The organism is Microcoleus sp. N3A4 (genome assembly GCF_036701805.1).
GTDB lineage: Bacteria > Cyanobacteriota > Cyanobacteriia > Cyanobacteriales > Microcoleaceae > Microcoleus.
The window spans coordinates 1-57,048 of the sequence record NZ_JAUBRJ010000049.1 but is presented as its reverse complement, the minus strand read 5'-3'; the positions used below and the strand labels follow the sequence as shown (position 1 = coordinate 57,048).

The following is a 57,048-nucleotide window of genomic DNA, read 5'->3' as shown; positions in this document are numbered from 1 at the left end:
GATTCATCCGTCCAGAAATAAAAAACCTGTATCCGATCGAGGAGCCCCCGAATTTATTCGTGGGGTGAATGCTTCAATTCTTTAATCTAAAATCTAAAATCTAAAATCTAAAATCGATTGACCATCCAAATATATAATTCCGATCCAACCGGAAACGATATAAAGCCTCAAGCTAAAGTACCAACTAAACCTAAGTCAAAATAGCCGGGAAAAACCCCCTTCAAATCTAAAATTTGAACCTGCGGAGCAATTTTATTGCTCCGCAGGTTCAATGGAACTAACCGCATCGATTTTCCTCGACTTGTTCCTCAAAGTTTCCAAACTATCAACAGTATTCTTAATAAAACCGGCCATCGGCGCAGCAACTATCAAACCTGCTACTCCCGCCACCTTAACCCCCACCAGCAGCGACACTAAAATCCACACGGGATTGAGACCGATAAAACTGCCTAATAACCGAGGAGCCACCCCGCTTTCAATTACTTGCTCGATTACTGTAGCGACAGCTAAAACTGTGACACCGAGCCAAAAGTTGTTTAATGTGATCAGCAAACTGACAATGCAAATACTGAAAGGTGCCCCGAAGGGAATCATGGTCATTGCACCCACACCCAAACCGAACAGCAATCCGAAAGGAACTCGCAAAATTAAAAAAGCAACAGTGATAGACAGTCCCATCAAAGCCGCCAAAGTTGCTTGTCCGACGAAGTAGTTGTGGAAGCTTCGCGCCAGCAAATGTCGCAATTGCAGGCTCAGCCTGGAGGGAAACCACTTAAACAAGCCTTCCCACACGCGATCGCCGTGCAATAGCAAGTAGAATGTCAGGACTATTGTCAGCAGGAAATTCACCAGACTGTCTGCAGCACCCAAGCCAAATTTGAGAATTTCCCCGGTGAGAGACTGCAATTGAGCTGAAAGTCGATCGCTCAATTGGGTAGTCAAACCGCTAACATCAATGCGGAGATTGCGATTTTCCGCCCACTTGTGGAACGCTTCAATCTGTTCAGTGCCAGAAACTATCCAAGTCGGCAGTCGGGTGGCGAGTTCAGTGATTTGGTTCAGCAGAATAGGAGCCAGAGTGACACCTAAAACCACCAATAGCAGTAAAGTCAAAAACAATACCGACAAAACTGCTCGATCGCGCTTCAAGCCGTATCTGTGCAGAAAGCGCACTGGATAATCTAGCAAAAAAGACAGCACTGTAGCGACTACCAAAACTGTAATCAGGGCGCGAAAATATTCAAAGACTAGGAGGGCTAACCAGCAGTTGAGTACCGCTAGGGGAAATAACAATCCGTAAGTCCACCAATGCGGTAGTTGAGTGAAACGTCTCATCTAAGTTAACCCAGTTAAAATTGGAGATGCAAGATGTGAGATTGACGCTGCTATTCGCCGTTCTCCGTTAACCATTTTATTCTGCATTTATTTATACCACCCTGCTAAAAATTCCCAGTTGCTCGACCAGCAGCAGAAATAGGGCTGCGGCAGGCACTGCCTGCCACAACCATGTTATATCGTTTCCGCTGGCATGGATATATTACCTGCGAAAAAATATTTTTTGCTGTTGGCACTGCAGCGGTTTGCAGCTTGCGATTCAACCTTTTTCCCCGTGCCGTTCGAGAGCTAATTGAATTAAACGGTCTACTAATTCGGGGAAAGAAATCCCGTCCGCTGCCCACATTTGCGGGTACATACTGGTAGCTGTAAAGCCGGGGAAAGTGTTGATTTCGTTAATCAAAACTTCTCCGGTTGATTCAATGTAGAAAAAGTCTACTCGCGCTAAACCGGCTGCATCTACAGCCAAAAATGCTTGTACTGCCATTTCTTGGATTTGCGAGACGATCGCACCGCTGACTTTTGCCGGAATTGAGCAGTCGGCTTGTCCCTGGGTATATTTAGTTTCGTAGTCGTAGAAATCGCTTTGAAAAGTAATTTCTCCCACCGTTGAAGCTTTGGGGTTATCGTTGCCCAAAACAGCACATTCTAATTCTCTAGCAACCACACCCGCTTCAACAATTATCCGCCTGTCGTAGCTGGCGGCGCTGTCGAGAGCTGCTTCTAATTCAGCGCGCGATCGAGCTTTACAAATTCCCACAGACGAACCCAAATTCGCCGGTTTAACAAAGCAAGGATAGCCCAAAGCCGCTTCAATTTTATCGCACAATTTGGGGAAAACGCAAGGATTAGACCAGATTTCAGAACGGTTGACAGCGATGTATTTTACCTGCGGCAAACCAGCGTGAGCAAAAGCCATTTTCATCGCAATTTTATCCATTCCCAGCGCCGAACCTAAAACCCCGGAACCGACAAAAGGAAGTTGCATTAATTTCAGCAATCCTTGCACCGTACCGTCTTCGCCGTTTGGCCCGTGCAAAACAGGGAACCAAACATCTACGGCATTAAAATTAGGAAACTGTCCAGCGGGAGAATCGTCTTCTGCTGTTTGTTCCTCTATTTCCACAGGTTTTCCGGTGGCTAAGACTTCTTGAGGTAATGTTCCCGACAGCCAGCGGCCGTTTTTTTGGATGTAAAAGGGCAGAACTTCGTATTTAGAAGCATTTTCCTCAGCAGCGAGGGCACGGGCGATCGCCCGCGCCGAACTAATTGAGACTTCGTGTTCGCCCGATCGCCCCCCGAACAACAGCCCGATCCGCATCGTTGTCATTTTTCAATACTCCTAGCACTTTTCGACAAATATACACGCAGTTAGCGCAGCTATCACAGGAAGTATGCGACAGAAACTGAGAATTAAGCATAAGCTGTTGCGAATTTAAATTGTATATTGCGGGCGGCCTCGAAGAAACTGCCCAGTCATAGTTTGATTATTTCTTGACATACAATTTAAATGCCCCAACAGCTTACAGCATTTCCCCCGTCAAACTAAAAGCGCGAATATCTGTAATTTTAACCCGCACAATTTTACCCGCCAATTCAGCAATATCGCCCTTAAAAAATGTGAGGCGATTGCCGCGAGTGCGTCCCATCACCTGAGTTGAATCTTTAAGATTTTGAACTTCCACCAAAACCTCTTCAGTGCGTCCGAAATAGCGCTGCGATCGTTCCATCGCCGTTGTTGTCACCACATGATTAATTCGCTGCAGGCGATCGGCTTTCACCTCCTCACTCAACTGATTTTCCCACAAAGCCGCCGGCGTCCCCGGGCGAGGCGAATAAGCCGCAGTATTCACCAAATCGAAACCAACATCTTCGATCAACTTCAAAGTCTTCTCAAACTGCGCTTCCGTCTCCCCAGGAAAACCGACAATCGCATCTGCCGTAATCGAAGCATCCGGCATATAACGGCGAATTTTATCAATAATCCGGCAATATTTTTCCTGAGTATAGCCTCGCGACATCGCCTTCAAAATATCATTATCTCCCGACTGAAAAGGAATGTGAAAATGTTCGCAAACCTGCGGTAATTCCGCACAAGCCTTAATCAATCTCTCCGTAAAATAGCGCGGGTGGCTAGTAGCAAATCGGAGGCGATCGACACCAGGCACATCCTGCAAAAAATAAAGCAAATCCGTCAAAGTATGCTGGTTGCTGCCGTCCGGTTTTGTCCCCGGCAAATCGCGCCCGTAAGCATCAATATTCTGCCCCAACAAAGTTACTTCCTTGTAACCTTGGCGGCCCAATTCTTCCATTTCAGCGCGAATAGCTTCAGGAACTCGCGACTGTTCAACCCCGCGAACATTCGGCACAACACAATAAGTGCAGCGTTCATTGCAGCCATAAATTACATTCACCCAAGCCGTCACCTTACTATCGCGACGAGGTTTAGTAATATCCTCCATAATCTCAACAGCTTCAGTTGCCACAACTTGATTTCCCTCAAAAACTTGTTCGAGTAAATCTTCAAGTCGGTTAGCGTGTTGCGGCCCCATTACTAAGTCTAATTCCGGCACTCTCCGCAGCAGCGCTTCACCTTCTTGCTGCGCCACGCATCCAGCTACAATTAAAGTTAAACCCGGTTCTTGGCGCTTGCGATGAGCTTGTCTTCCGAGGTTAGAATAAACTCTTTGTTCGGCATTGTCGCGAATCGTGCAAGTATTGTAGAGAATCAAGCTAGCTTCGTTCGGGTCTTCCGAGAACTCAAAGCCCATATTTTCCAGAATGCCGGCCATCCGTTCGGAGTCGGCTTTATTCATCTGGCATCCGAAAGTAGTGATGTGATAGCGGCGGGGTTTAACGGTCATGGCGAATTGCAGGGAAATAAAAAATCTAGGTTTTCAACCTTAACCAACTATTATAGAACAAGTCTAAACTCTTTGTGAACTTTTCTTTTTATCAGTCTTTTCTATTTTTCAGCACCCTCTGCTATTCATTAGACTTATTGCATCAATCTTTTATCGATCGGGGAAACCGCAGATAAACGCAGGTAAACGCAGATGCCTTTCAAGATTGTTTGCGAAGGCATACAATCTTGTCTATTTAAAAAACCGCTTTCACAAATCTGTAGGGTTTTTGAGGCGCGACGATTAAGTTGCGCGACAGACAATCAATCTTATATTTCTTTTAAAAACTCATGCAACAGTAGCTGTAGTAGCTGTAGGGTGCGTCGCCATCGAAAATTCAAAATAAAAATCGACAATCTAATAGCGACGCACCTTACAAAATAGTTAAGGAAACAACCCTCCGTTGCACTCCGCCCAACACTAATAATTGTTGCAATACTTTTTATAATTGGTATAAAACCGCGCATCACGCACCAAAATCTAGTTGTAACGGTGCGTGAGTTTTAAAAATTTCACAGTTTGAATTAAAAGATTACTCGCCCTCACGCACCCTACAGCGAAAGTCCTGATGCTAAAGCTTTATTTGCGCCTATTCCTCTATTTATTTTGTCTGTAAAAACTGATAAATTGTTTTGGCAATACCTTGTGCAGCCAAATAAGGAACCCCATTGCCAACAGTTTTAAACATATTAGTCAACGTCATCTTAGCCGGCAGTGCAAAGTCTTTTGGTAGTGACTGAACAGCCAGCGTTTCTGCAACAGAAAGCCTGCGAACTTTGTAAGGGTGCAAGTGAACTTCGTTATTGCCGTAACAAGCTGTCGGCGAATAACGCCACCGATGCAATCGCTTGAAAGATTTTTTAGAATCATCTCCTTCATCAACGGAAGCAAACCGCTTAATGCCAGCTTTGGGTTGAAAATAATTTTTGGCATTGAGATGGTTGAGAACGTCATTTTTTTGAAACCAAAATTCAACCGTTAACTCTTTGGGAATACCATCGGGGCAAGGCAACAAACTATCGCAGGCAAACGCATCATTCTCAGGCCAAGGATTAGAAAAAACTTCTGATTTGGGATACAAAATCTGAGTTGACCAAGGAAATACACCTTCAGGCAACATTTGGCTGTTTTTATCTAAAGAAATGCCCATATCTTTAATAATAATTTTTCGGAAACCGATTAAAATAATTCTCTCTCTATCTTGCGGCACACCGTATTCGATCGCATTAATTAAACGTTCCACAAAAACGTATCCCGACTCAGCCAACTGGTTTTTGAGTGCGTCATAAAAAAATTTATGTTGTTTGGTTCTCCACAAACCTTTGACGTTTTCAAACAAAAAGAAATCCGGCTGCTGTTGGCAAATCAATTCAATGTAGGAAGCTGAAAGTTTGCCTTTATCTCCTTCCCCACCTCGGTTTTTGCCGCCAATCGAAAAGTCAGGACAAGGCGGCCCCGCGATAAATCCCACAATATCGTGATGCTTGCGGGCATCCTGCATCAATTCCCGCAAATGAAGTGCTGGTTTTCCCCCTACAAGTCGAGTCACATCTGCTTCCTCTCCTTCGCAGTGTCCGTATTCTGGCTGTGGTAAATTTAGACACTGGCGAGAGTAACGGTATGCTTGGATGAATGGCGAGAAAATTTCATTTACATAAACTATATTAAAGCCGATCGACTCAAAGCCCAAATCGAGGAAGCCTGAACCCGAAAAAAATGAGAATATACAGGGGATTGGGCATTGGGAATTGGGCATGGGGAATTGGGAATTAGTAGAATGGTCGGGGCGGGTTTATGAGATTATTGGTTTGAGGCGATTATTGCGGGTAAAAACCACCCCTACAGGTATTATTAAAACCATTGGCCGCCTCGGAAACGCCAGTAAGGAAAGAAAATCCGCATCAGTGTTTGCGATGCCAGATAAATAGCCAGCCACACTAAACTGTAATGCAATGCAAAAGCTCCCAAGTCAAAATCTTCTGCCGGTATTCCCGGCAAACCGATAACTTTGATTAAAAATAACACAAAAAGTGCTTCCCAAATCCCGGCGAGCAATTGAAATGCACCTGGCCAATCTCGATCCCAGCGAAACTGCTGGATCGAAATATATAAAGCATCCCAGCCGATGCCAAAAATCGCTACATACCCTAAAATCCAGAAAAAGATTGAGCCTGATTGGGAGGTAATTAAACCCAGAAAAAAGGGCAGCGTTACTAAAACGCCTACGGTTGCAAATAACAGTAACCGAGTTTGCCAGCGGCCGAATAAAGTGAGAGTCATTCGATTTTAGATTTTGGATTTTAGATTTTAGATTGAATGGGAAGGTTGTGCGATTTTGGATTGAGCTTTTAAATTTTAGATTGAACGCGAAGCTCAGTTAAATCAATTCAATCTTATACATTGCTTGTTGCCGAACTTCCTCATTCAAATTAGCCGGGAGATTTATTAAAAATCCACTTCCACCACTGCACGAACGATCGCCAAACGCTCAATTTCCGCACACCCGCAGCTCGGTTGGCAGCCAGACTTTCAACCGAACGCAAGGCGGCATATTGCAAGCCCAAAAAGCTGTCCACCGGCGCGTAAGGCCCCCCCAAAGTAATCGCGCCGGCTGCGTATACTCGGCCTTCTGCGTTGGTAGCAGAAGAATTCCGCAATTCGGGCACTTCAAAATCGTTGTTAACACTCAGCCGCCCCAAACCGTTGAGGGGAAGATTGTATTGAGCTACCAAATCGTTTAACAGGGGACTGGTTTTTACCTTAGCGTCCAAACCCGTAGCATCAATAATAAAATCAGCTTCTAACTTAATTTGCCCTTTGAGTTCTTTCTCCTGAATGTACGTCACCGTCCGGTTTTGACTGTCGCGCTCGACTCGCTCGACTTCCCCGAAGGTAATTTGATACCATCCTTGACTTAAACCCTCTTTGACAATGCGCCGCCAGTCGCTGCGCTTGGCTGTAGTAGTGCCGCCCCAGTCGGTGAGCAACTGCGGGCGAATTTCGGGGGCGGCTTTTTCCAAAAGTACGCGGAGTTCCCCGCCCCAGCAAGCTTTCGGCCAGTTGAAAGGTTGAAATTCGTAGTGATTTTCGACGCTGCGCTGAGCGAGGTTAAATTTGTTGCCCTGGGGTTTGGGCGATCGCATCAAATGCAATACTTGGATGTTGCGGTTCCGCTGCCGCGCTTCGTAAATTCGCTGCACCACGCGCGAAGCTACAATTCCCCGGCCTCTAATTAACACGCTGCCGCCCCTGGCCTCCAATTTTTCGTAAACGCCGTCGTGGTTTTCGTAAGCGTTGACAACCGACTCAAAATCCTGGGTTTTTTCGCGGTAAGCTTGCAAATCCGGCAGAAATTGAATGGCGGGATAGCCGGTGGCTAAGTGTACGTATTTGGCGATTAAAAAAGCGTGGTCGCGGTACTCGGCATTCGATCGAGAATAAGCGATCGCGTACCTGCCGTCATCTGTTTTGCGAATTCCCCGCACTCTACCGTAGCGAAACATCTCATTCCACCCTATTCGATCGACTTCCCTGTCAATAGAATCAAACACATTCCCCGCGCGAGGCGTATAAGTTTCGGCAAAAGTCGGTTCGGCAAACACCTGCCACATCAACTTTAACGACATCCCCAAACGCCCTTTCAGCAATTCCTGCCAAGCTTCCCGCAAAGCATAGGGAGGCCACCCCCAAATGTTGTCTGGACAAGAGTCAGAATTCGATCGCAGGCGTTCCCGCAGCGGAATTTGAGAATTCAGGCACAGACGCCGATAGCGGGCGTAAGGCTGGTTTTCCATGCCCAAAACCGCAATTCGATCGGTTTTCACCCCGCAAATTCTCAGCAAATCCACCCACATCAAGCTGCCTAAACCGCCACCAACGGCAGCCCAATCAACTTCTGCCACAGGGAGTCCCATAGATTGGAGCGATCGCATTGTGACTTGAGAAGCGTGCAAAAATGCGATCGGCGGAAATTCTCCCCTACTACCTGTTTGAGGAAGCGGCGACACCGGAGGCTGCCCAAAAGCGGGGTCTGGCCCATTGGTCTGGGGGTTAAAGAAAATGTGAGAATTGACAGACGGCGTTTCTGGGGAATTAACAGCAAATGAAATGCCGATCGCGTAGGGCCCAACTTGCAGCATATCCCCGTTTGCCAGCACGCACCGGGTTTGGCGAATGCCGTTGACAAAAGTACCGTTTCGGCTACCCGTGTCAGTGAGTACAATACTGTTACCTTCGGTGCCAATCACTGCGTGGAAGCGAGAAACTTGACTGCTGCTGAGGGCAATTCGAGAAACTCGTTCCCCGTTGATTGTGGGGGGCATAGCTTCAAAAATTCGTCCCAAAGCGATGGGTAAGTCGAGTATCGGGGATCGACAATCCCCCGTAGCTGTATCTGTCCAAGTCAGTCGCAGGCGCAATGGTTGAGAATTCATGTCGTTGAGCGCGAAGCTTTAAGCTATTAGTTATTAGCTTTAAGGATTTTAGGAAGCATACCGATTTTGTAAAAAGCGTTTTTAAGGTGAATGTATTTTGCTCGTTAAATTGCAAAAACTCGCCAATTGCTTACTCACATTTTCCCATTTAAGTAAAAAAATAAATGCAGCCCAGTTGCTAGGGTTAAGATATTCCTTCGCACTGTCAGCATTGCTTGGCCCAGTGCGTGCGCCTTGTCAGGATTTGCCTGCTTTTGGCGATCAAACTCTATCATTAACAAACAGGTTGGCGCATCTGGAACAGACCAAAGTGAGACAACCACACTCGCAACACTTGCAGTCATCAGAGAACGAGACAATCCAATCACGCCGCCGCCAGTAATGATACCTCTACCAGTATGACAGGCACTCAGTACGACTAATTTAGTTTTTAGTCGCAAATCTAGGATTTCACTGGAAGTCAGCAAGCCATCATCCGTTTGAGATGCAGCCAGGGCGATCGCCCCCGGTACTTCGGTCTCTTTTAATTCATTGAGCAAGCCGTGAGTTGCTAGGTGAATAATTTTAGCATTCAACATCAGTTGCTCAATCACGGATTCTGTTGCTTGTTTGCCAATTAGGCGTTTAGTGTTGAAAATTTGGGCAATTGCGATCGCTTCTTTTTCCGATCCTGGCAGTGCCACTAACTGCCGCGGCAGGTCGCCAATCTGAGACATGGCCGGATTTCCTACTATCATCAAAATTTTTCCTTGCCACTGGAAGTGATGAATTTATCCTGTATGCTGTCTCGCTTTTCTGGTTAGTTGAAATATGGATAATCCTGCATCGTCAGGAAAACCTGTGATAATTTACTTATTCAATCTGCCTTAATTTTTAGCTGATGAAATGTCCCGGGTGCGACTCTCAATATAATACAATACGGTTCAGATATTGTCTCCATGAGTGTCCGATCTGAACCTTATTGTCATATATAGCCTTTCTCAGTAACATGAGGTACTCTCCGATATAGGGCATAGGGCATAGGGCATAGGGCATAGGGCATAGGGCATAGGGCATACCTCACTTTATTAAGAACCGCTATAGGCAGCTATTTGGTATTTTATTCATGAGTATAATAACGTTTGTTTATCTATCAAATAAAACCCTGAATTATACTGACTGTGCAGAACTACCCTGAGTTTTTTGAGGTAATCGTCTTATCCTTTCATCGGCAATAAAATTGCAAATTCAGTGCCTCGATCCAGTACGGAGTTAACCTCGATCGTCCCATTATGTTTTTCCGTCACAATCTGACGGGCGATCGACAATCCTAACCCTGTCCCTTGACCCACCGGCTTAGTTGTAAAGAGATGGTCAAATATTTTTTGCTTCACTTCATCCGACATACCCCCTCCATTATCTTTAATTCGGATCGATATTCGCTTGCCCTCCTCTATAGCCGTTTGAATCGCGATTTGGTTGGGATTGGCTTTAATTTGACTAAAGCTACGTCCCTGATTAGACTCCTCTAAAACATCAATTGCATTGGCCAGTACGTTCATAAATACCTGATTTAACTGTCCGGGGAAGCACTCAACTAAGGGGAGATTGCCATACTCTTTAACAACTTCAATGGCAGGACGCCGATCGCTCGCTTTTAATCGATGCTTGAGAATCAAGAGAGTGCTGTCGAGTCCGTCGTGAATGTTGAAAGGAACGGGGCGATCGCTATCTGCCCTCGAAAAGGTTCTCAAACTTGTACTGATGTTGCGAATGCGATCGACTCCTTCATTCATGGAGTTAATGAGTTTGGGCAGATCTTCGCGCAAATACTCCAAATCGATCGCCTCAATTTTTGCTTCAATATCTCTTCCCGGAGCGGGAAATTTCTCTTCATAAAGGTCGATCAGGCTGAACAAATCCTGCACGTAGTCCTGAGCGGGTTCTAAGTTGCCTGTGAGGAAGCCTACAGGATTGTTAATTTCGTGGGCAACTCCGGCCACGAGATTGCCGAGAGCAGACATTTTCTCACTCTGCACCAGTTGCAACTGCATCTGTTGGACATCGTTGAGATACAGCTCTAGTTTTTGGGCGTACTCCTGGGATTGGTAATACAGACGGGCGTTTTGTAGGGAAATTGCTGCTTGGGTACAGAGGAGATTGAGGATTTCAACGCGATCGCTGGTAAAAGCTCCGGTAGCTAGGTTGTTCTCCAGATACAGTACGCCTAGCAGTTTTCCCTGATGGAGAATCGGCGCACACAGCAGGCTCTTGGGCTGATGGCAGATGATGTAAGGATCTGCCATCAGCGAAGAATGAGTTGTTACATTACTAATCACTGACGGTTGTAAGGTACGTTTAACGCTGTGGATTAGCGTAATGGGAAGCTCCTGACTTTCCTCAAGCGGAATTGATAGCAGCACAGTTGAGCAGCAAACGACTGTGCTAATTGCTTCAACAATTAATCTGTTCTCTTTGAGCAATAACAAGGCAGATTTGTCCGCGCCAGCATTTTCAATTACCACTTGCAGCAGCGTCGAGAGTAATCGCTCTAGATGAATTTCGCTAGAGAGGGTTTGGGAGGCTTTGAGAACCGTTTGTATATCTAATGCAGCAGATATGCCACGGCTGCTGGAACTGGATGATTTGCTAATCGTATGGGATGTAATGGTATTCCTTGCATGGAGCGTTATTTCTGATGTGAGTTGTAATTCATCCGATTGCAAAATTAATGCTAAAAGTTCAGGATAGGATTGCTCCAGCTCGCTCACCTTAGCTGCGGCTCCCCAGCGGGCGTAGCTATAGTAAGCATCGTGCAAGTAGTCTCTAGCAATGCGGGGTTTTCCCCACTCTAAATAAAATTTGGCCGCTAATTCGTTGGCTAGGGCGACTTCTTGTAAGTATTCATTTTCTGTTGCCAGAGCGATCGCGCGATCGTAAAATTCCAATGCTTCTGATTTCTGCCCTAAAACTCGGTATCGCTCTGCTTCAACCAAATAAAACTTGTGCAGGTAATTTTCTGGAGCGCGATCGGCCCACTTTTTCATCTGTTCTTGGTTTTTAGTCACCCGTTCGAGAATGCGTTGCTGTTGTGCCTTGAAAACCTGAGAATAGATTGCCAGATGTGCTAAAGAATCGTAAGTGTAGCAGATCGGAACGATGAATAAGCCTGTCGCGCCACCGATATAATTTTCGGCAGCGATCGCCGCTTCCACTGCCAACTCAAATTTACCAAACATATAACACAGACTCAGTTCGCTGGCATAGAAATAGTAAAGCGCAGTCCGATCGCCCGATCGCTGGAGGGTTGGCACAATTTCCTCGCGATCGAAGGCATCTCCAGTAAGTTGCCACGGTTTAGCAGAATCGCCGATCGTATTCAAAATTGCTTGCTGAAAAACGGTCAGATGGCTGGTAAGTCCTTCTTGGTTGAGGTGCGCGAGCTGAGCTCGGAAGGCAGCACTTTCTAGGCTTAGCTCGCTTAGTTCTCGGCCCAGAAACCAACAATATGAGATGTAAATGAATCCGCAAATGGCAGCCGATTCTAAATCTCCCGTTTCCAATCCAACTTGGTAGCCTTCGCGGAGAAACGGTAAGCTATTCTTGAGCGGCTCTTTCCAATGCCACACGCTACAGTAAATTCCGACATAGACTCTGGCTTTCATTTCTTTGGCATTGAAACGATCGAGCAACAAATGTGCTAGTTGTGCACACTCATAGCCAAAGTCAATCTCTCCTGCCATCCCACAAAGTATCAATCCGTAGTAGGCATAACCAATTGCAGAAAATGAAGTATTGCCATATTGAACGGATAAATTGACCTGTTCGAGGACAATAAACGGTAACAGCGCTGGAGTTACAACAAAAGCAGCAGAAGAGACAGCCGCAAGAATCCGTACAACTGCTAACTTCTTAGGATCTGTCATCTGAGGCAAATGTATTAAGTCCAGCGGTTGCCTTCGGGCCAGGATGAATTTAGTTTTCTCGAATGCCTTTGCAATATCTGATTGGCTGGGTTGCTCGGGAAGACTGTTTCCTAAACGTTCCACACTCTTCAGGGCAATCTGCACTGCCTGGATAAATTGATGTTGGGCTTGAGCCGCTTGAATTTGAATTTCATAGACTTTAATCGTATCCAACAGAGTTCTAGATTGCTCTGTAGTGATTGCCGTCAATTGTGTCATCTTCTCGAAGTTGCCGCTCAAGTAAGCGGCTTCAGTGGCAGCTTCGTAGAGGGCTAGGGTTATTTCGTAGTGCGTTTGCCAGCTATCTTCAGCTAACAAGGCGATGCCTGTAGTGCAATACTCAAATGCGGCTGTATAAGCAGTTGCGGCTCTAGCTTTTTGTCCGGCTTTCAGATTGAGTTTGGCGAGTTCTAGTTGCCCCGCTGGATGCACGATCAGGGATTTGCCGATATTAAGTTGGTTAACAATCTCAAACAGTTTTTCGGCAACTGATGTATGAGTCAGTAACAGTTGTCCAATTTTTAGGTGAGCGATCTGTTTTTGCTCGTTTGGAATCAGAGAATAAGCAGCTTGTTGGACGCGATCGTGCAGAAATTTGTAAGAACACGAGTCAGAATCCAGAAGTTCCGAACTAGAGGGATTTTGTTCCCTCAATTCTGACTCTTCCTGAAAAAACTTATAAACCTCACTCGTGGGTAAAACCAATCCCTCTTGTAATGCTTTCCATAAATCTGAGGCAGTCTCGGCCTGAGATTTTTCGCGAACGATCGCCAGGGTTGCTAAGTCAAACTGGTTGCCTATACAGGCGGCAAGTTTCAGCACTTTTTGAGCTGATACGGGCAACTTCTGCAACTGAAGTGCCATCAACTCAACCACATCATCCGTTAACGCCAGCGATCGAATTTGAGCAATGTCACATTGCCAGTACCCAATCTCGCTGTTAAACGCAATCCATCCATCTTCATGTAGAGCTTTCAGAAACTGTGTAGCGAAGAAGGGATTGCCCTTCGTCTTCTGATACACCAATTCTGTCAGCGGTACAGCCAGCTCTTGCCAACAACTCAGAGTATCTGCAACTAGGTGGTTGAGGTCATTTTGGCTCAGGGGTGTCAGCACGATGGTGTTGACTGCGGCACCCCTGCTGCGAACTTCATCCAGCGTCAGCATCAGAGGATGAGCAGGAGAAACCTCGTTATCCCGGTAAGCGCCAATTAACAGTAGGTAGCCAGCGTGAGTGTCGCTCATCAACAGGTGCATCAACTTGAGCGAGGCCGAATCCGCCCACTGCAAGTCATCGAGAAAGATGACTAACGGATGGTCTTGGGTGGTAAATACCTGAATAAACTTCGGGAACAACAAGTTGAAGCGATTTTGACTTGCATTCCCAACCTGTTCGGCAACAGGTGGCTGTTGACCGATAATCCGTTCGAGTTCGGGGATGACTTGAATAATGACTTGTCCGTTTTCTCCCAGTGCTGAGAGAATTTTGGCTTTCCATCGCTCCAATTGTTCGTCTGTCTCGCTCAACAGTTGTCCCATTAAGTCGCGAAACGCTTGGACAAAAGCACCGAAGGGAATGTTGCGGTTGAACTGGTCAAATTTTCCTTTGATGAAATAGCCTCGTTGCCGCACGATCGGCTTGTGTACTTCTTTGACGACTGCTGTCTTGCCAATCCCTGAAAAGCCAGCAACGAGCATCATTTCGCTGCTACCTTGACTGACGCGATCGAAAGCAGTTAGTAGAGTTTTTACTTCTGTTTGCCGTCCGTAGAGCTTTTCGGGGATGAGGAAGCGATCGCAAATATCCCGCATTCCCAACTCAAACGGTTCGATTTGTCCGTCTTGTAATTGTTGCCCGCATCGTTCTAGATCGTACTTGAGTCCAAGAGCATTTTGATAGCGGTCTTCCGCATTTTTCGCCATCAGCTTACTGACGATGTTTGACACCACCAGGGGAATATTTGGATTCAGGCTATGAACGGTAGGCGGCTGCTTGGCAACGTGGCAGTGAACTAATTCCATCGCATCTTGGGACGGAAAGGGCAGTTGTCCGGTAAGCAATTCAAAGAAGGTGATACCTAGCGAATAGAAATCGCTGCGATAGTCAATTCCCCGGTTCATGCGCCCGGTTTGTTCTGGGGAGAGATAGGCCAGGGTGCCTTCTAGTCCGTTTGGGTTTTGAGTGGTATATGTTTCGCGAGGAAGCAAAGACGAAATGCTGAAATCAATCAGCTTGACCTGTTTGGTTTCGGGATTAATTAGAATATTGGCTGGTTTGAGGTCTTTGTGAATGACTCGGTTTCGGTAGAGTCTGTCAATGATGTCGGCTATTTGAATGGCGATCGCCAAGATTTCTAGCAGAGTCAGCGATCGTTCTTGGGCGTACTGTCGTAGGGAAACACCGCCAAAATCCTCCATCACTAAGGCATAACTGTTGCCGTAGGATTCCAAAGTGTAGGCTTCAACGACTCCCGGCAGGCGAAGATTTTTGGCGATCGTGTATTGGTTGCGGAATTGCAGCAGTTCGCTGAAGCTGGGATAGTCTCGATTTAAGAGTTTAATTACAACCGGGAGCTCGTCTGTTTCTCGGATGGCTCGATAAACTACGGTTCTCGAACCGCAGTATAATTGCTCAACCAGATGATATCCCGAAAGTCGGTTCGTCAAATCCACTGCTGCATCCATCTGGATTACTCCATCTCAGACATTGATTATTGTAACTAAGTATACACTTTTATTTTTCGAGTCTGACTGCGATTGAACTGCGATCGCCCCCACCAGACCGACTCTACCGCTTCTATTCTTTTTAACTTTTGAAGAGAACGATTGCCATATATCAAGACAGTCTTATCCTTTCACTGGCAAGAAAATTGTAAACTCCGTCCCTTCTCTCAATACAGAATTTACCTCTATTGTACCGCCGTGTTTCTCAACCACAATTTGACGCGCGATCGCCAATCCTAACCCCGTGCCTTTCCCAACCTCTTTCGTAGTAAATAAATCATCAAAAATCTTCTCTTGCACCGCATCCTTAATGCCAACCCCATTGTCTTCGATCCGAATCACAACTTGTGGCGGCTGGCCCGATAATTCGGTCTCGATAATAATTTTATTAGGAGCCGCTTTAATCTCTGCAAAGCTCCGTCCAGTATTTGATTCATCCAGAGCATCGATCGCATTACCCAAAAGATTCATAAACACTTGATTGATCTGTCCTGCATAGCACTCTACTTTCGGCAAATCACCGTATTTCTTGATGATTTGAATCTCTGGGCGCGTGTCCGAAGCTTTGAGGCGATGTTTGAGGATCATCAAGGTGCTTTCGAGGCCCTCGTGGATATTGCAGGGAACGGGGCGATCGCTATCGGCACGGGAAAAGATGCGAAGACTGGTGCTAATGCCTTGGATTCGCTTCACGCCTTCGTGCATGGAACCCACTAATTTTGGTAAGTCTTCCCGAATGTAGTCGAGGTCGATCGCTTCAATTTCATCTTGAATTGCCGCACTGCAATTAGGATATTCTTGCTGATACAAATCGAGCAATCCAAACAAATCATTGATGTAGTCTAAGGCTGGGCTAATGTTACCAGCGAGGAAGCCAACCGGGTTATTAATTTCGTGGGCAACACCAGCCACCAAATTACCCAATGCCGACATTTTTTCACTTTGGATTATTTTGAGTTGTGCCTGTTTGAGGTCAGTAAAGGCTTGTTGAGATTCTTGATAAAGACGGGCATTTTCCAAGGAAATAGCAGCTTGTACGCAAATAAGATTCAGCACTTCAACCCGATCGCTCGTAAACGCCCCAACAGTCAGGTTATTTTCTAAATATAAAATTCCAATCAACTTGCCTTGATTAAGGATTGGACTACAAAGAATACTTTTAGGCTGGTGCTGTTCAATGTAACTATCTCCAGCAAACTGAGGATTTATTCTAGCATCGACAAGTACCAGAGGTTTCAAACTACGCTTAACAGTATTCACTAAACTAATCGCTACATCCTGACTTGATTGTAGAGGCATTGGCGGTAACAGCTCAGGTTCCTGTCCTTCTTCTACAAGAGCCGCTACGTGTAAATACTGTTGTTGTTTGAGCAACAAGACACACTTAGTTGCTCCAGCATTTGCGATCGCTATTTTTAGGAGAGCAGTCAGAAGTTTATCTAGTTCAATCTCCCCAGAAATGGCTTGAGAAGCTTTGAGCAGAGTAGCCAGATCGAGAAATTCAGAGGTGCTGCTAGAAGAACGGGTATAAGTAATCGTTCCCGGGGCGATCGTTTCCTTTAAGGAAGCAGAGGATTGAGCTTGCTCGAGGATAAGACCGAGTAGGGGAGGATAACGTTTTTCCAAATCGTCTATTTTGGCCTTGGCTCCCCATCGGGCATAACAATAATACGCTTCAATCATGTAGGCTTGAGCTACTTTTTCTTTACCCCATTCTAGGTAAAATTTCGCCGCCAGTTCATTAGCTAGTGCTTCTTCGTTGAGGAATTGATTTTCTTTAGCGAGGGAGATAGCGCGATCGTACAAATCTATTGCTTCTGCTTTATTGCCCAAAACCCGATGTTTTTGGGCCTCAACTAAATACCATTTATGCAAATGATTCATGGGAGCATTTTGCGCCCACTGTTGCAGAGTAGTTTGATGGGTTTCCACTAGGGCGATAATTTCAGCTCGCTCGGTTTCTGGCTGTGTGGGGAAGAGCGCTAGGTGTGTCAGGGCTGCATAGAAATGGAAAATGGGAACAACAATCACTCCCGATACTGCCATAAAATACTGTTTTACTTGGGCGGTATAGTCTAGGGCAGCCTTGTGGTTGCCAAAGACGTAGGCAAGAAGCAGTTTGTAGATGTAAGCATAAGCGCTCACCGAGAGTTCATTGTCCTGATGGTGCTTAGGAAGCATTACCGTTTCATCGTAGGTAGTTCCAATTAAGCAATCTGGTTGACCCACAGTTTCCCTCAAGTTCCGCACAATCTGCCCCATCATCCCCAAATAAACTTTGGCAGAATCTTGCTTCGCCTGCACCATGACTGCGCTATAAACTGGTATTTCGGATTCCAAAGTGTCCAGTTCGACTCCACTGAAAAACTGGGCATAAGAGTGATTGATTATGCTGTAGCCAGCGTGTACAAAATCACCACTTTCCATGCCAGCTAGATAGCCATCTTTCAGCGTCGGTATTGTTGCCCTCAAAGCTTCCCGGTGATGCTGAATAAAGAAGCCAAACATAGCCAGAATTATGGACTTGAATTCCCGTACATTGAAGCGATCGAGCAATGAAAGCGCTAATTTACCCAAACCGTAGCCTGTTTCAACCTCTCCCAAAAAGGCACAAAGCACCATGCCGTGAATCGCATATCCCACAATTGATGCGGGTGTATTCCCAAAGGAGAGCGATAAACTCACCATCGTGGAACTCAGTAGGGGCAGTAAACCGGGCATTCCCTGGATAATGGGTGCAAATAATATTGCTAACAGTTGCATGGCAGCAGTCGCCTTGGCATCGGTCATCACCGGCAGATTAGCTAGATATTCAATCCGTCTCCCGCTTAGTTGGGCGGCCAGGGTTTGTAGCGCTTTGCCAATCAAGGCTTCGTCAGGTTCGGCGGGCAGTTCAACCCCTAATTGTCCGAGTGCATCTCTGGCTACTGCGATCGCTGCTAAAGCCTTGCCCTGAGCTATCTGTGCGGCAATCTGAATTTCGTAAATTTTAACTTTGTCTAGAATCGTCTGGGCATTCTGTAACACCAGTGCTGCAATCTGTTCCATGCCGTCAAAGTCACCATTCAAATAGGTGGCTTCTGCGGTAGCAACGTATAGATTTAGGGTCAATTCATACTGGCTTTGCCAACCATTTACCTCTAGTAGCCCAATCCCCGTTTGCAGATAAACTCTTGCCGCAGCGTAGGCGGTAGAACTTCTTGCCTTACGCCCAGATGCTAAGTTTAGTTGAGCTAAGGCAAGGCGATCGCTCGGTTGAGTAATTAACTCAATTCCTCGATTCAAATGCCCAACAATATCAAACAGTTTTTCCTCTTGCTCTATTGCTGAGCAATTTTGCTGAAGTAATTGTCCGACTTTGAGATGCGTTGCTTTTTTCTGTGAATCTGGAATGAGGGAATAGGCAGCTTGCTGGACGCGATCGTGCAGGAATTTATAATTTGCATTAGCAGCAGCTTGGTTAAGAGTAGCGATATCGTCACTTTGGGTGAAGAATTTATAGACTTCGGTGGTGGGGATGAGCAAGCCTTCTTGTAACGCTTTCCACAAATCAGCCGCCGTTTCTTCGGATGACTTTTCTGAAACGATCGCCAAAGTAGCTAAATCAAACTGCGCTCCAATACAAGCCGCCCACTTCAGCACAGCCTGAGTTGCGATCGGTAGCTTCTGCAATTGCAGTGCCATAAACTCCACCACATCATCGGTGATAGCTAAAGCTCTGACTCGAGCAATATCGCACTGCCAATACCGTATATTCCCATCAAAGGTAATCAACCCATCGTCATGTAACGCCTTGAGAAACTGCGTGGCAAAGAAGGGATTACCCTGAGTTTTTTGATACACCAATTCTGTCAACGGCCCGGCCAAGGAAAAATCGCAATTCAGCGTATCTGCCACCAATTGATTCATATCCGCTAAACTCAACGGTTGTAGCGTAATATTATTTACCGTCGCCCCAGACTTCACAATCTCATCCACCGTTAAGATAAACGGGTGAACGGGTGACACTTCATTATCCCGATAAGCACCTAATACCAAGAGATGCCCTGTATCTTGCATCAACAGTTGCAATAACTTCAAAGATGCGCCATCCGCCCACTGCAAATCGTCCAAAAACATCACTAACGGATGTTCTTCTGTGGTAAACACGTGCACAAATTTTTGCATTAGCATATTGAAGCGATTTTGTGCCGCACTTCCCGACAGTTCTGGTGCAGGAGTTTGACCGCCAATGATTCGTTCTAACTCGGGAATTACCTCAATCAGCACTTGCCCGTTGTCTCCAACTACTGACAAAATCCTGGTTTTCCAAGTTTGTAACTGAGCGTCACTTTCTGATAGCAATTGCCCCATCAAATCCCGAAAAGCTTGCACAAAAGCCGAAAAGGGAATGTTGCGCTGAAATTGGTCGTATTTGCCCTTAATAAAATAACCGCGCTGACGAACAATCGGCTTATGAACTTCATTCACTACTGCCGTTTTGCCAATGCCAGAGAACCCTGCAACCAGCATCATTTCGGTTCGGCCTGCGCTGACTCTTTCAAAAGCCGCTAATAAATTCTCAACTTCAGTTTCTCTGCCGTAGAGCTTTTCGGGTATGAGGAAACGGTCTGTAATATCCCGCGTTCCCAATGCAAACGTCTCAATGTTACCCGTTTTTTGTAATTGAACCAAACAAATCTCTAAATCGTGCTTCAATCCTAACGCACTTTGATAGCGATTTTCGGCATTCTTCGCCATCAGCTTACTGACAATTTGGGACAATACTAGGGGAACTTTTGGATTAATTTGATGTACCGAAATCGGCTGTTTTGCTAGATGACTATGCACTAACTCCATTGGGTCGTCTGACGCAAAGGGTAACTGTCTTGTCAACAATTCATAGAAGGTTACACCGAGGGAATAAAAGTCACTCCGATAGTCAATGCCTCGATTCATTCTTCCTGTTTGTTCTGGGGAGAGATAGGCTAATGTTCCTTCGAGGATGTTGGGATTCTGGATTTCTTGGGTTTCACGGGGAAGCAGGGAAGAAATACTGAAGTCAATGAGTTTAATTTGTTGGCTATTTGGGTTAATTAGGATATTTGCCGATTTGATATCTTTATGAATAACTCGGTTTTGGTAGAGATAGTCTAGAATATCTGCTAGTTGGAGGGCATTGTTGAGAAAGTTTTCTAAAGATACAGATTTATCGGGTTGGTTTTTATCTGTTGCTGCCTTAAGATAAGTAGATAGGGAGATTCCTCCAAAGTCCTCCATTATCAAAGCATAGGCGTTTTTGTAAGGTACTAAATCGAGGGGTTTAACAATACTGGGGATGTTGAGATTTTTGGCAATGGTATATTGGTTGCGAAAATGCACCAATTCATTGAAGTTGGGGTATTCGTTTCGCAGCAGTTTAATGACGACTAGAGTGCGATCGCTCTTCCGAACACCGCGATATACTAGAGTGCGAGATCCTGCATAGAGTTGTTCTGTGATACGATACCCAGTCAGGTCAGTAATTGCATCCATTTTCTAGTCCTTAAAAAAATTGGGGGTTACTATATTTATAGTTTATCTAGCAAACCAGGAAAATCCCGGCGTTGTCTCTAATTTGCCTGAACTTGTCAGTCCACGTTCTGTACGAACGCTCGTCGCTCGCTCGTTGGATACTGGAGCCATACCATTAATTGCTTAGAATTTGTCTGCACTGGTTCGGGACTTATACATAAGTATGCTTATAAGGGTCAGTCTGCACTTTGGCAGGATGTTAAAAAGTCTATTAAAACTAGATACTCTCTAACAAATATAAGCGGAGATAGCCAAGTTGTAGTTGTTCCTTTTTCAGGTGACATGAGATTTGAGGTAGTCCCGGCTTTTGAAAACACAGATTCTAATTTTGCTTATTTTTTGTCTCCTGCTGCTGTGGGAAAAAGCGCGATCGCTCTTTCACTTGACAGAGTGTACGGGCAACAAAATCGCCATGCACCGCGCTGTAACTTACTGCCAATTGAGTCACCTCTTTCCGCACAGTTTCCAGAAGTTTTAGGAGATGCGATCGCCAAGAGTGTTGGGTTTGTTAAGAATTCCTCAAAACAGATGCAGTAAATACGGGACATTCTCATGGCTTGGGGCGATCGCTGTGTTCGCCCCCATCAGGAAATCTCTCGCTCAAACTTTCATTGAAATAATACTGACACCAAAATTCTGCTACTTCTAACAACATGGGTATAGATTCAGCAACGATACCCGAACCAGATTGCAAGCCGTAACGTTCTACATATTCTCTAGCTAGTTTATAAGCCCAATAGGGAAAATCTGCCTCTACAAAACAGCGCAGCGCATACTCTAGCTTCAGTAAATCTCCACTGCGGACAAAGCGCACCGTCGTCCACCTAAAATTGCGGTAGTCATCCCCTTGCAACCCATCAATGTCTCTCAATAATCTCCTGAGAGATTGCCTGCTTTCGTAACTAGGACTTTCTAGGTAACTTTCCATCAGCGAAATTGCTTCATCCACTAACTGTTGTTGCTGTTCCCATTCTGCCTCGGTAAAGTGTTCGGGACAAGTCATCCGATGCAGTTGCTGCTGTACCCGTTTAGCAATGTACAGTGCAAACTTGGCGGCGGCAATTTCATCAACGCACAGACTTTTGATGCTCGTCAGCCTGGTTATCGGTATAGCTAATCGAGCTTTTTCAACATCTGAGGTTGCTTGAATCCATTTTTTGATTTTATTGGCAGTAGCACGTTGTTGGTTGTTTTGTTTCATTTTCAATGACCTGATGCACGACTTTTATCGTCAGTCTGATGAACTGTATCTGTATAGTTATTACAATGATGGCAGGCAATACCTTCATTAATAAGCGTGTAGATTTACAATAATAAATTCTAATTCTGTTGAATAACTAAAAACAGTGACATTCGGCAAATTTAATAAATTATCTAGATTAAAATCCATATGCAGTCAGAGCGTAAATTGTAGTGATTGCTACATTTTACCCCAAGTTGCCGGAAGAGCCAAGTGCATTATACAAAAAGCTATCCCGCTTACTGGGCGATCGATCGGGTGCTGGGTGCGTTAGCGAACCCCTAGAAGAAGATCGCCCTCAATACAACCTCACCACAAGGAACAGCGATCGCTCCTTTTCAAGGTTCCCAGTTCTCTGCGGGGGAATGAGGAGTTTTCGGCAGGCGATCGCTATCAACTTTAGCGAGTGCTCTTCCTTCTTCAACCGCAAAAACTGCCTGTTGGTGAATAGCACCAGTGAGGTCGTGAATCCAAATTAAGGGGATGATTTAAGCTTATTTGCAGGTCGTGTTCTATCGTAGGGATATAACCGTAAGCTGTTGCGGGATTTAAATTGTCTGTCAAAAAACAATCAAACAATGAGTGGGGTTTCCCGCCCGCGTCGAATATGCAATTTAAATGCCGCAACAGCTTACCCCCGTATCGCTTCCCTAGAAACAACTAAATTCACGCTCGTTTTCCGCTTCCCGTATTCCTATATAATATCGTTTCCGGTTGCATCGGAATCATAAAATCGAGTCAACAGTCAACCGATTTTAGATTTGAGATTTTAGATTTGAGATTTTAGATTTTTAACAGTCAACAGTCAACCGATTTTAGATTTGAGATTTTAGATTTTTAACAGTCAACAGTCAACAGTCAACCGATTTTAGATTTGAGATTTTAGATTTTTAACAGTCAACAGTCAACAGTCAACAGTTAACAGTTAACAGTCAACAGTCAACAGTCAACAGTCAACAGTCAACAGTCAACAGTCAACAGTCACGGACGGTGTAACCGGAATTGATATAACCTCTACTTTGTTAGGTGAAAACCTATCAAAGCAAGTCGCCTTTATGAATCAAGAATCGATCGCCTATGAAAAACTTGAAAATGTCAATTCTATAATTCAAGAACGCCACGCTAACAAAAAAGATTGAGATGGCGATCGCCCGAGAGGAATTTTTGACGCAGATGTGCGGGTGACTCGCCTGTACCGATCGCAAATTGGTCGATCGAACACCATCAAAATTTAAGATTAGCCTCGCCGACGGCGATCGGGTAAAATCACAGCACTTGCCCGCCGAGGGGTTAATCTGTTAAAACTAACAAAGTTTGATGATTTCTCAGAAATAACATACATGGTTGCTACATCCGTCAAGATTAAACACGAAGTCAAAGACTTGTCCCTCGCCCCCTTGGGAAAGCAACGCATTGAGTGGGCCGGTCGGGAAATGCCCGTTTTGCGGCAAATTCAAGAACGCTTCGCTAAAGAAAAGCCTTTTGCTGGCATTCGCTTGGCTGCTTGCTGCCACGTAACCACAGAAACCGCTCATTTGGCGATCGCCATCAAACTCGGCGGTGGCGACGCCGTACTGATCGCCAGCAACCCCTTGAGCACTCAAGATGACGTAGCGGCTTGCTTAGTTGAAGAGTACGGCATTTCCGTCTTCGCCCTCAAAGGAGAAGACGCCGCTACCTACGAACGTCACGTCTACACAGCCCTAGACCACCGCCCCAATATTATCATCGACGACGGCAGCGACGTAGTAGCGGCACTGATCCAGCACCGCCCGAACCAAATTTCCGACTTGATCGGAACTACCGAAGAAACTACCACAGGCATCGTGCGCCTGCGGGCAATGTTGAAAGACGGCGTGCTGACTTTCCCCGCAATGAACGTCAACGACGCCGACACCAAGCACTTCTTTGACAACCGCTACGGCACCGGTCAATCTACTCTAGACGGCATTATCCGCGCTACCAATATTTTGTTAGCCGGTAAAAATATTGTGGTTGCAGGTTACGGTTGGTGCGGCAAAGGCACGGCACTGCGCGCCCGCGGCATGGGTGCTAACGTAATTGTTACCGAAATCGATCCGATTCGGGCGATCGAAGCAGTGATGGACGGTTTCCGCGTCATGCCGATGGACGAAGCAGCAACAGTCGGAGATATATTCATTACCGTTACTGGCAACAAACACGTCATTCGTGCCGAACATTTCGAGACAATGAAAGACGGCGCAATTGTTTGCAATTCCGGTCACTTCGACATTGAAATTGACCTCAAATCCCTTGGCACAAAAAGCACCGACGTGAAAACAGTCCGGTCTTTCACTCAAGAATATCGCCTCAATAATGGCAAGTCGATTATTGTGTTGGGCGAAGGCCGTTTGATCAACTTGGCAGCAGCCGAAGGACACCCCAGCGCCGTGATGGATATGAGCTTTGCTAACCAAGCTTTAGCCTGCGAATATCTGGTTACGAACAAAGGCAAACTAGAGCCAGGTATTCACTCAATCCCCGTGGAAGTTGATAAAGAAATTGCCCGTCTCAAATTGGAAGCAATGGGTATTCACATTGATACCTTGACTGCCGAACAAATTGAGTACACTAACTCTTGGACTTCGGGCACTTAATCATCTAACTGTTGTCAGTTGATAGTTGTCAGTTGATAGTTGTCAGTTGATAGTTGTCAGTTGATAGTTGTCAGTTGATAGTTGTCAGTTGATAGTTGTCAGTTGATATAGCAATCCTAAATCAGTTTCATTTCAATAACTGGTTCCCAGGCGTTTAGCCTGGGAATCAATGTCCCGAGGCTCTGCCTCGCGAAAATCGAGGCAGAGCCTCTAGATATGAGTTCCTAGCCAGAGTCTAGGAAGGAGAGTAACCAATTGACAACCAACAACTGTGAACTGACAACCAACAACTGTGAACTGACAACCAACAACTGTGAACTGACAACCAACAACTGTGAACTGACAACAACCAACTGTCAACTGTCAACTGACTTCTTCTTACCAATTATTAAATCAAAATGGTTGAATGGATAACTAACACAATGCAGTCGATGGGCTATCTCGGAATTGGCCTGTTGATGTTTTTAGAAAATCTTTTCCCGCCCATCCCCTCAGAATTGATTATGCCGCTGGCAGGATTCACGGTATCGAAGGGCGGAATGGAGTTTGCACCGGCGATCGCCGCAGGGGTAATCGGTACAGTTCTGGGGGCGCTTCCCTGGTACTATGCGGGTAAATTATTGAGCGAAGAACGCTTGAGGAATTTAGCCGACAAATACGGCAAGTGGATCACTGTATCGGGCGCCGATATTGACAAAGCGAATAGATGGTTTAACAGACACGGCAACAAAGCCGTATTTTTGTGTCGCCTCGTACCGGGAGTTCGCACCCTGATTTCCTTGCCCGCTGGCATCAATAATATGCCTTTAATTCCTTTTTTACTCTACTCAACAGCCGGCACTCTTTTGTGGGTGAGTTTCCTGACTTTTGCCGGATATAAACTCGGGGAAAATTATGCACTTGTAGATGAGTATCTCGATCCGGTTTCCAAAATAGTGGCGGTGATTATTGTCATTTGGTTGATTTTGTGGGTTATTAAAAAGAATATGCAAAAAGAATAAAATCGCAGATAAATGCAGACATCACCAAAAACATCTGCGTTTATCTGCTGTGATCTGCGGTTAAAAATCAATTTATCAAAACTTTATACAAATATTTAGAATTGATTGAGGTTTAGGCAGATAATCGTGGCAAAATAGGGAACATTCCTATCCGCGCTGTTAAGATATGTACGAAAAGATAGTAGCCCCGACAACAGGTTCTAAAATTACTTTCAAAGACGGTTCGCCGATCGTCCCCAATGACCCGATTATTCCCTTCATTCGCGGCGACGGTACCGGCGTTGACTTGTGGCCTGCATCCCAGAAAGTCATGGATGCTGCGGTAGAAAAGGCTTACGGCGGCGATCGAAAAATCAACTGGTTTAAAATCTATGTAGGCGACGAAGCCTGCGATGTCTACGGTACTTACCAATATCTGCCCCAGGATTCCTTAGACGCCATCAAAGAATACGGTGTCGCCATCAAAGGGCCGCTGACAACGCCCGTAGGCGGCGGAATTCGATCGCTAAACGTAGCTTTGCGGCAAATCTTTGACCTTTACGCCTGCGTGCGGCCCTGCAAATATTATGATGGCACCCCGTCGCTGCACAAAACTCCCGAACTGCTAGACGTAATTATTTACCGGGAAAATACAGAAGATATTTACCTGGGAATTGAATGGGCTAAAGGCAGCGAAATCGGCAAGAAATTGATTGAATTCCTGAATAATGAGTTAATTCCGGCCACACCAGAACACGGCAAAAAACAAATTCGCCTCGATTCTGGAATTGGCATTAAACCCATTAGCAAAACAGGTTCTCAGCGTTTGGTGCGACGGGCGATCGCCCACGCTTTGCGGTTGCCGAAAGACAAGCAGCAAGTGACTTTGGTGCACAAAGGCAACATCATGAAATACACCGAAGGAGCTTTCCGAGATTGGGGTTACGAGGTGGCCACTACCGAATATCGCGATCGGTGCGTGACTGAAAGAGAGTCTTGGGTTCTCGCCAACAAAGAACAAAATCCCGAGATTAGCTTAGAAGATAATGCCCGCAAAATAGATCCGGGATACGATGCTTTGACTCCCGAAAAACAAGCCAAAATTCGTCAAGAAGTCGCCGACGTTTTGTTTGCAATTTGGGGAAGTCACGGCAGCGGTCAGTGGAAAGAAAAGATTATGGTCAACGACCGAATTGCTGACAGTATTTTCCAACAAATTCAAACTCGACCCGCCGAATATTCGATTTTGGCGACGATGAATTTAAACGGCGATTATTTGTCCGATGCGGCGGCAGCAATTGTCGGCGGATTGGGCATGGGCCCCGGCGCGAATATTGGTGATGAATGTGCAGTTTTTGAGGCGACTCACGGCACTGCACCGAAACACGCCGGTTTAGATAAAGTCAATCCCGGTTCCCTGATTTTGTCCGGGGTGATGATGTTAGAATACATGGGATGGCAGGAAGCAGCAGATTTGATTAAAAAGGGTTTGGGAGCGGCAATTTCTAACGGTGAAGTTACTTACGATTTGGCGAGGTTGATGGAGCCGCCGGTACCGGAGTTGAAGTGTTCGGAGTTTGCAGAGGCGATTATTAAGCACTTTGCTGATTGAGTTTGAGGGCTTTTTTTGAACGGGCTAGAAGCCCGTTCCACAACCAGTAAACTTGCTTTGTGGGGAGTAGGGGTTGGGCGTCCCGCCCTCCCGAAAATACAATTTAGATGGGGGGTTTATAATGATGGAACAGCCATGCCGCGCTCAACTGCGGGACGCTTCTGCACGGTTTCTACCCAACGTTTGAGGTGGGGGTAATTGTCGAGGGTTAATCCTTGAAATTCGTAAATAGCAACCCAGGGATAGGTAGCAATGTCGGCGATAGAATAGTCGCCGCAGATGTATTCGTATTTTGCTAGTTGAGTGTCTAATACTCCGTAGAGGCGCAAGGTTTCTTTTTCGTAGCGCCCAATCGCATAGGGAATTTGTTCGGGTGCAAAGCGTTTGAAGTGGTTTAGCTGACCGAACATCGGCCCGACGCTGGCCATTTGAAACATCAGCCACTCCATAACTTGAAAGTATTTTTCTTTGTCGGTGGGGAGAAATTTGCCGCTTTTTTCGGCCAGATAGATCAGGATGGCGCCCGACTCGAAGACGGTGATGCCGTTATCTCGATCGACTATGGCCGGAATTTTGCTGTTGGGGTTGATTGCGATGAACTCTGGGCTAAATTGGTCGTTTTTTGTGATGTCAATGACGTGCACGCTGTAGGGTAAGCCTATTTCTTCCAGCATGATGGAGACTTTGCGGCCGTTGGGTGTGGTAAAAGTGTAGAGGTCAATCATACTTGTGATGTTAAGTTGAAAGTTGGCAAGGCAGGAAATAATCGGCTATTGTATCACAATTTGGACTAAAACTGCGGATATTTTATCTATTGTGTTAAAATTATCTGAGAATAATAGAAGAATGACGATCGCTCAAAATGGACATTATTGAAATTCTCAAAGACGATTATCAAAGATTTCCTGACAATCAGACTTACAGCATTTATGCAAAAGATGTTTATTTTGAAGACCCGGTGAATCGATTTACAGGAATCGATCGCTACCGCAAAATGATCGGGTTTATGGGGACTTTTTTTCAGGATGTAAATCTCGATTTGCACGGCATTTCGCAGTCGGGAGATACTATAGAAACTCGCTGGACTCTGAGCTGGATCGCACCGCTACCTTGGAAACCGAAAATGGCGATCGCCGGTAGGAGCGAACTTAAAGTCAACAGTGACGGTTTAATCGTTTCTCACATTGATTATTGGGACTGTTCGCGGTTGGATGTGTTCAAACAGCTTGTATTTCCTATAAAAACTAATTTTTGAGAATTGTTCTGAGGTTTTTTAGCAATAAAAAATAGTGTTTCAAGAGCGATCGCCCTTTTTTAACCGCAGATGTTAGCAGATGAACGCTGATGGATTGTTATATGTCGCAATTGATATAGCGGTTCTCAGAAAGATGAGGTACGTAGTTGGGCTTGGGCCCTCAAGCGTCTGGGTGGTTATGTAAGCTGTCAGTCATACCTCATCTTTTTGAGAAAGGCTATATCTAAAATAAATAATTTTAACTTATCTTGACATTGCAGCAATTTCGCGAATCACCGGAAATGCGCTGTGTTCAGCGGTGGGCGATCGCCCAAATTAATTACCCCACTAAATTAATTTATGTTACATAACGTTACAATATAGGAGTAAAGAACTTTCAGGCGAGCTAAACAATCAATGCGCTTAATATTAATGACTGGAAAAGGCGGCGTCGGCAAAACATCCGTAGCCGCTGCGACTGGGCTGCGGTGTGCCGAATTGGGATACAAAACCCTAGTGCTGAGCACAGATCCCGCCCACTCCCTAGCCGACAGCTTCGACATGGAACTCGGACACGATTCGCGGCTGGTGAAACCGAATTTGTGGGGAGCAGAATTAGACGCTCTCAGGGAATTAGAAGGCAATTGGGGAGCAGTCAAGCGCTACATTACTCAAGTCTTGCGAGCGCAGGGGCTCGAAGGGGTGCAAGCTGAAGAATTAGCCATCTTGCCAGGAATGGATGAAATCTTCGGTTTAGTGCGAATGAAGCGGCATTACGACGAAGGCGAATTTGATGTTTTAATTATCGATTCTGCTCCGACTGGCACAGCATTGAGACTGCTAAGTTTGCCCGAAGTTGGCGGCTGGTACATGAGAAAATTTTACAAGCCGCTGCAAGGTATATCCGCCGCCCTTCGACCTTTAGTTGAACCTATTTTTAGACCGATTGCGGGTTTTTCTTTGCCAGACAAAGAGGTGATGGATGCACCTTACGAATTTTACGAACAAATTGAGGCTTTGGAAAAGATTTTAACCGACAATACTGTAACTTCGGTAAGGTTAGTTACCAATCCCGAAAAAATGGTAATTAAAGAGTCTCTGCGCGCTCATGCCTATTTGAGTTTGTACAATGTAGCCACAGATTTAGTAGTAGCAAACCGGATTATTCCGGCAGAAGTAACTGACCCATTTTTTAAACGGTGGAAAGAAAGCCAGGAGCAGTACCGTCAGGAAATCCACTCAGATTTCATGCCGCTGCCAGTTAAGGAAGTGCCGCTTTATTCCGAAGAGATGTGCGGTTTGCCAGCTTTGGAACGCTTGAAAGAAACGCTTTACAAAGACGAAGATCCCAGTCAAATATATTACAAAGAAAATACGATTAGGATTGTTCAGGAAAACAATCAGTATAGTCTTGAACTGTATTTGCCGGGAATTGCTAAGGATCAGATTCAGTTGAGCAAAACTGGAGATGAGTTGAATGTTCGGATTGGGAATCACCGCCGGAATATGGTTTTGCCACAAGCTTTAGCGGCGCTGCAACCTTCCGGGGCGAAGATGGAGGATGATTATTTGAAGATTAAGTTTGCTTGATGCTACGGGTAAGGACACGGCATTGCCGTGTCCCTACAATTAATCGGGCGGTAGTTACATCTCTCGCGAGCATTATGGCTGGGAGTCCTTGCCCGTGCTACGATTATTTTGGTGTAGGGAAACGGCATTGCCGTGTCCTCCCTTACTGCTGGCTAGATACAATTAACAGGACTTAGCATGAATGACTTATTTTAATGCCTCATCAATCACTGCATCGCTAACACCTCGACGCTTCAAACTTGGGACTCTTGTACCCCGTGAACAAGTCCGGCAATTATCTTAGAAAATCAGTAATTTTATTCCATTTCATGACTTCTGCCAAATCAATCGCCGTCAACTCATCCGGATTCTTAATCATCTTATCAGCGCCATACTTTAATAATAATTTAACAGGAGTTAAGTTGCCAGCCAATGCCTCATATTGCAGCATAGTCCAACCATTTTCATCAATTTGATTTACAATAGTAGGATTTTCACTTAATGCACAATCAATTTTGGCCGCCATATTCTCACTCATTGGATGCTCGCCGATTTCATATTCATCCTTATTTCTTGACTCTTTATTTAAATAGCTATCGGGAACAATTCGGATTTCTCTTGGATCGCCGAATTCCAAACCCCAGGCATCATCATGCACACGCCTTCGATCGCTATTCATTTTAAGCCGCATTGCATTAACAGTATATGCACCATAAACTATCCCATGAATAGAATATATCCAATCATCGATATCGTTGAAGCCCATCACAATCCGGTCGCCCGATCCAATTCCATCTATCCATCTCGGATCGTTTAATAAATCTCCACTAACTTTCAGACCATCAAAGTTAACATTCCCCACCCACATATGTTCAACTGACGGTTCAGAATCTGTCACTTTTCCTGTAGGAAATTGAATTTTTACTGCACTTATATCCAGCCCAGGAATTATCCGCCGCCTTTCCCATGACAACTCACGCCAAAAATATTTAAATGATTCGCGTGCCTTCTTGCTAGCAAGATTTATATCCGGGTCATTACCCTTAAATAGATAAATATTTTGACTCATTTACCACCCCCTAGTCGATCGTTCGAGGTCCTCCTAATGTTAATATACATCATAAGCAGGTTAAGTATATCAAGGGAAAGGGATGAAAAGAATTTGACCTTCATATTCATCAGGCTGACTGCAACAAATAAATAGTTCTAAATCATCAATTATCTTACCAATGGGTGCTGTTGCAATAACCTCAACAACTCCAAGCATAGGCAGTCCTTGATTGACTCGCTCGTATGCATACATCGTAATAGTGGCTACATCATGGGTAAGTAAGATGCGTCCTTCATTAGCCGCCCATTCTAAAATATCTGGATCGTCAGTGTGAATCAGCCCTACATCTTGGACACGAACAATATCCAATTCAGGCAAACGCCTCACGAGCCCACGCAATATGGCTCCATTAAAATTTTCATCAGTTAGAAGGCGCACTTGGTATCGACTCCCCTTTTGACTGATAACGAGTAAGCAAACGTTGTCTCAGATCAACTAAGTTGTGTTTTTGAGAAAGTTGTTGTCTCAGTTGCTGAGCTTGTTGGCTGCGCTGCTCCAAATAACTGTCAATTTCCTGACGATGGTTGAGATAATAAGCAATGGTACTGTATATGTCTTCTAAGCGAACAACTGAATACTGAATAGCGATTTCTTCGGGAGTGGAGCCATTGTGGTATGAAGCAAGTATGCTATCTAGGGTCACTCGACTCGAACCTATACGGATACCTCCCGCTTCATCCCAACGGAAAGGGGGAGAGGTTGCTTGGAATTTTGCTGGGGCGCTGATTAGGGACATATTGTGCCTGACTTGAACTGTATAAAAACATTGTAGCAAGAAGCCTAATGGTTTGTCTGAAGGTAATGAAAGCCAACCATTAAAACCCGTGTCTACGATCGCCTCATGTGTGTGAATTTTCCCATCTGAGTCACATATTGAAAGCGAGATAATCGCTTCAAAATCAGCATTAATGATTCCTGGGATCGTACATATCTCTTGGTTCGTCCACCGAATCGGCGAACGTGACGATACCCAACGCGAACAATCCAGATTTGAGAATTTGGGTGACGAGATTCAAGGCGAGCGCAAGCAGCTATTTCACTCGCATAAACTTCAAAATCTCCAGTTTCAAGGTCAATCGCTACAATTTTGCCTTGATTGCCCGATTCGATTTGTGAGCGTATTTGAGTTTGATAAATGCGATCGCCACGTTGAGCAAATTCTTCTTTGCTATAGAGGGGTTGACTGACTACCATGATTACCACTTTTCCTCGAGCTTTGCCTTAACTATAATTATATTGGTTTGGGCTGAAAAATTGTTTCAGTCCCCCTAAAATCATACTCTGCTTCCATAACTATTCCTCTCCCTCTTCTTTTCCATCCTCTGCGCCCTCTGCGCCCTCTGCGGTTTGTTCAATCTTTCCTAGATTCAACTCAATCTTTTTCTGCTGACGTTCCGACGCAGCTTTTTGCAGCAGTTTCAATTTTTCTGGATCGGCATTCGATCGCCAAAACAACTTATGATCCTTAATCTTAACGCAATTTTCCTCCAAACACTTCACCCATTCCCGATGTTTTTTAACTGCGCCACGATCCAGAATCCCTAACTTTTCTTCTTGGCGGCTGAGTTTCGCAAACTTGTCATAATGCGGATAACTAGCAGTAACAAAAGCTTCTTTTCTCACTAAAATTGGCGGGTTGTACAAATCAGAATAGTCTTGATAGCTCATAGAAAGGTCGCGCAAATCTATGTGCATAGAAGTGTGGAGAGCTGGATGCGGGTTAGTGTCAAAATCGGGATAAAATAAATACGAAATCTGAGGCTTGCGAGCGTGAAATTTGATGATTGTAGCGCCGTCAAGCCTGCCAATTGTGCGGTTGGCGCAGCCTTCGTAGAGCCGCAGCAAAGGGTCTAGTTCTTCTAATGCAGAGACGTGAACTGAAAGAGAACCGGGCTGTTTGTAGCCGATCGCACTATCTTCGCAGCAATCCGCCACAATATCAGCTTTGCCCAAACTGTACAGCATTAAATCAGCCAAAGTGCAAGCTTTTTGATAATTGTCAAACAAACCTTTAATGTCGTTGCGGATTTGAGCCGGGAGTCGGCGGATTGAAGGTCGATCGCCCAAACCGTTGAGAGCGAGATATACTAGCAAATCCTGGCGGCGCTTGTCGGCGATTGTCTCCCAATCATCCGCATCCGTTGCTTGCAAAATCACCCTCCAAGCGCGATTAAAACTGTGAAATTCCTCCTTAATGGGGGATTCTTCCGCTAGTTCGCCTTTAACCGGAAGCCGGCCCCGATCGCTCACAAAAGCCATCAAAGGAGCCAGCATTTCCGCATAATCCTCAAACCGCTTAACTTGCGATCGCACTCTGGGAGTCGATAAGTGCGATCGAAACCGAGAAGCACGAAAACCTTCGCCCTCCGCAGCATCCCGAAACACAAAATAAATCCCCAAAGCCACAGGAATTGCATCAACACTCAAAACTTGGTCGATATAAACTTTCAACTCTTCTTGTTCGTAATACTTCTGAAAAGTATTCCGAGAAGTAATCACCCCATCCCCGTAAGCAATTTGACCTCGATCGCTATCATCAATCAAAACTTGAGCCGCTACAACTAATAAATTATTAGTTAATTCCCAAGCATTCAGCAAAGCTTCTCGGCGTTCCGCCAAAGATTCAATTACATTAATCACATAACCAATATTCACAATATCCGCACAAGTTCGCGGAGTATCCGGCTGATAGTATGGGTCCCAACCCGAAATAGCATAACCCTCTTGTGCAATATATTTAAGATCCCCGCCGTAACCGCAACCGTAATCAAAAAAAGTCGCCCCGTCGATCGCTAAATCAGCTTCTAAAACCAGACGCAAAGGTTTAGAAAGCGAGTTGCGTACCATCGCAGCTTTGTGTCGCTCGATTTTGGGAATTGAAAGGTCGCTATTCTCCTGTCTCAAACGCTCGACTACAGCATGATCTTTGATTTCCACACCGCAATATCCCAAGTATTTGAGCCAACCCTCGCGAGTCCCGATAACGCTAGTATTGTCAAGCAGTCCCCATCCTTCCTCGCAGCGAGTCAGTCGAGCAAACTTCTCGTAGTGGGGATAATCCGCAGTTATAAAAGTTTCCTTGCGGTGCAAAACCGGGGGATTTTCGCTGTTGCTGTAATCGAAATATTTAACTTCTCCTGTTTCGAGATTAATTTGGATGCTGGTTTGCAAAGCAGGGTGAGCGTCAGTATCGAAATCAGGGTAAAAAAGATAAGATATTTTAGGTTGATGGAGTGAAAATTTAACTAAAGTTGCTGCATCAATATTTTCGAGAGTATGTCTGGCACAATTTTCGTAAGTTACGAGTACAGGGTTGAGTGTCGGTAAAGCCGAAACGTGAACGTAAAAAGCCGTGGGTAATTTTTTGCCAACCTTGCTTTCCCGACAGCAGCGAGCCACTTTTGCCACCAGATTGTCAACACAAAAATTATTGATTTCCTCGGGCGGGTCTGGCACAGTATTTACTGAATCTTGCTCAGAAATAGCCTTTTTTTCATACAATAAAAGTTTTCGAGCAAAAGCCGTCAAAGGCGTTAGAAGTTCTCCATTATTTTCTAATGAATCGCTATCTAAAATAGTGTTTGTACTGGTATCATAATTCATAGCTAAATTAATTATTTCTTTTTAATTAACCGCAGAGAACGCAGAGGACACAGAGTGAAAAAAGACAGAAAAAATTTATTTTTTAGTCTTTTAGAGAGGGACTAGAGTTGATACAGCCACAATTTTAATTGCCGACAAATCTAACAACTAAAAACCGACTTAAATATTAACTAAACATTCGAGTTTCCACAAATTCTTGAACCCGGGCTAAATGAATGGACAAACTCACTAATATTTTATCAACCATCTCAATAGTTGACAATGTTACCCCTGGTTGGTGAAAATGAAAGCCTCGCGCTTGATGCTCCAATTGTGCGGCCAAATCCGACATCTGAGCAACTCCCACATTAGCAGAAGTTCCCTTGAGACGGTGTGCTTGATATTCCACAGCTTGCCAATCTTTAGCTTCTACGGCTATTTTGGCAGCAGCCACATCAGCTTGCGCGTTTGCCACAAAAGCTTGCAAAAGTCGCTCGGGCAATTTAATATTAACTCGTCCGAGTTGTTCCAATCTGCTCTTGTCGAACAGTCCGTCGCAGTCTGCGTGTTCCCAAGTTTGAAGCCCGATCGCCCTTGGTGCCGGTACAGCCACAACCTGCGCTTTTTCCAAAACTTCTGTATAATTTGTTGCTAATTGAGATTTATTTTCCAAATTAATACTTTTAACTCCATACTTATTTTCCAACTGAACATTTTGAGCTTCATACTTTTTCAGCGCCGCCCCCAAAGCATCTAAATCTACAGGTTTGCTGAGATAATCGTCCATCCCCGCCGCCAGACACTTTTCTCGTTCCCCCGGCATAGCGTGAGCAGTTAAAGCAATCACAAAAGTATGCCGATCGCTTCCTTCGATTTCCCTCAACTTTTGCGCCGTTTTGTAACCGTCAAGTACAGGCATTTGACAGTCCATCAGCACTAAATCATAGCTGTTTTCTGCCAGCAAATCCAGCGCTTCTTGACCGTTGGCGGCGCAGTCAGCGTGATAGCCTAAAACGTTCAACTGTTCGACAATAACTTGTTGATTGATAGGGTGGTCTTCCGCCAGCAAAATTTTCAGCGATGACGGCAAATTTGGAGTAACATATTGAGAATAAACTGCTGGCAACTTGCAAGTATTAACAGCCTCCAAACTCCCAAAATCTCCCGTTCCCTTAACCGGTGCCAGCAAAGCCTCAAGCAGGCGGTTCGGCCGCACCGGTTCGATCAAATAGCTGCTAAAACCCAGACTGCAAAGCGCTTCAGCTTTCTGCTGTTCCCGCAAAGCAGTCATGGCAATTAACGAGTCAAATGCCGAGGTCGATCGCACTTTCCTAGCAAATTCCTCCGCATCCAAATCCGGCATTTGCAAGTCCACAAGCACCGCATCGCAGCTTTTTTCCCCTTCCCCCGAATGCTGAGAAATCCCACCCCGGGCATTTTTTAACCAACTCAAAGCCTCAGCAGCAGTTTCTGCCTCGTCGCAGCGGGCACCCCAACTTTGAGCGAGCGATCGTACCGCCGCCCTCCTCAAAGCGCTTCCAGAGACTACTAACAGCTTCTTGCCCGCAAGTTCGGGCTCGCGAGGCTCAATTTGCAACTGTTTTTCCAAAGGTACACTAAACCAAAAAGTCGAACCGCTGCCTAGCAAACTGCGAACCCCAATGTCGCCTCCCATGATCTCCACTAACTGTTTGCAAATAGCCAAACCCAAACCCGTCCCGCCGTATGGCCTAGTAAGAGAATCGTCTACCTGAGAAAAAGATTGGAACAGCTTTGTCTGCCCCTCCGGCGAAATTCCAATCCCCGTATCTCGCACCGAAAATAGCAATTTGGCGCCTTCTGGGCTTTCGGTCGATCGAGCGCCCCCCTTGACAGTTATGTGAACTAAAACTTGACCGCGATCGGTAAATTTTATCGCATTCCCCGTCAAGTTTAACAAAATTTGCTTTAATCTGTTCGAGTCGCCCACCAACTTTCTCGGCACCCAACTGTCAACTAAAATATTCAATTCAATATTTTTTTCTTCGGCAAAAGATACCACCATTTCTATCACCGACTCAATGCAGCTATTCAAATCAAAATTAGCCTTTTCCAGCCGCATTTCTCCAGCTTCAATCTTAGAGAAATCGAGGATATCATTAATAACATTCAGCAAATGTTCAGCACTGCGGTAAATAGTTTGAGCGCAGTCCCGCTGTTTCGGTTCCAGAGGAGCGCGCAGCAGCAATTGAGCCATGCCCAAAACCCCATTCATCGGAGTGCGAATTTCGTGACTCATGTTTGCTACGAATTGCGACTTCACCCGGCTCGCTTCTAGGGCCGTTTCCCGCGCTTCCACCAACTCATTAATCTTGTCTGCCACCATCACAATTCCCCCCACTTTCCCGTCGGGACTGTACCAAGGGTGAGCAGCCCAACGCAGGTACATAACAGAGCCATCGGCTCGTTCCCAAGCATCTTCGCTCACAGAAACTACCTCGCCTTTGAACACTTCTTGATACATTATTTTCCAGCGATTCGGCGTATCGGGAAACAATTCGTAATGACTGCAATTTGTCAGGGACTGCCATTCCAAATTAAATTGAGTCAGCCATTTGTGAGAGTTAGCTAAATAGCGCATTTCCGTATCGAACATCGCCATTGCTACCGGCACGCAAGTAATAATTTGTTTCAGTTGCTGCCGTTCCCTTTCTAGAGCATCTTCCGCCTGTTTCCGCTCAGTAATGTCGCTAATCATACCGGCCATCCGCAGCGGTTTTCCCTGATAATTTCGCTGAGCTTTTCCCTGAGAAGTGCAGTAGCGGTAAGCACCTGATGAGTGCAGCAGCCGGAATTCTACATTGTAGTCTATTTCTTGTTCCAAGTGAGCGGCGATCGCCCGGACGATGCCGTCCTTGTCCTCGGGGTGCAGGCGGTTGTAGAGAGCTTCCATTGTGCTGCCAAATTGCTGCCGCGACAAACCGATAATTTCCAAAAGGCGATCGTTCCAATAAACCTCATTTTTACTTAAATCCCAATCCCAAATTCCGTCGTTCACTCCCTCTAAAACTAACCTGTACCTTTCCTCACTTTCCTTAAGTTTTTGACTGGTATGAAACGCCTCAGATTCGGCGCGGTAAACGCGAAGGGCATTGTACAAACTGCGGGACAAACTCTCTGGAGACATCTTGCCTTTAGCGATATAATCAGAAGCTCCAGCTTTCATCAATTCCACAGCAATTTGTTCGTCGCCTTGACCTGTGAGCACAATTAAGGGAACTTTGATTCCAGCTTCCCGCAGCTCTTGCACCAAAGTCAGTCCGTCTCCGTCCGGCAAGCCGTAGTCGAGCAATACGCAGTCAAATTTGCACTCAAATATCTGATTTAATAGCAGCGGATTTTCTGTCTTCTCAACCTCGCTTAAATATTGAGATTTATCTTGTTCGGAAAGTTTCTCCGCCTGGGTGAAATTTTTTCTGACAGAGAGTTTTCTCCGGGCATCGGCGCAGTCTTCTGCTTCAGTAACTTCTACAGCAACCCCAGCCGATTTGAGCGAGCGTTTGACCGCCATCCGATCGACTGCATCGTCATCAACTATCAGAATTTTGAGGAATTTTTCCATAACAACCGAATTGTGGATTACTCCGAAAAAGCTGCGGCACACAAAAAGTAATTAAAACAAATGCACCGCTGAAAAATCATAAAAGCTACCTTGAAATTTTTTCTGTTAGAATTTTCCTAATTTAGGGAATTTCGCTCAGCATCCAGTATCTGTTGAGCGTACCCATAACTTCCACAAAGCTAGAAAAAGTTACAGGTTTAAGAATATAGCCGGCTACATTTAAATTATAAGCTTCTACCTTATCTCTATCTTCATTTGAAGTTGTGAGGACGATCACCGGAATCGACCTCAAACTTTCATCCAGCCGTAATTCTCGCAAAAACTCAATCCCGTTCATTCTCGGCATATTCAAGTCCAGCAAAATCAACCGGCGCGCTTGAGGCATTGCAGGCTCTATTTTTGCTTCTCCGCGCAATATAGCCAGAGCTTCTAATCCGTTGGCAGCCATGTAGAGGGGGTTAACGATGTTATTTTTTTTGAACGCTCGCCGGACGTTCATCACATCAACCTCATCATCTTCTACCAAGAGGATATGAATTTTTTTGTCTTCCATAAATCAGCCATTTTACAGATGTTTTTTAAGCGCCAGTTTCCTTGGCGAGGTTCAGTCAGTACAAATCGCGAACCCAGCAGCTCTAATTTCTATTGTCCTTTGTCAAGAATCATTTATACCTCAGCCAATCGCGTTATCTATCTACAGGCATACTCGCCCTCACGGGCATGAGTGGGGCAGCCGAGAACCAAAAACTCGCCAATAACGCCCTCAGAGAGCTAATGTAAAATCTAAAACTCATCTACATTATTAATCGCCATGTCAGCCGATCGCAAAATCTACGAAGGCAAAGCCAAAATCCTCTACTCCACCGAAGACAGCGAAATTTTGCTGACCCACTTCAAAGACGACGCCACGGCTTTTAACGCCCAGAAACGCGGCAGCATCGCAGGCAAAGGCGAAATCAACAATGCCATATCAGCCCACCTGTTTAGGATGCTAGAAGCCAAAGGCATCCCCACCCACTTCATCGACACTCCAGCGCCCAACCAAATGCGAGTCTGCCGCGTCCAAATCTTGCCCTTGGAAGTAGTCGTCAGAAACATTGCCGCCGGCAGTCTTTGCAAACAAACCGGACTCGCCCTCGGCACAATTGTCAATCCGCCGCTGGTGGAGTTTTATTACAAAAACGACGATTTGGGAGACCCGCTGCTGACCCGCGGCCGACTGCTGTTAATGCAGCTAGCCACCCCCGAACAAATAGAGCAACTAGAAATCGCCGCCCGCGAAATTAACGAAATACTCAAAGAATTTTTCAGCCAGTGCGGCATCACCCTGGTAGACTTCAAACTAGAATTCGGTATCGATCGACATCAAAATCTGATCTTAGCTGACGAAATCAGTCCCGACACCTGCCGCCTCTGGAACAACGCAGAAACAGACCCCGACGCCCGTGTGATGGACAAAGACCGATTCCGGCGCGACTTGGGATCGGTGGAAACCGCTTACCAGCAAGTTCTCCAGCGGGTTCTAGCTCAGAAAGTCTAGATGCCTTAACAATGCGCTACAATTGCACAGTTTGTCACGGACATTCAGCACTCAGCAGTCAACAGTTAGCAGTCAGCGGCAAATTCAACCGACTCAATAACTAATGACTAATGACTAATGACTGATGACTGATGACTAATGTGGTGTGTGGATTGCCTAAAAAAGTGAACAAAAATGCGTTTATCTGCTGTATTGGTGGCAGTTTTTACTGCCTCAGCAACATTCGGGTTATCAAATTCCGCAAACGGCCAAACATCCTACTCTGAATCAACAGAGGAAGCTTTGGCTGCCGTTACCCCCGCCCCGCCGATCGAATTATCCGATCGCCCCATTCCAGAACTAACCCAAAATCCTCCTCAAAACCCTAAAGCCGCTAAAAGCAGCAAAGGGGAAGCCCTAAAAATAGTTGCGGCCCCTGCCAGAGGAGAAGACGACCGCGAACCCCCAAACCGACTCACAGACCCGCCCTCCCCGGTTTCGCCTCCGAACCTTCAACTCAAACCCGAGCTAGCATCCAACCCCTCCCCCGCCTCTAGCAGCCAAAACGCCCTGCCAGACTCGCAACTGGGCAGCCCGCTCCCCCCCGAGCGATCGGCTGTAACGCCCGCCTGGATCGCAGCAGAGCTAGGGAAACCAGAGGAATCAGGGGCGATCGCTCAAAACGCCCAAGTTCCCAGACCGGCCCCGACCAGACCGGCCCCGACCAGACCGCCGACTAACACCGTTCCCACCTTGCCTTCTGCCCCAGCACCGCAGCCCAGACAAACCCCCGCACCCGCCGGGGCGGCCGAACCGCAAGTGCTAGTTGCAGAAGTTACCGTCACCGGGGCGACGGGAGACCTGGAAAGCGAAATTTACCGAGTCATCAGCACCCAACCGGGACGCACGACCAACCGCAGCCAACTGCAACAAGACATCAACGCCATTTTTGCCACGGGCTTTTTCAGAAACGTGCGGGCAGTACCCGAAGACACCCCGTTGGGCGTCCGCGTGACTTTTATCGTGCAGGCAAATCCGGTGCTGCGGGGAGTGACAATCACCGGTCAGCAAGTGCTGCCCCAAAGCGTAATTGACGAAAGCTTCCGCGATCAATACGGCAAAATTCTCAACCTCCGCCGCTTTGAGGAGGGAGTGAAAAAAATTAATACGTGGTATCAAGATAACGGCTATGTTTTAGGCCAAATCACTGATGCCCCGCAAGTAGCAGACGACGGCACAGTCACCCTGGTAGTGGCAGAAGGCCAGATCGAATCCGTTGATGTCCGCTTCTTGAACAAGGAGGGAGAGGCAACAGATCCCACGGGTCAGCCGATCAGAGGCAACACCCGTCGCTTTGTCGTCACCCGCGAAGTAGAACTCAAGCCCGGAGACATCTTTAACCGCACCAAGGCGGAAAGGGATTTGAGACGGGTGTTTGGTTTGGGAATTTTTGAAGACGTGCGGCTTGCCTTGGAACCGGGAACGACAGACCCCCGCAAGGCAAGGGTAATTGTCAACGTCATCGAGAAAAATACTGGTTCTCTGGCGGCGGGTGCAGGTTTGAGTTCCGCGACGGGTTTGTTCGGTACGGTGAGTTACCAGCAGCAAAACTTGGGCGGTAGAAACCAGAAGTTGGGGGCTGAAGTACAAATCGGGGAACGCCAAACGCTGTTTGACCTGAGTTTTACCGACCCCTGGATTGCGGGCGATCCTTACCGGACTTCTTATACGGTTAATGCGTTTAGAAGACGATCGATCAGCGTGATTTTTGACGGCGGCGAACAGGAAGTCAGACTGCCCAACGACGATCGACCCCGCATCGTCCGCACCGGTCTCGGCCTCAATTTCACCCGTCCCCTGTCGCGCAATCCTTTTGCCGATTCTGAGTGGACTGCTTCAGTCGGCTTGCAGTACCAGCGAATCTCAATTACCGATCGCAAAGGCAGGCGCGAATCCAAGGACGAACTCGGCAACCTGTTAAGTTTTAGCAATTCCGGCTCCGACGACTTGACAACACTGCAAGCAGGTGCTGTGCGCGATCGGCGCAACGACCCCCTCCGCCCCACTAGCGGTTCTCTGCTCAGGTTTGGGGTTGAACAATCGATTCCTGTAGGTTCCGGCAGCATCCTGTTAAACCGCCTGCGGGCCAGCTACAGCTTTTACCTACCAGTCAAGTACACTAACTTTGCCACCGGCCCTCAAACCCTGGCATTTAGTTTTAAAGGCGGTACCGTATTCGGAGATTTACCTCCCTACGAAGCCTTTGCCTTGGGCGGCGCCAACTCGGTGCGCGGATACAACGAAGGCGACCTCGGAGCCGGCCGCAGCTTCCTAGAAGCCAGCGTAGAGTACCGTTTCCCGATTATTTCGTTTATCGGCGGAGCGCTATTTTTGGATGCTGGCACCGATTTGGGGACAGGCAAAGATGTCCCGGGCGACCCTGCCGGTATCCGCAAAAAGCCGGGTAGCGGTTACGGTTACGGCCTCGGCGTGCGGATTCAATCTCCTTTAGGGCCGATCCGGATCGATTACGGTATCAACGACAGCGGCGACAATCAAATTCACTTTGGGATTGGCGAGCGATTTTAAGTTGGCAGTTGAGAGTTGGCAGTTGGCAGTTGACAGTTGAGAGTTGGCAGTTGAGAGTTGAGAGTTGGCAGTTGGCAGTTGGCAGTTGGCAGTTGAGAGTTGACAGTTGACTGCTAACTACTGACTACTAACTACTAACTACTAACTACTAACTACTAACTACTAACTACTAACTACTAACTACTAACTACTAACTGCTGACTACTGACTACTGACTGCTGACTACTGACTACTAACTAATGACTATTCAACGTACCTTAAAATCTGAATTTGAACTGTCGGGAATCGGTTTGCACAGCGGCGAACAAACTCGCGTCCGAGTTTTGCCTGCGGAGGTTGGGGAAGGTCGCTATTTTGTCAGAATTGACTTGCCCGGTGCTCCGATAATTCCTGCAAAAATTGAGGCGGTTTGTCAGACTGCACTTTCAACTGAACTGGCAGGTATCGATGCTCAAATTCGCACTGTAGAGCATCTATTAGCGGCTTTGGCTGGGATGGGAGCGGATAATGCTCGAATTGAGGTTGATGGGCCGGAAGTGCCGCTGCTGGACGGTTCGGCTCAGGTTTGGGTAGAGGCGATCGCCCGTACCGGCTTGGTTCCTCAAGCATCGAAGCAAGACCCCACTCCCTTCTGCGTCCTAGAACAGCCAATTTGGGTGCGTCACGGGGATGCTTTTGCAGCGGCTTTACCGTCAGCGGAAACTCGGTTCAGTTACGGAATTGATTTTGAGGAACAGGCGATCGGCAATCAATGGTACAGTTGGTCGCCAGAGGCAGAATCTTTTGCTAGCGCGATCGCCCCAGCCCGTACTTTTGGACTTGCCCGCCAAATTGACCAATTGCGACAAGCAGGTTTGATCAAAGGTGGTACCCTAGAGAACGCCCTAGTTTGCGATCGCTCCGGCTGGCTCAACCCGCCTTTGAGATTTGCCAACGAACCAGTGCGCCATAAAATCCTAGACTTAGTAGGCGACCTCAGCCTGCTGGGAACTTGGCCAAAAGCTCACTACTTGGCTTACAAAGCCAGTCACAACTTGCACGTCCAACTCGCCTTAGCACTGAAATCGGAAGCTCTAGCTACGCTAGATAAAAGTTAGGAAAAAACAGGCTATCTGTTAAGATTGCATCTTCCTTCTTCCTTCTTCCTTCTTCCTTCTTCCTTCTGCCATACCACACTCAAAAGTCTTCAAGCAATGTCCACGCTGACTGAAGTTAACACCCTCAATACTGCTAATTCTGAATCCGTTCCCAGCGATAACGGTGAGGATTCTCCAGCGGTTAAATCTACTTTTACTGTCGAAGAAATTCAGAAATTATTGCCTCACCGCTATCCTTTTGCACTGGTTGACAAGATTATTGATTACGTGCCAGGAGTGCGGGCTGTAGGAATTAAAAATGTGACTTTCAACGAACCGCATTTTCAAGGGCATTTTCCCGGACGGCCGATTATGCCTGGGGTTTTAATTGTCGAAGCGATGGCTCAAGTTGGCGGTATGGTTCTGGCTCAGTTGCCCGACATCGAGCAAGGATTGTGGATGTTTACGGGAATTGATAAAGTCAAGTTCCGCCGTCAGGTTGTACCGGGCGATCAGTTGCTGATGACTGTAGAATTGCTGTGGGTAAAACGCCGCCGCTTCGCAAAAATCCAGGCTCTGGCTGAAGTGAACGGACAAAAAGTTTGTGAAGGAGAATTGATGTTTTCGATGGTAGATTAAATTTGTTATTTGTTACTTGCTATTTGGGGAATTTATATTCCTGCCAACTGCCAACTGCCAACTGCCAACTGCCAACTGCCAACTTACAACTGCCAACTGCCAACAGACAGCAAAAAAACTGACAAATGCTTACTTTGATTCACCCAACTGCTGTGATTCATCCCGGTGCTGAACTTCACCCGACTGTAGAAGTGGGAGCTTATGCTGTAATTGGGGAAAGAGTGAAAATCGGGCCGGAGACTAAAATTGGTGCTCATGCAATTATCGACGGACTAACAGAAATAGGCGCTCGCAATCAAATTTTCCCCGGTGCGGCGATTGGTTTGGAACCTCAAGATTTGAAATACGAGGGTTCTCCGACTAGGGTGAAAATTGGCGACAGCAATCAGATTCGGGAATACGTGACAATTAACCGCGCTACTGGAGCGGGGGAAAGCACGACAATTGGCAATCATAATCTATTGATGGCTTATGTTCATGTGGGACACAATTGCGCGATCGCCGATCGAGTAATTATTGCGAATGCTGTAGCCTTAGCCGGACACGTTAAAATCGAGTCTCAAGCCCGATTGAGCGGTGTTTTGGGGGTTCATCAGTTTGTCCACATCGGCCGCTTGTCTATGGTGGGCGGCTTGAGCAGGATCGATCGAGATGTGCCTCCTTATATGCTAGTCGAGGGGAATCCTTCGAGAGTGCGAGCTATCAACAAAATAGGACTCGAACGCGCCGGTTTTACCCCAGAAGATTTGCTAGTTTTGAAAAAAACTTTTCGTATTCTATACCATTCTGGCTACACTCTCGATCGAGCTTTGGAACAGTTGGATTTGTTGCCGGAAAACCCCCACTTGCAGCATTTGCGGAGATTTGTGCAGCAGTCTATAACGAAAGGGCGGCGCGGTTTGATTCCAGGCAAGAAGTGAATGAGGTAGAATACACCTATGAACTCAGCGACTGTTGCCCTATGAATGTATATACTTCAGTCAAATCTACATCCCCTGAAACAGAACAAGATGGCTGCATCAGGTTCTCAGATGTTAGTTGGGAGCAATTTGAAGCTATAGAAGCAGCTTTTAAAGATGTCAGAGGTGTGAAATTTTTCTATCTCGATCGAATACTGCAAATTATGACTGTCTCGCCCGAACACGAAATCATCAAGAAAACTCTCTGTATGCTGCTAGAGGCATATATGAGAGCAAATGGGATTCGATTTGACGGTAAGGGCGGGCCGACTCTGGGTAACAGAGAATTAGGCGGTAGAAAAGAGCCGGATGATTCCTATGACATAGGAACCCCAAAAACATTCCCAGATATTGCTATTGAAGTCGTAATTACCAGTGGCGGGATAAATACTCTAGAATTATACAAAAGGTTGGGCGTTCGGGAAGTATGGTTTTGGCAAAATAGTCAGTTATCTCTCTATTGCTTAACAGGTGAAAATTACGAGCAGATTGCCCGGAGTACATTCCTTCCCGCTCTGGACTTAGAATTACTGCTACGCTGTGCTAATATGCCCGATCAATATGATGCTGTTACCGAGTTATTAGCAAACATCTCACCTGTTTAAAGTCAGAATATGAAAATTTTTATCAGCACTGGTGAGGTTTCTGGCGATTTGCAAGGATCTTTATTAATTGCAGCCTTAAAACGTCACGCTGTCGCCGCCGGTTTAGAATTAGAAATAACCGGATTGGGCGGGCCTCGTATGGCGGAAGCTGGGGCTACTATTTTAGGCGATACTGTGGGCATTGGTTCTATGGGCCTTATAGAATCTGTACCCTATATTTGGCCGACGATCAAAGTTCAGCAAAAAGCTAAACAATATCTCAAAAACTTCTCCCCCGATGCGGTTGTATTGATTGATTATTTGACTCCAAATCTCGGCATTGGCAGCTACATCCGCCGCTGTTTGCCGGATTTGCCGGTGGTTTGGTACATCGCACCTCAAGAATGGGTTTGGTCGATTTCTCCTCGCAATACCGATCTGATTGTCAATATTTGCGACAAACTTTTGGCAATTTTCCCCGAAGAAGCTTGTTATTATCAAAAAAAAGGCGCCGAAGTTAGTTGGGTTGGGCATCCTTTGGTGGATAGAATGCAATCTGCGCCCAGCCGGGAAGTTGCCCGCAAAACTTTGGGAATTGAGCCGGAACAGGTGTCGATCGCCCTAATTCCCGCTTCCAGACACCAAGAACTCAAGTACCTGATGCCGGTTATATTTGAGGCCGCTCAAATTATTCAAGCTAAATTGCCGGAAGTTCATTTTTGGATTCCGCTTGCTAACAAAGCTTTCCGCAGCAAAATCGAACAGGCGATCGAGAATTACGGTTTGCGGGCTACTTTGTTAGAAAATCAAACTCTGCAAATCTTGGCTGCTGCCGATCTGGCGATCGCTAAATCTGGTACTGTTAATCTGGAGCTAGCTTTGCTCGACGTTCCGCAAGTTGTCGCCTACCGCGTCAGTCCGATTACGGCGATTATTGCTCGCCATGTCCTGAAATTTTCGATTCCTTTTATGTCTCCGCCCAATTTGGTGCAAATGAAGCCGATCGTCCCGGAGTTGCTGCAAGACGAGGCGACTGCGGAAAATATAGTGAACCACGCACTGGAATTGCTGCAAAATGCCGATCGACGCCAGCAAACTTTGGCCGGTTATCGGGAAATGCGCGAATGTCTAGGAGAGGTGGGCGTGTGCGATCGGGCGGCTGCGGAAATAATGAAAAATGTTAAATTAAATACAGCAAATTAAAGCAACTTTGTTATTGAAATGTTATGCCAAGCAATCGGAAAAAGCGACCGATCGCTGTTGATTTATTTGCAGGCGCGGGCGGCATGACACTGGGCTTTGAACAAGCAGGTTTTGACGTACTTGCATCAGTCGAAATTGACCCAATTCACTGCGCTACACACGAGTTTAATTTCCCGCTGTGCTCTATTGTGTGCAAAGATGTCGCAGACCTTACGGGATCGGAAATTCGGAAAAAATCGGCGATCGGCCGGCGCGATATAGACGTAGTTATCAGCGGTTCGCCCTGTCAAGGATTCTCCATGATGGGCAAGCGCGATGTGGACGACCCGCGAAATTCTCTAATTTTTCACTTTAAACGCTTAGTTTTGGAGCTAAAACCCAAGTTTTTCGTAATGGAAAATGTGCCGGGAATTGCATCAGGAAAACACAAAGAACTCCTGAATATCTTAATTAGCTCTTTTCTGGAATCAGGCTATCAAGTAGAAGAAAACTATCAAGTTCTCAACGCCGTTCACTACGGAGTGCCGCAAGCTCGCAAACGATTGTTTCTGATTGGCTGCAAAAAAGAGTACGAGCTGCCAAAATACCCTCAACCAACTACTATACTGCCGAAAATTAAAGTTCCTAAACGCTATAAAAAAGTTAATTTACCTGCTGTCCCGACAGTTTGGGATGCTATTGGAGATTTGCCGGAAGTGGAAAAGTACAGCGAGTTGTTGCACCGAGATTGGGTAATAGCGGAGTACGGAAATTACAGCACTTATGCGAGTATAATGCGCGGAATCGATGATTTGGATGATGATTATTCCTACAATCGCGAGTACGATCGACAAATCCTCTCTTCTAGTTGGCGCACAAAACATTCTCTAGAATGTATGGAAAGGTTTGCTGTTGCCGCCTACGGCGAAAAAGAGCCGATCAGCCGTTTTTACAAGCTTCATCCCCAGGGAGTTTGCAACACTCTCAGGGCTGGAACCGACAGGGCGAGGGGGGCTTATACTTCGCCCAGACCAATTCACCCGATCGCGCCTCGGTGCATTACCGTCAGAGAAGCTGCGCGGCTGCATTCCTATCCTGACTGGTTTAGATTTCACGTCACAAAATGGCACGGTTTTCGCCAAGTCGGAAATTCTGTACCGCCGCTATTGGCGAAAGCTGTAGCAGCGCAGATTATTAGCGCTTTGGGCGTGACAGCAATTAAGCCGAATCTCAAGCTGCAATGGGGAGATGATTGGTTGCTTCAACTGAATTGGTCGGAAGCCGAAAAACATTATCTAAAAAGTTAAGAGTTACATTTAATTATCTGGAATTGGGAATTGGGAGCAAGCGAGTAATTTTTACTTTGAATTTTTGATTTTTTAATTGGAATTATTTAACTTTAAACCCTGGGGGGTAACAACCAGCCTGAAACCCTTATGGCGTAAAGATTGAGCATCGCTTATGCTAAAAAAAGATAGACAGCGAGATTGTTATCCCTCTTTTGTAACTCAGAGTGAGAGAAAAACTTAGGCAGCCAAAAAACTCGGAACAGAAAAAAGTAGGATGAGAGTCAATACGCTTGGGTTAATGTTTTTTGGTCTGAAGAGAGCTTTGGGCTCAGCATAAGCCCGAAGGGCCCGCACGCGCCTTCGGAGTATCTATTTTTCACAGGGTTTTCTCTCCATGAGTGTCCGATCCCAAGCGTATTGGGATGAGAGTGGGAAAATTATCCATCAATTGGATTAATTCACAGAACTTTCGTCGAAAGCCAGGAATCGGAAACACCTCTAACCAAGTCGAGATTAAACAGTAAAAAAAGTCAGGTTGAATAATTAATCTTAAATTGTTGAGGGAACTTTTCCAAGTGATGCCATTTTCCCACCAAGGATGTTGTTTCCAAGGTAAAATTAATCGAGATAGAGCAGTCGAATGCTCCTTTTAAGATTTGATGGGTTCATCATCAAAGGCTTGGAAATTACAAGCTTGGATACTGACCAGCAAGTAAGCACTAAAAATGATTTCCCACCACCGTTCAATACTGCCATAATTAGTCAAACGATAATCACACAACCCCAATTCGTTCTTGACTTGTTTAAAGCGATATTCAATCCAATTTCTTAAGCTATAAAGTTGAGCAACTACCAGTTGGATATTATCTTCAAGATTCGTCATAATGTACCAACTGTTATCACCACTGGGGTCAGGAGTAGCCCCTTTTGTAATCTGGTAGTATCTCAAAAGAGAAGTCTGGTTTTTTGAATAACATAGAATCGGATTAAAACCAATATTAAAAAAAGTGTGGTCACGAGTAGGAGAAAGACCGAGAGCAGTAGTAGAACACAGCTATCAATGGTTATATGTGTATGGTTTTGTAGAACCAAATACGGGAAAAACTCATTGGTATTTAATACCGAGGGTAATACACAATGGTTAAATGTAGTATTAAAAACCTTAGCCGCAGAAGTGGAAGCAACAGCAGAAAAAATCATTCTGTTAGTCCAAGATAGAGCCGGATGGCATCGAAGTGCAAAAATCCAAGTACCCACTGGGATATTCGGAGAATTTCTACCGCCATATTCCCCAGAATTACAACTAGCAGAAAGATTATGAATGTTAGTAGATGAACCCTTGGTAAACCAGCATTTTGAGAGCACCGATCGATTACAAGAGGTAGTAGCTAAAAGATTTTGTATTCTCCAAGAAATGAGAGAAGAGATTAAAAAACTAAAAAATTATCATTGGCTTAACTATCCTTAATTATTAGTAGCTTATATAAACCGGATTTAGTATAAGCTCTGTGCGATCGCCATCCCAGGGGTTTTCGATGGCGATCGCTGCGTTTGCTTCGATGACTTTAAGGTGAATCTTGCTCCTCGGTACTGGGGGGTTTTTGGCCAATTCCCAATTGCTTCTTAGAGGATTTTAAGTCTTTCCAAAGCATCTTAATATCTTTATAGGCTTTCTCAGCGCTAATTTTCCCCCCAGTTTCCAGCGAGCAAATATAAGTTATTTTCTGAGCAAATTCCTGCAAATTGGCATTAAACGCCAAGTTTTCTGGCGTGAAATCACCGTAGTAGCGATTGCGAGGATGTAAAAAATCTTCCCGCTCTTTCATTGCTCCCTCCTAATTAAACTTTTGGTATTCAACTTTTGCTTCGGTCTCTGCTGTTAATAGCACAATTTGTACTTAGTATCGCGACGCTAACTTGCTTCTATTGTATTCCGCAAGTAGCAATTGTGCTTTTTCTTTCTTTACTTAGTCTATTAATGCAGTTTTAACCTTAAATTATCTTTATCTTAACTTTTCTTTAACCTAAAAGCAAAAAAATTGGGAAATGCGCTGTTAGCATCTCCCTTTAGATAGATTTGAGAGCGGTTAATTAACTTTTTCTGAAGCCGAATATTTACTTGTGGCACTCGCAGCCGATGTGCCCGCAGCCGCTGCCGTTGGGGTGGCCGTCAGCGCAAGCACTGGAACAGTATGTTTTGCCGTCTTTTTCAATGGCTGCACTGAGGCTGACAACGCACAAGCAAGAAGGACAGGCGCATTTCATTTGGGTGACGGTGGTCATTTTACCTTCTCCTGGTGGATTTGTTTATGTATACCAATATATGAACATATATTCAGAGAAAAGTCAAGGGAATGTAAAAGTTTTGTTACAAAAGGTTTGCCGATCGCACTAAAATGAAAATGAGAATTAAAACAAGCCTGGAAAAGATGTCACCCAACTCTGCTGTTAACGGAGCGATAAGTCAGTCTCACGAACAAAACGATACACCAACGTGCGATCGCGCGCACCTAGTTGACTGTTCGCGGGCAGCCGGCGACATCCAAACACAAGTTCTCAACACCGCAAAAGCCCAGCGGATGGCAGAGTTTTTCAGTCTTTTGGGAGATGCGAACCGCCTGCGGCTGCTGTCTGTATTGGCAAAACAAGAACTGTGCGTGTGCGACTTGGCTGCGGCGTTAAGCATGAGCGAATCAGCAGTATCGCACCAGTTGCGGGCATTGCGGGCGATGCGGTTGGTAAGTTACCGCAAGGTTGGGAGACAAGTTTTTTATAGTTTACTCGATCGCCACGTTTTTGAACTTTACCAAGCAGTCGCCGAACACTTAGACGAAGCCTAATATTATTCTCCTTCGATGGTGTGGCCCGTAGCGACAACAGCTTGTTTAATTGACTCTTCAGAAGCTTGGGCTTCAACGGTAACAGTCTTAGCCGTTATATCCACCTTGACAGAAGCATCGGATTCAACAGTTTGGATGGCTTTGGTAATTGTATCACCGCAGCCAGAACAGACGATCGACGGAACTTTGGTAGTCCTGCATAGCGGGACTTAAACAAATTTTAAGCCCAAACAAAGCCTAAACTGGCTTTATAAGCGGAGAATACGTCCCAATTTTGGTTCAACCATTTCACAAACCTAAAATATCTGGCTGTCCGAAATGCTTCAAGTGCATAGCGTAAAAGTGTTTAAAGGTTTGTTTGCCCATCTGCGCCTTAATCCTCCTGTTAAGGTATGCCAGAGAATGAAACTGTAGGCACAAAACACCATAATGAAATGTCTTTGAAGGCTACTTTTATCTCTGATTTGATATTCGTTTAACCCCAACCAGCCCTTAGCTTCCCGATAGAAAGCTTCGACCCAATTTCTTTGTGAATAAGTTTTTACTATCCAGTCCTCTGTCGCTGTCGATCAGTCTACATTACTCATCAAATAATCTATTTTACTGGCGGTATCGAAAGTATCTGCATTCATGACGAGCGCTATTACTTTCTTACCCGTGCATTTTGATAACTCGACTTCTTGAATGGCTACCCATACTGTTCTCGGTCGTTCTAGATTCAGTTGATTTTTTTTAAAAGCCTCTAGATCCAAGGCTTTTGTTAAATTGTCAACTCGAATTTCCTCTGTTTTATCTACTGTTTTTTGAATGATTACTTTGCGATTCTTGGCGATTCCTCCGATGTATTTTAATTTTCGGCATTCTAATTCTTGTGAAAAACTGGTGTTATTACCATACCCTATCCATCAAGACTATTCCTGGCTTATAGCATCTAGCTCAACTTTTGTAGATTAAATTTATGGCTATTTATGGCTTTTTATTGAATTATGGGTCGGTTTTTCCTTCTGGTAATGAGTCGGCTTTTGATATAATTTAATATCTAATGGCAGGCTCTTTATCCCATCATATAGATGACTGGTAACTACGACTACTCCATTGTCGGTTTTTCCGATTTTTCCGATGTATTGTCTTCCTACACATAAGAGTAAAGTTACCACTTTTTCTATGCCCTGAATCATCTACGATCAGCTAAATACTCGACTAATATTGGTTTGGTGACACTGATTCATTACGTCTAGGCGACGTTGATTTAGCTAATTGAATGACCAAGGCGCTGCTGTTAAAAAATGATGTAATTTGTGGTAAGTTACTCCCACGGCATTTGCTGCCATCTGCGACAGGTTTTTTCGCTCCCGAGGGCCCAATAATCCCCCTAAATAGTTCTTAAACTCTCGTTTTTGGGCAAGATGACCAAAAATATCGTCAAATCTTTGACACCATCTATCGAAGCAGGGGGGCATCGCGGCAGGGGTTGTCTCTTTCATCGCTCATTCTTTAACGTTATATGCTTGCATAGCAAGCATTATAAATAACGTATTTTTATCGTATTTTTTGTTTAAGTCCCGATAGTCAGTATAATTAATGGTTTTAATTGATAGATAAACTGGCGTTATACTCATGAATAAAAGGCTCTCCTGAGTTTATGGTGTAAAATAGATCGACCAATACAGTTAAAGTAATGAGCTTTCATTTAGACTATTTATTATACTTGCCTGGAGTCAAGGTTGAAACTTGCACTCAAATTGAAGGAAAAATTTATTTGAAACTGAGAGCTTTAGCTTCAGAAATAGTTTGTCCTCACTGTAATAATTATACAGAAGAACTGCATCAAAATCGACCTATATTAGTCAGGGATTTGTCAGTTTTCGGTCGCGAGTGTATATTTACAAGTGCCTCGCCTGCAGTTTTACTGCCCTAATTGTAAACGTTACATTACAGAAAAATTAAAATTTATTGACAAAAAAAGACGGCAGACTCAACGATACGAGCAAAATATTTATGCGCGTGTTCAACAGTCTAGCATATCACAAATTGGGCGAGAAGAAGAATTGAGTTATGACGAAGTTAAAGGTATTTTTACTCAGGTCAATTTGTCTCAAAAAAAAACTGTTGGGAGTCAGTCAAACGAGTAAGTATAGATGAGATAAGTATGCGCCAAGGAAAAGGAAGTTTCGTAACTGTTGTCAGTGACATTGAGGGGAGTAAATTGATTGAAATGATTTACTCTCACCGTCAGCAAGATATAGTTGAAGTCCTTATGAGGCAACCGCTTAAGGTTCGAGAACAAGTTGAGGAAGTGAGTGTTGATATGTGGGGAGGATTTCCCTCTCGTTATAGAACAAGTATTTCCCAATGCTAAACTTGTTATTGACCGTTTTCACGTAATGAAAGCAGTTAATAAAGACTTGAATAAGTTGCGTCGAGGAATAGGAATTACAGACAGAGGTAGAAAATATTTATTATTGAGTAATAGAATAGCTTTGAACACGCTCAAATTGAAAAGTTGGAAATAATTTTGAAGAAATCAGAATGCTTAAGAATTGCCTGCGAGATGAAAGAATAGTTTCGAGAAATATATGAGACCAATATGACCATCACAATAGCTCAGACAGAGTTCAAGGATTGGCTGAATTATGCACAAATATTTTTCCAAGAATCAGCAACGCCCAATTGTCAATCATTTTGAAGGAATTTGTAATTACTTTCTCGATCGCACAATAAGTGGAGTGATGGAGGGGATAAATCATCGAATTAAGTTGATTATGCGACAAGGATATGGCTTTTCTAATGCAAGACAATTTTCGAGATCGTGTATTAGCTTGCTTTTCTAATTAGATAAAAATATCACCGTAAGTTCCAGAGAGCCTCTGGGAGCATCCCAATTTGGTAAAAAGCGTTTTTTTTTAGGAGCGCGCTATATCATCCAAATATATTGTTCTGATGCAACCGTCCATGATGTGAAAGCAAAAATGGGATGCTCCCGAGCCTCTTTACACAGTGATGCTCAACTTATTGGTCGGGCCATCCGAAAACATTGGGGAATTGAAAACCAGGCTCATTGGATTCTTGATTGTACTTTTGCGCTCGGATTCTTGCCGCATTCGCTCTTTCCATAGTCCCAGTAATTTGGCGATGTTGCGCCGTTTGGCTCTTAATGCTCTCAATCGCGAACGGACTTACCAACGTAGTCTTAGACAAAAAATGAAACGGACTGCTATGGATAATAATTATATGATTCAGGTTCTCAGTTCGGCTTTTCTTGACAAGAGTTTAGATTCTTCTCATCCCTTGTGTCAAGCCTAATTGAGATGCTCTTACCCTGTTGCAAGATACAGTTGTCTTTCTGATTTAGTCCGTTTTAAGATGTCATAGTAAAGAGTATATTGACCCAAAGCTTGCTCTAAATCAGCAATTATAGACTCTCTGATAAAAGTTTTAACCTCAACGGCTATCTGGCGATCGTTGTTCTCAGCAGCTAATAGCTGTTCGGCACGCCCGATCGATCGGTTTCTCTTGGCCCAAGCCAAGGGATAAGGCTCGTGGGGAATTGTCCAGCCAGCCTTAATGAAAGCCTGTTTGACAACTCGATCATAAATGTCTCTTGCTGGCACAATCGCTCTGTTTTGCGATCGACATTGACACTGACTACGATCGCGTGCAGAAGTCTCAACCATGATGCGAGAAATGCAATCTGAAACAACACCATCGCCCGTTAGCGAAGCCCTCGAAGAGGATCGCCCCACCCAAATAGTCCTGAACCCACATCAAGGCCAGAAACCGGGTTTCTTAGTAGATTTCTAGTTGAGAATCTGCGATTTTTCAGAGAAACCCAGTTTCTTCGCGTAAATCCCACCAAATCAAAAGATTGCCACTGTCTAAATATAATTAAAATTTGTTAAGATTAACACGACCTCAGCGTCGGCATCAGATCCGCCGCGCTTACCTGCCCTTCCCCAGTCCCCACAACAATGCTGCGACTCGAACACATCAGTAAAATTTACCCCACAGGCGTCGTACTCAAAGATGTCACCTGGGAAGTCAAGCCAGGCGATCGCATCGGCTTAGTAGGCGTTAACGGTGCCGGCAAATCCACCCAACTCAAAATCATCGCCGGCGAAATCGAACCCACCGCAGGCGAAGTCATTCGCCCCGCCAGCCTCCACATCGCCTACCTCTCCCAAGAATTTGAAGTAGATCCGACTCGCACCGTCAAAGAAGAATTTTGGCGCGCCTTCAGCGAAGCCAACCAAGTCCACGAAACCCTGATGCAAGTCCATCGAGACTTGGAAGCCTCCACCCCAGAAAATCTCGACGAACTGATCCACAAAATGGATCGCCTGCAACGGCAATTTGAAGGCTTAAACGGCTACGGTTTAGAAGCCCAAATCGAGAAAATTCTGCCCGAAATCGGATTTGAACCCGAAGACGGCGATCGATTAGTCAGCGCCTTCAGCGGCGGCTGGCAAATGCGGATGAGTTTAGGCAAAATTCTCCTGCAAAAACCCGACATCCTGCTGCTAGACGAACCTACCAACCACCTCGACTTAGAAACCATCGAATGGCTGGAAGTTTACCTCAAAGGGCTGATCACCCCCATGGTAATCGTATCCCATGACCGAGAATTCCTCGATCGACTCTGCACCCAAATCGTCGAAACCGAACGCGGAGTTTCCACCACCTACCTCGGCAACTATTCCTCTTATTTACTGCAAAAAGCCGAAGCCAGAGAAGCCCAACTCAGCGCCTACGAAAGCCAGCAAAAAGAACTCGAAAAACAGCAAGCATTCGTAGAAAAATTCCGCGCCAGCGCCACTCGCAGCACCCAAGCCAAAAGCCGCGAGAAACAGTTAGACAAAATCGAACGCATCGAAGCCCCCACCGGCGGATTAAAAACATTACATTTCCGTTTTCCCCCCGCACCCCGCAGCGGCCGCGAAGTAGCAATAATTGAAGATTTGGTACACACCTACGGCGAAAAAATCCTATTTTTGGGAGCAGACTTATTAATTGAAAGGGGCGATCGCATAGCCTTTCTCGGCCCCAACGGCGCAGGCAAATCAACTCTGCTGCGACTGATTATGGGTTGGGAAAAGCCGACTGAAGGTACTGTCAAATTGGGAGGCCACAACGTCATCCCCGGTTACTTTGAACAGAATCAGGCAGAAGCCTTAGATTTGAATAAAAGCGTGATGCAAACCATTCACGACGAAGTACCCGACTGGAAAAATGAAGAAGTTCGGACTTTGTTGGGGCGGTTCTTGTTTACCGGCGAAACAGTATTCAAACAGGTTGGCGCTTTGAGCGGCGGCGAAAAAGCCCGCCTAGCTTTGGCAAAAATGCTGTTGACTCCCGTGAATTTGCTGATTTTGGACGAACCGACAAATCACCTCGACATTCCGGCGAAAGAGATGATGGAAGAGGCGATTCAGAATTATGACGGTACGGTAATTATCGTTTCGCACGATCGCTATTTCATCTCCCAAGTCGCCAACAAAATAGTCGAAATCCGGGATGGAGAGTTTCGCACTTATTTGGGAGATTACCACTACTATCTGGATAAAATAGCCGCAGAAAAAGAGCTAGCAAAAATCGCCCAACTTGAAGCTGAAAAAGCAGCTAAAAAAGCGGAAAAAGCAGCGAAGAAAAAAGCGACTGCTCAGCAAAAATAAAGCGGTAACGGTTGCAGATAAACCTTACATCTGCGTCGCTCTGCGTTCATCTGCGGTTAGAAATAAAACATCCCTATTTCTCACCCAAAACTCTCTTAATCATCTGATTCGCCTGCGACTCATAACTCCCACCAAACAAATTAAAATGATTCAAAATGTGATAGAGATTATATAAACTTTTCCGCTGCTCGTAGCCTCCATCCAACGGCCAAACCTGATTGTATCCTCGATAAAACTGCGCCGGAAACCCGCCAAATAACTCC

Annotated in this window: 48 protein-coding genes and 1 pseudogene; 24 read left to right on the top strand and 25 right to left on the bottom strand. The window is 45.5% G+C overall.

Translation table 11 applies throughout. The features are described 5' to 3' along the window. Nucleotides 1-252 precede the first annotated feature (252 nt). The 9 genes from QUA56_RS24490 to QUA56_RS24450 form a co-directional block, all read right to left on the bottom strand. Complete coding sequence (locus tag QUA56_RS24490; RefSeq protein ID WP_333362855.1) at nt 253-1,335, bottom strand: AI-2E family transporter; 1,083 nt, start codon at nt 1,333-1,335, stop codon at nt 253-255. Between the two features lie 259 nt (nt 1,336-1,594). Next, entirely contained in the window at nt 1,595-2,665 is a 1,071-nt protein-coding gene (locus QUA56_RS24485; RefSeq protein ID WP_333362852.1) for a D-alanine--D-alanine ligase family protein, read from the bottom strand. A gap of 193 nt (nt 2,666-2,858) precedes the next feature. Continuing rightward, nucleotides 2,859-4,199, bottom strand: coding sequence for a tRNA (N6-isopentenyl adenosine(37)-C2)-methylthiotransferase MiaB (gene miaB / locus QUA56_RS24480; RefSeq protein ID WP_333362849.1), 1,341 nt, complete (start codon nt 4,197-4,199; stop codon nt 2,859-2,861). A gap of 640 nt (nt 4,200-4,839) precedes the next feature. Beyond that, a complete protein-coding gene (locus QUA56_RS24475) occupies nt 4,840-5,994 on the bottom strand; it encodes a DNA cytosine methyltransferase (RefSeq protein ID WP_333362846.1) in 1,155 nt (384 codons plus the stop codon). Nucleotides 5,995-6,089: 95 nt separating this feature from the next. Next, a complete protein-coding gene (locus QUA56_RS24470; protein WP_333362843.1) occupies nt 6,090-6,518 on the bottom strand; it encodes a hypothetical protein in 429 nt (142 codons plus the stop codon). A 149-nt stretch (nt 6,519-6,667) separates the two neighbouring features. Beyond that, on the bottom strand, nt 6,668-8,671 hold the full coding sequence (locus QUA56_RS24465; protein WP_333362840.1) for an FHA domain-containing protein: 2,004 nt from the start codon (nt 8,669-8,671) through the stop codon (nt 6,668-6,670). 134 nt (nt 8,672-8,805) lie between these two features. After that, nucleotides 8,806-9,408, bottom strand: a complete 603-nt coding sequence (locus QUA56_RS24460) for a CHAT domain-containing protein (RefSeq protein WP_333362838.1) — start codon at nt 9,406-9,408, stop codon at nt 8,806-8,808. 459 nt (nt 9,409-9,867) lie between these two features. Beyond that, nucleotides 9,868-15,300 carry an AAA family ATPase gene (locus tag QUA56_RS24455; protein ID WP_333362835.1) on the bottom strand — a complete coding sequence of 1,811 codons (5,433 nt, stop codon included), beginning with the start codon at nt 15,298-15,300 and terminating at the stop codon, nt 9,868-9,870. Between the two features lie 162 nt (nt 15,301-15,462). Beyond that, the gene (locus tag QUA56_RS24450) at nt 15,463-20,853 is read right to left on the bottom strand and encodes an AAA family ATPase (protein WP_333362832.1); all 5,391 of its coding nucleotides are present in this window, start codon (nt 20,851-20,853) and stop codon (nt 15,463-15,465) included. Nucleotides 20,854-21,006: 153 nt separating this feature from the next. Between QUA56_RS24450 and QUA56_RS24445 the strand changes: the two genes are divergently transcribed. After that, nucleotides 21,007-21,429 carry an SMODS domain-containing nucleotidyltransferase gene (locus tag QUA56_RS24445; RefSeq protein ID WP_333362864.1) on the top strand — a complete coding sequence of 141 codons (423 nt, stop codon included), beginning with the start codon at nt 21,007-21,009 and terminating at the stop codon, nt 21,427-21,429. Between the two features lie 13 nt (nt 21,430-21,442). On the opposite strand, the gene QUA56_RS24440 is transcribed toward QUA56_RS24445, so the two are convergent. After that, nucleotides 21,443-22,093: a hypothetical protein gene (locus QUA56_RS24440; protein ID WP_333362829.1), complete on the bottom strand. Its 651-nt coding sequence runs from the start codon at nt 22,091-22,093 to the stop codon at nt 21,443-21,445. Between the two features lie 212 nt (nt 22,094-22,305). Here QUA56_RS24440 and QUA56_RS24435 point away from each other — a divergent pair, with 212 nt between their 5' ends. The 4 genes from QUA56_RS24435 (at nt 22,306) to QUA56_RS24420 (ending at nt 27,342) form a co-directional block, all read left to right on the top strand. Continuing rightward, complete coding sequence (locus tag QUA56_RS24435) at nt 22,306-22,611, top strand: hypothetical protein (RefSeq protein ID WP_333362826.1); 306 nt, start codon at nt 22,306-22,308, stop codon at nt 22,609-22,611. An 861-nt stretch (nt 22,612-23,472) separates the two neighbouring features. After that, entirely contained in the window at nt 23,473-24,750 is a 1,278-nt protein-coding gene (ahcY, locus tag QUA56_RS24430) for an adenosylhomocysteinase (protein ID WP_333362823.1), read from the top strand. A 398-nt stretch (nt 24,751-25,148) separates the two neighbouring features. Further along, the gene (locus QUA56_RS24425; protein WP_333362820.1) at nt 25,149-25,751 is read left to right on the top strand and encodes a DedA family protein; all 603 of its coding nucleotides are present in this window, start codon (nt 25,149-25,151) and stop codon (nt 25,749-25,751) included. Nucleotides 25,752-25,917: 166 nt separating this feature from the next. Beyond that, nucleotides 25,918-27,342, top strand: a complete 1,425-nt coding sequence (locus tag QUA56_RS24420) for an NADP-dependent isocitrate dehydrogenase (RefSeq protein WP_333362817.1) — start codon at nt 25,918-25,920, stop codon at nt 27,340-27,342. Nucleotides 27,343-27,458: 116 nt separating this feature from the next. Here the strand turns inward: QUA56_RS24420 and QUA56_RS24415 are convergent, their stop codons facing one another. Then, on the bottom strand, nt 27,459-28,067 hold the full coding sequence (locus QUA56_RS24415) for a glutathione S-transferase N-terminal domain-containing protein (RefSeq protein WP_333362814.1): 609 nt from the start codon (nt 28,065-28,067) through the stop codon (nt 27,459-27,461). A gap of 137 nt (nt 28,068-28,204) precedes the next feature. On the opposite strand from QUA56_RS24415, the gene QUA56_RS24410 reads away from it, so the two are divergent. Both QUA56_RS24410 and QUA56_RS24405 read left to right on the top strand, forming a co-directional pair. Next, entirely contained in the window at nt 28,205-28,597 is a 393-nt protein-coding gene (locus QUA56_RS24410) for a DUF2358 domain-containing protein (RefSeq protein WP_333362811.1), read from the top strand. A 396-nt stretch (nt 28,598-28,993) separates the two neighbouring features. Further along, entirely contained in the window at nt 28,994-30,166 is a 1,173-nt protein-coding gene (locus QUA56_RS24405) for a TRC40/GET3/ArsA family transport-energizing ATPase (protein WP_333082574.1), read from the top strand. A 274-nt stretch (nt 30,167-30,440) separates the two neighbouring features. Here the strand turns inward: QUA56_RS24405 and QUA56_RS24400 are convergent, their stop codons facing one another. The 7 genes from QUA56_RS24400 to QUA56_RS24370 form a co-directional block, all read right to left on the bottom strand. Further along, the gene (locus tag QUA56_RS24400) at nt 30,441-31,214 is read right to left on the bottom strand and encodes a DUF2314 domain-containing protein (protein WP_333362807.1); all 774 of its coding nucleotides are present in this window, start codon (nt 31,212-31,214) and stop codon (nt 30,441-30,443) included. Nucleotides 31,215-31,283: 69 nt separating this feature from the next. Continuing rightward, complete coding sequence (locus QUA56_RS24395; protein WP_333362861.1) at nt 31,284-31,583, bottom strand: DUF5615 family PIN-like protein; 300 nt, start codon at nt 31,581-31,583, stop codon at nt 31,284-31,286. 34 nt (nt 31,584-31,617) lie between these two features. After that, entirely contained in the window at nt 31,618-31,992 is a 375-nt protein-coding gene (locus tag QUA56_RS24390; protein ID WP_333362804.1) for a DUF433 domain-containing protein, read from the bottom strand. A 92-nt stretch (nt 31,993-32,084) separates the two neighbouring features. Further along, nucleotides 32,085-32,450, bottom strand: coding sequence for a hypothetical protein (locus tag QUA56_RS24385; RefSeq protein WP_333362801.1), 366 nt, complete (start codon nt 32,448-32,450; stop codon nt 32,085-32,087). A gap of 99 nt (nt 32,451-32,549) precedes the next feature. Then, the gene (locus tag QUA56_RS24380) at nt 32,550-34,859 is read right to left on the bottom strand and encodes a DNA phosphorothioation-associated putative methyltransferase (protein ID WP_333362798.1); all 2,310 of its coding nucleotides are present in this window, start codon (nt 34,857-34,859) and stop codon (nt 32,550-32,552) included. Nucleotides 34,860-35,025: 166 nt separating this feature from the next. Beyond that, nucleotides 35,026-38,439 (bottom strand): response regulator, encoded by a 3,414-nt coding sequence (locus QUA56_RS24375; protein ID WP_333362795.1) that lies wholly within the window; start codon nt 38,437-38,439, stop codon nt 35,026-35,028. Between the two features lie 121 nt (nt 38,440-38,560). Then, nucleotides 38,561-38,992 carry a response regulator gene (locus QUA56_RS24370; RefSeq protein WP_333362792.1) on the bottom strand — a complete coding sequence of 144 codons (432 nt, stop codon included), beginning with the start codon at nt 38,990-38,992 and terminating at the stop codon, nt 38,561-38,563. Nucleotides 38,993-39,250: 258 nt separating this feature from the next. Here QUA56_RS24370 and purC point away from each other — a divergent pair, with 258 nt between their 5' ends. From purC to QUA56_RS24330, 8 genes are all read left to right on the top strand, one after another. Next, a complete protein-coding gene (purC, locus tag QUA56_RS24365; RefSeq protein ID WP_333362789.1) occupies nt 39,251-39,979 on the top strand; it encodes a phosphoribosylaminoimidazolesuccinocarboxamide synthase in 729 nt (242 codons plus the stop codon). 174 nt (nt 39,980-40,153) lie between these two features. After that, entirely contained in the window at nt 40,154-42,547 is a 2,394-nt protein-coding gene (locus QUA56_RS24360) for a BamA/TamA family outer membrane protein (RefSeq protein WP_333362786.1), read from the top strand. 239 nt (nt 42,548-42,786) lie between these two features. Then, complete coding sequence (gene lpxC, locus QUA56_RS24355) at nt 42,787-43,644, top strand: UDP-3-O-acyl-N-acetylglucosamine deacetylase (protein WP_333362783.1); 858 nt, start codon at nt 42,787-42,789, stop codon at nt 43,642-43,644. 96 nt (nt 43,645-43,740) lie between these two features. Continuing rightward, on the top strand, nt 43,741-44,262 hold the full coding sequence (gene fabZ / locus QUA56_RS24350) for a 3-hydroxyacyl-ACP dehydratase FabZ (RefSeq protein ID WP_333362779.1): 522 nt from the start codon (nt 43,741-43,743) through the stop codon (nt 44,260-44,262). 125 nt (nt 44,263-44,387) lie between these two features. Then, nucleotides 44,388-45,182: an acyl-ACP--UDP-N-acetylglucosamine O-acyltransferase gene (lpxA, locus tag QUA56_RS24345; protein WP_333362776.1), complete on the top strand. Its 795-nt coding sequence runs from the start codon at nt 44,388-44,390 to the stop codon at nt 45,180-45,182. Between the two features lie 41 nt (nt 45,183-45,223). Next, nucleotides 45,224-45,826, top strand: coding sequence for a Uma2 family endonuclease (locus QUA56_RS24340; protein WP_333362773.1), 603 nt, complete (start codon nt 45,224-45,226; stop codon nt 45,824-45,826). A 9-nt stretch (nt 45,827-45,835) separates the two neighbouring features. Beyond that, on the top strand, nt 45,836-47,008 hold the full coding sequence (lpxB, locus tag QUA56_RS24335; RefSeq protein ID WP_333362769.1) for a lipid-A-disaccharide synthase: 1,173 nt from the start codon (nt 45,836-45,838) through the stop codon (nt 47,006-47,008). Nucleotides 47,009-47,031: 23 nt separating this feature from the next. Beyond that, entirely contained in the window at nt 47,032-48,294 is a 1,263-nt protein-coding gene (locus QUA56_RS24330) for a DNA cytosine methyltransferase (protein ID WP_333362766.1), read from the top strand. A 631-nt stretch (nt 48,295-48,925) separates the two neighbouring features. On the opposite strand, the gene QUA56_RS24325 is transcribed toward QUA56_RS24330, so the two are convergent. Next, complete coding sequence (locus QUA56_RS24325; protein ID WP_333362763.1) at nt 48,926-49,159, bottom strand: hypothetical protein; 234 nt, start codon at nt 49,157-49,159, stop codon at nt 48,926-48,928. A 225-nt stretch (nt 49,160-49,384) separates the two neighbouring features. Here QUA56_RS24325 and QUA56_RS24320 point away from each other — a divergent pair, with 225 nt between their 5' ends. Next, the gene (locus QUA56_RS24320; protein ID WP_333362760.1) at nt 49,385-49,597 is read left to right on the top strand and encodes a hypothetical protein; all 213 of its coding nucleotides are present in this window, start codon (nt 49,385-49,387) and stop codon (nt 49,595-49,597) included. A 244-nt stretch (nt 49,598-49,841) separates the two neighbouring features. Here QUA56_RS24320 and QUA56_RS24315 read toward each other — a convergent pair whose 3' ends face one another. Both QUA56_RS24315 and QUA56_RS24310 read right to left on the bottom strand, forming a co-directional pair. After that, nucleotides 49,842-50,102 (bottom strand): DUF7219 family protein, encoded by a 261-nt coding sequence (locus QUA56_RS24315; protein ID WP_333362757.1) that lies wholly within the window; start codon nt 50,100-50,102, stop codon nt 49,842-49,844. 289 nt (nt 50,103-50,391) lie between these two features. Beyond that, complete coding sequence (locus tag QUA56_RS24310) at nt 50,392-50,559, bottom strand: metallothionein (RefSeq protein ID WP_333362754.1); 168 nt, start codon at nt 50,557-50,559, stop codon at nt 50,392-50,394. A 146-nt stretch (nt 50,560-50,705) separates the two neighbouring features. Here QUA56_RS24310 and QUA56_RS24305 point away from each other — a divergent pair, with 146 nt between their 5' ends. After that, nucleotides 50,706-51,116: a metalloregulator ArsR/SmtB family transcription factor gene (locus tag QUA56_RS24305; RefSeq protein WP_333362751.1), complete on the top strand. Its 411-nt coding sequence runs from the start codon at nt 50,706-50,708 to the stop codon at nt 51,114-51,116. 2 nt (nt 51,117-51,118) lie between these two features. On the opposite strand, the gene QUA56_RS24300 is transcribed toward QUA56_RS24305, so the two are convergent. Beyond that, nucleotides 51,119-51,253 (bottom strand): hypothetical protein, encoded by a 135-nt coding sequence (locus tag QUA56_RS24300; protein ID WP_445242947.1) that lies wholly within the window; start codon nt 51,251-51,253, stop codon nt 51,119-51,121. 83 nt (nt 51,254-51,336) lie between these two features. Further along, nucleotides 51,337-52,600: pseudogene (locus QUA56_RS24295) on the bottom strand (IS701 family transposase). A 194-nt stretch (nt 52,601-52,794) separates the two neighbouring features. Here QUA56_RS24295 and QUA56_RS24290 point away from each other — a divergent pair. The 5 genes from QUA56_RS24290 (at nt 52,795) to QUA56_RS24275 (ending at nt 53,947) form a co-directional block, all read left to right on the top strand. Further along, complete coding sequence (locus tag QUA56_RS24290) at nt 52,795-53,034, top strand: transposase family protein (protein WP_333362748.1); 240 nt, start codon at nt 52,795-52,797, stop codon at nt 53,032-53,034. Further along, nucleotides 53,006-53,248, top strand: coding sequence for a transposase family protein (locus QUA56_RS24285; protein WP_333362745.1), 243 nt, complete (start codon nt 53,006-53,008; stop codon nt 53,246-53,248). Before QUA56_RS24290 ends, QUA56_RS24285 begins: the two co-directional genes overlap by 29 nt. Nucleotides 53,249-53,265: 17 nt before the next feature. Then, entirely contained in the window at nt 53,266-53,475 is a 210-nt protein-coding gene (locus QUA56_RS24280) for a transposase (RefSeq protein WP_333362742.1), read from the top strand. Nucleotides 53,476-53,500: 25 nt separating this feature from the next. Then, complete coding sequence (locus tag QUA56_RS36925) at nt 53,501-53,629, top strand: hypothetical protein (protein ID WP_445242946.1); 129 nt, start codon at nt 53,501-53,503, stop codon at nt 53,627-53,629. Between the two features lie 120 nt (nt 53,630-53,749). After that, on the top strand, nt 53,750-53,947 hold the full coding sequence (locus tag QUA56_RS24275) for a transposase (protein ID WP_333362739.1): 198 nt from the start codon (nt 53,750-53,752) through the stop codon (nt 53,945-53,947). Nucleotides 53,948-54,430: 483 nt separating this feature from the next. On the opposite strand, the gene QUA56_RS24265 is transcribed toward QUA56_RS24275, so the two are convergent. Continuing rightward, nucleotides 54,431-54,790 carry an element excision factor XisH family protein gene (locus QUA56_RS24265; protein ID WP_333362736.1) on the bottom strand — a complete coding sequence of 120 codons (360 nt, stop codon included), beginning with the start codon at nt 54,788-54,790 and terminating at the stop codon, nt 54,431-54,433. Here QUA56_RS24265 and QUA56_RS24260 point away from each other — a divergent pair. Next, nucleotides 54,789-54,917: a hypothetical protein gene (locus QUA56_RS24260; protein WP_333362734.1), complete on the top strand. Its 129-nt coding sequence runs from the start codon at nt 54,789-54,791 to the stop codon at nt 54,915-54,917. The two genes, QUA56_RS24265 and QUA56_RS24260, sit on opposite strands and share 2 nt — an antisense overlap. A 167-nt stretch (nt 54,918-55,084) precedes the next feature. Beyond that, entirely contained in the window at nt 55,085-56,785 is a 1,701-nt protein-coding gene (locus QUA56_RS24255) for an ABC-F family ATP-binding cassette domain-containing protein (protein ID WP_333362731.1), read from the top strand. 73 nt (nt 56,786-56,858) lie between these two features. Here QUA56_RS24255 and QUA56_RS24250 read toward each other — a convergent pair. Further along, nucleotides 56,859-57,048 (bottom strand): fructosamine kinase family protein (locus tag QUA56_RS24250; RefSeq protein WP_333362728.1); only part of this gene is annotated, 190 nt, incomplete at its 5' end.

Excerpts from the sequence above, each read along its gene's own strand:
- QUA56_RS24490 (WP_333362855.1), bottom strand. The coding sequence starts at position 1,335 with ATGAGACGTTTCACTCAACTACCGCATTGGTGGACTTACGGATTGTTA.
- QUA56_RS24485 (WP_333362852.1), bottom strand. The coding sequence starts at position 2,665 with ATGACAACGATGCGGATCGGGCTGTTGTTCGGGGGGCGATCGGGCGAA.
- miaB (WP_333362849.1), bottom strand. The coding sequence starts at position 4,199 with ATGACCGTTAAACCCCGCCGCTATCACATCACTACTTTCGGATGCCAG.
- QUA56_RS24475 (WP_333362846.1), bottom strand. The coding sequence starts at position 5,994 with ATGCCCAATTCCCAATGCCCAATCCCCTGTATATTCTCATTTTTTTCG.
- QUA56_RS24470 (WP_333362843.1), bottom strand. The coding sequence starts at position 6,518 with ATGACTCTCACTTTATTCGGCCGCTGGCAAACTCGGTTACTGTTATTT.
- QUA56_RS24465 (WP_333362840.1), bottom strand. The coding sequence starts at position 8,671 with ATGAATTCTCAACCATTGCGCCTGCGACTGACTTGGACAGATACAGCT.
- QUA56_RS24460 (WP_333362838.1), bottom strand. The coding sequence starts at position 9,408 with ATGATAGTAGGAAATCCGGCCATGTCTCAGATTGGCGACCTGCCGCGG.
- QUA56_RS24455 (WP_333362835.1), bottom strand. The coding sequence starts at position 15,300 with ATGGATGCAGCAGTGGATTTGACGAACCGACTTTCGGGATATCATCTG.
- QUA56_RS24450 (WP_333362832.1), bottom strand. The coding sequence starts at position 20,853 with ATGGATGCAATTACTGACCTGACTGGGTATCGTATCACAGAACAACTC.
- QUA56_RS24440 (WP_333362829.1), bottom strand. The coding sequence starts at position 22,093 with ATGAAACAAAACAACCAACAACGTGCTACTGCCAATAAAATCAAAAAA.
- ahcY (WP_333362823.1), top strand. The coding sequence starts at position 23,473 with ATGGTTGCTACATCCGTCAAGATTAAACACGAAGTCAAAGACTTGTCC.
- QUA56_RS24425 (WP_333362820.1), top strand. The coding sequence starts at position 25,149 with ATGGTTGAATGGATAACTAACACAATGCAGTCGATGGGCTATCTCGGA.
- QUA56_RS24420 (WP_333362817.1), top strand. The coding sequence starts at position 25,918 with ATGTACGAAAAGATAGTAGCCCCGACAACAGGTTCTAAAATTACTTTC.
- QUA56_RS24415 (WP_333362814.1), bottom strand. The coding sequence starts at position 28,067 with ATGATTGACCTCTACACTTTTACCACACCCAACGGCCGCAAAGTCTCC.
- QUA56_RS24410 (WP_333362811.1), top strand. The coding sequence starts at position 28,205 with ATGGACATTATTGAAATTCTCAAAGACGATTATCAAAGATTTCCTGAC.
- QUA56_RS24405 (WP_333082574.1), top strand. The coding sequence starts at position 28,994 with ATGCGCTTAATATTAATGACTGGAAAAGGCGGCGTCGGCAAAACATCC.
- QUA56_RS24400 (WP_333362807.1), bottom strand. The coding sequence starts at position 31,214 with ATGAGTCAAAATATTTATCTATTTAAGGGTAATGACCCGGATATAAAT.
- QUA56_RS24390 (WP_333362804.1), bottom strand. The coding sequence starts at position 31,992 with ATGTCCCTAATCAGCGCCCCAGCAAAATTCCAAGCAACCTCTCCCCCT.
- QUA56_RS24385 (WP_333362801.1), bottom strand. The coding sequence starts at position 32,450 with ATGGTAGTCAGTCAACCCCTCTATAGCAAAGAAGAATTTGCTCAACGT.
- QUA56_RS24380 (WP_333362798.1), bottom strand. The coding sequence starts at position 34,859 with ATGAATTATGATACCAGTACAAACACTATTTTAGATAGCGATTCATTA.
- QUA56_RS24375 (WP_333362795.1), bottom strand. The coding sequence starts at position 38,439 with ATGGAAAAATTCCTCAAAATTCTGATAGTTGATGACGATGCAGTCGAT.
- QUA56_RS24370 (WP_333362792.1), bottom strand. The coding sequence starts at position 38,992 with ATGGAAGACAAAAAAATTCATATCCTCTTGGTAGAAGATGATGAGGTT.
- purC (WP_333362789.1), top strand. The coding sequence starts at position 39,251 with ATGTCAGCCGATCGCAAAATCTACGAAGGCAAAGCCAAAATCCTCTAC.
- QUA56_RS24360 (WP_333362786.1), top strand. The coding sequence starts at position 40,154 with ATGCGTTTATCTGCTGTATTGGTGGCAGTTTTTACTGCCTCAGCAACA.
- lpxC (WP_333362783.1), top strand. The coding sequence starts at position 42,787 with ATGACTATTCAACGTACCTTAAAATCTGAATTTGAACTGTCGGGAATC.
- fabZ (WP_333362779.1), top strand. The coding sequence starts at position 43,741 with ATGTCCACGCTGACTGAAGTTAACACCCTCAATACTGCTAATTCTGAA.
- lpxA (WP_333362776.1), top strand. The coding sequence starts at position 44,388 with ATGCTTACTTTGATTCACCCAACTGCTGTGATTCATCCCGGTGCTGAA.
- QUA56_RS24340 (WP_333362773.1), top strand. The coding sequence starts at position 45,224 with ATGAATGTATATACTTCAGTCAAATCTACATCCCCTGAAACAGAACAA.
- lpxB (WP_333362769.1), top strand. The coding sequence starts at position 45,836 with ATGAAAATTTTTATCAGCACTGGTGAGGTTTCTGGCGATTTGCAAGGA.
- QUA56_RS24330 (WP_333362766.1), top strand. The coding sequence starts at position 47,032 with ATGCCAAGCAATCGGAAAAAGCGACCGATCGCTGTTGATTTATTTGCA.
- QUA56_RS24325 (WP_333362763.1), bottom strand. The coding sequence starts at position 49,159 with ATGACGAATCTTGAAGATAATATCCAACTGGTAGTTGCTCAACTTTAT.
- QUA56_RS24315 (WP_333362757.1), bottom strand. The coding sequence starts at position 50,102 with ATGAAAGAGCGGGAAGATTTTTTACATCCTCGCAATCGCTACTACGGT.
- QUA56_RS24310 (WP_333362754.1), bottom strand. The coding sequence starts at position 50,559 with ATGACCACCGTCACCCAAATGAAATGCGCCTGTCCTTCTTGCTTGTGC.
- QUA56_RS24305 (WP_333362751.1), top strand. The coding sequence starts at position 50,706 with ATGTCACCCAACTCTGCTGTTAACGGAGCGATAAGTCAGTCTCACGAA.
- QUA56_RS24290 (WP_333362748.1), top strand. The coding sequence starts at position 52,795 with ATGAGCTTTCATTTAGACTATTTATTATACTTGCCTGGAGTCAAGGTT.
- QUA56_RS24280 (WP_333362742.1), top strand. The coding sequence starts at position 53,266 with ATGCGCCAAGGAAAAGGAAGTTTCGTAACTGTTGTCAGTGACATTGAG.
- QUA56_RS36925 (WP_445242946.1), top strand. The coding sequence starts at position 53,501 with ATGAAAGCAGTTAATAAAGACTTGAATAAGTTGCGTCGAGGAATAGGA.
- QUA56_RS24275 (WP_333362739.1), top strand. The coding sequence starts at position 53,750 with ATGCACAAATATTTTTCCAAGAATCAGCAACGCCCAATTGTCAATCAT.
- QUA56_RS24260 (WP_333362734.1), top strand. The coding sequence starts at position 54,789 with ATGATGCGAGAAATGCAATCTGAAACAACACCATCGCCCGTTAGCGAA.
- QUA56_RS24265 (WP_333362736.1), bottom strand. The coding sequence starts at position 54,790 with ATGGTTGAGACTTCTGCACGCGATCGTAGTCAGTGTCAATGTCGATCG.
- QUA56_RS24255 (WP_333362731.1), top strand. The coding sequence starts at position 55,085 with ATGCTGCGACTCGAACACATCAGTAAAATTTACCCCACAGGCGTCGTA.